The following is a 57,671-nucleotide window of genomic DNA, read 5'->3' as shown; positions in this document are numbered from 1 at the left end:
GTTGGTGGTTTACGCAATGCCATTGTTGGTTCAGTCATGTTGGCGTTTTCAGGGTTGTTAATTGGCGCTCCGATTGGGCTGATGACGGGTATTTATTTGTCTGAGTTCTCTCAAGGGAGTATGCTTGGCAAAGTGACACGTTTTTTAAATGATATCTTATTGTCGGCACCCTCTATTGTGATTGGTCTGTTTATCTATGCACTGATGGTAAAAGGTCAAAATTTCTCTGGTTGGGCAGGTGCGTTGGCATTGGCGCTGATTGTCATTCCTGTGGTTGTACGTACCACCGAAAATATGCTCAATCTGGTGCCCAATAGTATTCGTGAAGCCGCTTATGCACTTGGAACACCCAAGTGGAAAATGGTGACGCAAGTAACCATCAAAGCCGCCAAAGCGGGTCTCACTACAGGGGTGTTACTAGCCTTTGCGAGAATTACAGGTGAAACGGCTCCTTTGCTATTTACTGCGCTGAACAATCAATATTTCAGTACCGACATGAGCCAACCACTGGCTAACTTACCCAACACCATTTATCAGTTTGCAATGAGTCCTTACGAAAACTGGCATACGTTGGCATGGGCAGCGGCACTTCTCATCACCGCCTCGGTCTTGGTATTGAACGTGACAGCCAGATTCATCGGCGCTAGAGGTCAGGTAAAATAAAACCTGACCACAGCTTACTGACAATAGATAGTAAGCATTACTTGAACTTATATGAATTTTAATTGAGCTAGGTTGGATAAGACTATGAATGACGTCATAAGCAAAGTTCGCAAAAATAAGACGGCTGATCGCTTCAATGAGGCAACAGACACTAAGACAACCGGCAACCTATTGAATAGAACCAAGTCTACTAGCGGACAAAAAGAGCAACCAGATATCGCCAGTCTGACCAAGCAAACGCTTCATGACATTCCTAAGAATATGCCACCTGCCAAACTGCAGATTCGTGACTTAAATTTTTATTATGGTGATTTTAAAGCCCTAAAAAATATCAATATCGACATTCCAGATAAAAAAGTGACGGCCTTTATCGGCCCTTCAGGGTGTGGCAAATCGACGCTATTACGTACTTTTAACCGCATGTATGATCTGTACCCAGGTATGCGCGCAGAAGGCAATATTAATCTCGATGGCAAAAACATCTTAGACAAAGACATCGATGTGAACTTGCTGCGCGCTCAAGTTGGCATGGTGTTTCAAAAACCAACGCCATTCCCGATGTCGATCTATGACAATGTTGCGTTTGGCGTGCGCCTGTATGAAAAATTGAGCAAAGCGGAGCTGGATAATCGTGTGGAGTGGGCACTCAGAAAATCGGCATTGTGGCCGGAAGTAAAAGACAAGCTAAAGGCATCTGGATTGTCATTATCAGGTGGTCAGCAGCAGCGTCTATGTATCGCTCGCAGCGTCGCTACCAAACCTGAAGTATTGTTACTTGATGAGCCTACATCAGCGCTAGATCCTATCTCGACGGGCGCTATTGAGGATTTGATCGAAGATTTAAAAAACGACTATACCATTGCTATCGTGACTCATAACATGCAACAAGCCGCACGGGTATCGGATTATACGGTTTACATGTATTTGGGCGATATGATTGAGATGGGTGAGACTGATCAGATATTTACCAAACCCAATCAAAAAGCGACAGAAGACTATATTACGGGTCGTTATGGTTAAGGACAAGGTTTGAGCAGGCAGGGGTGTTCGGCACGTTTTATGAACTGATGGGTTCGGCTCAAAAGCACCTTCGCTATTAAAAGTATAGATTTTAGGGAATTCTTCTGATGCAAAGTGAAAAGCATATCTCAAAAAGTTTCGACCAAGATCTCGATGAAGCCATCCGTCTGTTTTTATACATGGGTGATAGCGCGGCCAACCAAGTTGCCAAAGCCATCCACGCGCTGATTGATAAAGATGAGACACTGGCACAAGAAGTCATTGATATGGACTTCGACATCAATCGTATGGAAGTGGATTTGGATGAGCATATTTTGCTATTGGTTGCCAAACGCCAGCCTGCTGCCAGTGATTTACGCTTAGTGATGTCTATCAGTAAAGGGGTGGTTGATTTAGAGCGCATCGGGGATGAAGCTGTCAAGATTGCTCAAATGGCCAAAAAGATCGCCGCACAAGGTAAATCCTCTTATGGTTATGCTGAGGTTCAGCACCTGAGCAACCAAGTTCGCCTTATGCTGCACAATGCGTTAGAAGCTTTTGGTCAGTCAAATGCTGAGCAAGCGTTTGAAGTCATGCGCAATGATGACGTGGTCAATGATGAGTATCAATCAGCCATTCGTGCCTTGATGACCTACATCATGGAAGATTCGCGTCATGTATCAAAAGTGATTAATATCATGTGGGTCTTGCGCGCGCTTGAACGAATCGGCGATCATGCACAAAACGTGGCTGAGCTCGTCATCAACTATATCAGCGGTCAAGATGTGCGTCATTCCGACTACACCAAAGTCGAAAAAGCCGTCCAAGAAGCCAATGATCGAATGGCAGCGCGTCAAGTAGGCACTGTGTCAGCCATGTCGTTGACGGATATTGCCACATCAAACCGTGACGAGGAATAAAAGTTCGCTTGCCAATGTTTTTGGTAGCATTATTTTTCGCAGCGTTATATTTAGCTCATAAAAAAACGCGCTATCAATGAGTGTATAGCGCGTTTTTTATGAAATGTAATCAACGAGTACCCATTAGCTTTCTGGCGTCCAGCCTTGGGCGCGCTCATAGTCTTCGTTATCTAAAAACTTATCACGTTGTTCTGTTAAGAATTTTTTGGCTTCAGGATCCATCATGCTCAAGTGATTTTCGTTAATCAGCATGGTCTGATGCTCAAGCCATTCTTTCCACGCCTTGTCAGATACCGTCTCTTGTAGCTCCTGACCTTTTTTGTTAGGGAAAGGCGGATGCGGCATTTTTGGTAATTCTTGCTTATATTTACGGCAAAACACGGTATTGGCTTGCGGATTAAATGTCTCAGTCATAAGGCGTTCCTTATTTATTATAGTAAGTGGTCAAATCAGATAAATTCATTGGTCTATGATAACGGTCTTGGCAGATTTAGCAAAGGGTATCTGGTGTATACAGCCAATCTTAAACAAAATAAATAAACCCATAACAACGTACTTTCGGAATAATTGTTACTTGCCGTGCGTACGCAGGTAGAGGCTGCGAGAACTTATTCCAATATTAGCAGCACGGTGTTTTTATGGTGAATTGACTATAGTTTGCAGGCGGTATGACACATAAAAAACACCCGCTATTGAGACGGGTGTTTTTTATATTAAGATACAGCAGACTGTGTTATCGATATATTAAGCAAACGCTTTTAAACGCGCACGGCCATTGACTACGGCTTGCTTGACTTGGTTAGGCGCGGTACCGCCCAAATGATCACGAGCTGCCAATGAGCCTTCTAACGTTAGGTAATCAAAAACATCATCACCAATGGCATCGCTGAACTGTTTGAGCTGTGCCAAAGACAAGTCGCTCAAATCAACGCCCTCTGCGATACCCAAAGCGACCGCATTGCCGACCACTTCGTGGGCATCACGGAACGCCACACCATTACGTACCAGATAATCTGCTAGATCAGTGGCAGTTGCATAACCTTTCATAGTAGCAGCACGCATATTTTCCTTATTCGGTGTGATATTCGGCAGCATATCAGCAAAGGCAAGTAGCGAACCCGTTAACGTATCTACGCAATCAAAAAGAGGTTCTTTGTCTTCTTGGTTGTCTTTATTATAAGCAAGTGGCTGGCTTTTCATTAGGCTCAGTAAGGTCATGAGTTGACCGAACACACGCGCGGCTTTACCACGTACTAACTCAGGTACATCCGGGTTTTTCTTTTGCGGCATGATAGAGGAGCCAGTGCAGAAGCGATCCGGTATTTGTACAAAGTTAAATTGCGCTGACATCCAAAGAATGATTTCTTCGCTCATGCGCGACATATGCATCATGAGAATAGAAGCCGCTGAGGTAAACTCAATGGCAAAATCACGGTCTGAGACGGCATCAAGCGAGTTTTGGCAAATGCCTTCAAAGCCTAATAACTCAGCCGTAATGGTACGATCGATAGGGAAGGTCGTACCAGCAAGGGCAGCGCTGCCAAGTGGCATCTGGTTGATACGGCGACGTGCATCGACGAGGCGTTCGGTATCGCGATATAGCATCTCAAACCATGCCATGACATGATGACCGAAGCTAACAGGCTGCGCGGTTTGTAGGTGGGTGAAGCCTGGCATGATGGTGTTGGTGTGTTGTTCCGCCAGATCAAGCAGCCCGCTTTGCAGACGTACCAATAGTGCAATGATGTTGTCTGTCTCTTCACGTAACCAAAGACGGATATCAGTGGCGACTTGATCATTACGGCTACGTCCAGTGTGTAGCTTTTTGCCGACCGAACCGATAATGTCTGTTAAGCGTGATTCAACGTTCATGTGTACGTCTTCGAGCGCGATTGACCAGTTGAAGTCACCCGCTTCAATCTCACGCAACACTTGCTGGAGACCCTCGATAATGGTGGCAACTTCCTCAGCAGTCAAAATGCCACACTCTTTAAGCATAGTCGCGTGAGCGATTGAGCCTTGGATATCGTGACGTGCAAAGCGTTGATCAAAACCAACAGAGGCGGTAAAAGCGGCCACAAAACTGTCGGTTGCTTCACTAAATCGGCCACCCCACATCTGCTGGCCCTGACTACCTGCAGTGGTGCTTTGCGAAGCAGTATTGGTTATAGAAGCTTCTGTGCTAGAATCAGGAGCAGAAACGTTTACATTTGATTCAGGATTACTATGGTTTGAAGAATTGGCATTCATATCGGTACAGGACAAGTCAAGAGAATAAGAACTCAAGTATAGCAAAGGATGAGGTTACCTTACTAGCGGAGCGCTTAGAGTTTTTTATTCCCAAGCTCATGGAAATCATGAGACCTTGGCAGTGGCTACTGTACATCTTTTTTTGGTCTTTGTTCGTGACCGTGATGGAACGCCATGGCTTAGCCACTTGGTCAGATTTTCTGATCAAATTTTTTTGTAGGTTTGTTCAAAACGTTTTAATCGTCATGCCTTCACTATATCTGGTTGACTACCTTCGACCCATTTTTAAAAACGCCAGTATTTCAAGCGTGACTATACGTGTCGTCTTACTAATGATGCTGGCTTCTGTCATATCCATGACTTTGGTGATGCTGGTCATGGTAAATATGGGCTGGGAAGAATACGATTTACAAGCGTTTGTCTTCAGTGTGCTGTTTGATACGTTGTTCACAGGCGGCTTCACCTTAGTGTTTTTACTCTACTTTTTGCGTATTCATCGTGAGCTTAATGCGCTCAAGTCCTCGTTCGAGTATAAGTTGGCCACACAAAACGACATAATAAAAGCCCGTATCGCCCCCCATTTTTTCTTTAATACGCTCAACACCCTCACTTCGCTCATAGAATCCCACCCAGCAAGAGCTTCTCTATTATTACAACACGTTTCTGCGCTGTTCCGTGCCAGTTTTACAGGCGCGCATGAAGTCAGTTTTGAAGAAGAAATCGCCCTTTGTGAGCATTACTTAGCCATTGAATCCAGTCGTTTAGCAGATAAGCTTGAAGTAAGCTGGCAGCTGCCTGACGAGGATGTCATGTATGACATGGTTATCACGGCGCTCACGTTACAAAGTGTGCTAGAAAAAATGCTGATTAATGTGGTCGAAATGACCACTGAGACCATATACATAGATATTAAAGTGACGTGGGAGCAGCATCGAGTTGTCACGATTATCAGTGTTGATCTACCCAAAAAGACACTGATTGTGAATCATAATTTGCGCCAACATATGGATTTTCATATTCAAACGGAGCGCTTACGTGCCTATTTTGGTCACAGCTCAGATATTAAAAGTATCATTACCAGTACCCAAATCATCACTGTCATGGACTATCCGTTACATGACGTCAGTTTATGACCCTTTTACATCATAAAATTCCTTCTTTATTTGCGCCAAAAATGCGCATGGCACACTTATTGCATTCCTTATAATAAACTTACTAGTAATAGAAACATATTGACTATACCAAGGATGAGTACATTCGGGCCCTCCGTATTCAAGGATTGAGCTTTTGCCTCAGATAATAGTTAGTAATTGCTAGTAGAGACATATATTCAGTCTGCCCGAAGATAGGAGTTTACATGCGTATCGTAGTTTGTGATGATGAGCCGCTAGCGCGTGAGCGTTTGGTCCGAATTGTCCAAGAGTCAGGTCATGAGGTCGTTGCTCAAGCAACAACAGGAGCAGAGGCCATTATTGCTGTCAAAAGTAAGCAGCCAGACATTATACTGTTAGACATTCGTATGCCTGAAATGGACGGTGTACATTGTGCGCAAGAGCTTGCGAAACTTGAACACCCGCCAGCGATTATATTTGTTACCGCTTATGACCATTATGCGATAGCAGCGCTCAAGGCCAGTGCGATTGGTTATTTATTAAAGCCTGCCAATAAAGATGAGTTATTAGAAGCGTTGAATAAAGCCAAAAACCTAAACGCTGCTCAGTTAAATGAGATTCGTAAGCTTGAAAACCCAGCAGCCCGACCAGTACGTGAACACATTGCTGCTCGTACTCATCGAGGGGTTGAGCTGATTAAATTTAAAGACATCTACTATTTTACGGCCGATCAAAAGTATGTCAAAGTACGTCACAAGGGTGGGGTAGTACTGATCGACGAAACATTAAAAGAGCTAGAGCAAGAGTTTGGTGATCGACTTTTCCGCGTGCATCGTAATGCGATTATCAATCTCAGTTTTTTAGATTTTTTAGAGACGCTGGATGCAGGGCAGTATCAGATACGCTTTAAAGGAATCGCTGAGACATTGGCAGTTAGCCGTCGTCACCTGCCTGCGCTGCGCGATAAAATCCAAAGCATGTAACCTTTGATACCCATATCGACATCATCATCCCATATCATCAAACCCTTATTTATGCTTAAATAGGGGTATTTTTTTGTGTCAGTATTTACAGTGAGTGACGGATATTGCCCATGAACTGTGGCAAATTATTCATATTTCTAAGTATTGAAATTTTTAAGTGCTGATATTTGAATATTGGTATCTACGTACTGACATTATAGTATCAAATTTATCGAGGTCCTTTATGAGCAACCCGCAGCAATCTGCTTTGACTACCTTAACGATTGCCACCCGTCAGAGTCCATTGGCATTATGGCAAGCTGAGCATATTCGTGCTCGTCTGCTCGAGATGTACCCTGAATTGACAATTCAATTACTAAAAATTGTCACTAAGGGTGACAAGATTTTGGACACACCTTTGGCCAAAATTGGCGGGAAAGGTTTATTTGTCAAAGAGCTTGAACAAGCTTTGTATGATAAACAGGCAGATATTGCCGTGCATTCCTTAAAAGATGTGCCGATGCAGTTACCAGAAGGTCTAACATTGGGTGTCTACTGTAAGCGTGCGTCACCCACCGATGCTTTTGTCTCAAATACTTATGAGAGCATTGATGAGTTGCCACAAGGTGCCATTGTTGGGACATCAAGCTTGCGCCGCCAGTGTCAAATCAAAGCCTATCGTCCGGATTTACAGATAAAAACGTTGCGCGGTAATGTGGGTACTCGTTTGGGTAAATTAGATGCAGGCGAGTATGATGCCATTATTTTAGCGACCAGCGGGTTACAGCGTATTGAGTTGAATGAGCGTATACGTGGTGAGCTTGATATCGATGCTTGCTTACCTGCCGTTGGGCAAGGTGCCTTGGCGATTGAATGCCGTGAAGGCGATGATGAGGTATTAAAGCTATTAGCGCCGTTAAATGATGATAAAGCTCGCATTCGACTCATTGCAGAGCGTGCACTAAACCGTCATTTAGACGGCGGTTGTCAGGTTCCCATTGCCGCTTATGCGGTGCTCCAAATGGCTGATGAAACCGATGCCAACAATGATCACAATAGTGATAACGGTAATAATGACGGTGGTAACGTACTATGGCTACGTGGCCGAGTGGGAGCAGCAGACGGTAGTCAGCTGTTAAAAGCAGAGAAGCGGGTGACATTGGTTGGCGCACAGGCTGATTTAGAAATACAGGCCAATCAGTTGGGTATCGACGTTGCCAAGAAGTTACTTGCTGATGGCGCAGGTGATATTTTATCAGCGATTTATCACCCTGAATAAGATGTGAGCCATCTGGTCATAAACCGTTATACATATCGGCCTTTGAGTGAACCGATTTTATCAGTCTTTTACCATGGTACTCGTATGTTATCGTCCACCGATCTTAAGTCCATAGACGCCTGCCAGTCCATCAGCCAAGCACTATCTGCGCCGCAATTGGTCATCAATACACGACCAGTAGAGCGTGCGGCGCCATTGACACAGTGCTTACAAGCAGCAGGGTTGACCGTGATTGACATGCCAATGTTGACATTGCAGTCACGGGCCATGACCGATGGCGATATGATGACGATGCGTCAATGGTTAGCAGGCGCGTACAAGGCACTTGTGGTTGTCAGTCCCACTGCTGCCGCATCAGGTTTGGCAGCTTGGCAAGCGCTTAAATGTGAAGCACAAGACGATAGCGAGCAGCAAGTAGACAAGGTGGCATGTGAGACTTTAGCTGTACCAAGTCCTCTTATTGCTGTTGGTGACGCCACTGCTGCGGTTTTGAAGCGTGCCAAGTTAGACACGACAAACTACCAAGTACGTCAACCCAAAATTGCAAACAACGAAGGCATGCTGGCTATGCCTGAAATTGAGCGTCTGCAAGCGGGAGACAAGTTACTGATATGGCGCGGTCTTGGTGGACGACGATTGTTAGTCGATACGTTACAAGCGCGCGGTGTCCATATCGATAGTATTGCTTGGTATGAGCGTGTCATGCCAATTGAGGCAACAGCGCAGTATCAGCAGTGGCTACAAGAGTACATACAGCATAATGTTTCGAGGCATCATACGCCGCAAAATATTACGTCATCCAGCCAGCCCAAGCCTATTGTTATTGTCAGTAGCGGGACTGCTTTTGAACATTGGACGACTGTGGTTAATGAAACCGCAAAGAACGCTGTGATACCAAATATGGCACTGACATTGTCAGACTTCTCCTATGTTGTATTAGGTGAGCGTTTGACGCATTGGGTAGCAAAACAGCAATTAACGCATTGGCGTGTGGATGATTTGTCACCCGAAACCATTTTGACTGCTATAGTCTCAAACACTTAACACTTACTTGTTTATTTACTTGCGATAAATATGTTCACATTTATCCATAACGGTACTGCCTTATGCCCATGAATTCTGAATCGTTATCTAAGGAACCTTCTGCTGTACAACAGCGCCGGCAAGCGACTATGTTTTTGCTGAGATTGCAGTGGGTGGTCATTTTATTACTGATTGCTGCATTATTGGCGTTATATATTAGCCAACAGCGTTTTCAGAAAAACATCAATGAGCGCTTGCAAAGTAATGAACACGTCGTTGGACGTCTCAATGAGATGGATGATCGAATCTTTGCAATGAGCCAGCAAACATTGCCAGAGCCAAGTACGGTGGCCAGTAGCCAAGCTCAGAACCAGTTAGATTTATTGCGTATTCAAACCAAAGCGGCGGATCGGTTGCTGGTGGACAATAATAGCAGTGCGGCGATAGAGTTGCTGCGAGGTCTACATTGGCAGCTTTCTCAAAGCAACAATGAGATTGCGCCAGCTCTCACCGTTGTCATCAAGCAAAGCTTGATAAAAGACATTGAGCGCTTGCAAGCCAAAAGTGCTCAGCCCAGCCCTTGGCAACTACAAAACCTTGCTATCCAAAATATGCAAGATTTTTTGCATGATTATGAGCGGACCATGACCGCCAATGCGCTCAGTCGAAGTGCTGACAATAAAATGAGCCTAACGCGTCAGCAACTGGTGATCCACGAAGTTATTATGACCTTGAACTTGGCGATTCAGGCGAGCAATATGCGCGAACGAGAGCAGTTGATTGTCTATTTGGGGCAAGCGCGCAATCAACTACAAGCCTTAGTGTCGCAAGATTTGCTGTCGCGAAGCACCGTGCCACAAATGTCAGCACCGGCGTCAAAAGCCAAAAAAGCCACTACTAATGGGGATTCAAAAAATTCTGATTTGGACGTTGAGACTGAAGTATATGACGAAGGTCGTTTACAAACCAAATCGTCTCCTACGGATATTCCAGAAGTGGTAGATGGTTTGGATCAGTTGATTGCCAATGCGCCGAAAACAACGCCATTATTAACCACCCAGATTTTAGAAAAGTCGCAACGTTGATCGCCAATGCGCTAGCGCTATATTGATGAAAAATAAGAGACAGGACACTATGGATCGTTTTGAACAAACCGCAAATCTCACTTCTGACATTTTAGATGGCGATTATCCTAAAGAGTTGGCACATTATCCCATCATGCATCAACAGCCTATACATTGGGGTGAGATGGACGCCTTTAACCACTTAAATAATGTGGTCTACTATCGTTATGCTGAATCTGCACGGATTGGCTATTTGCAAGCGTTAGGGATGTTTGACGGTAGTATGGTCACAGTATTAGCGCAATCAAGTTGCCAATACTTGCGCCCGGTCACCTATCCAGACACTTTATTGCTGGGGGTGCGTTGCCAGCGTTTGGGCACTACCAGTATCGTGATGGAGTACAGCTATTATAGCACCGCACAAAAAGTCATCGTTGCGACAGCCGAAGCAGTTATAGTACGTTTAGAGAGTAATGGTAAAGACAAACTGCCTTGGACAGAAGCAGAGCGTGAACGGTTGTTTGCATTAGAGGGAAAGGTTGGTCACCTACCTAAGACTTGAAGTAAGAGAAATTTTGATCAGTCAAAAAATAAACGTATTGAATAAGAAAAGGCACGCCAACTTTGATGGGCGTGCCTTTTTTCTGCTTGCTCTTCACTTACCTATGCAAAATCGATCAATCTTGGTTTGGTGAATGAACAAAATCCACCACATTTAGCTCAAAGCCTGATAAGGCATAAAACTTCATGGGCGATGATAATAGACGCATGTCACGAACCCCAAGATGGCGTAATATCTGCGCGCCTACCCCAATGCTACGATACGGCTGCTTGGTAATGGTCGATGACGGCTGATTGGTTGAAGCGTTGTCTAGTGCCTCTCCCAAATCAACGGGCTGATGACTACCGACCCAAACCAATACCCCACGATCTGACGCACTGATTTCTTGTAGCGCCGATTGCACACTCCAACCACCGCGACCAGTAGTGTCGTTTTTGGCAGCGAACAAATCACGCAATGGATGGAAGCCATGTACACGTACCGTGCTGACGCCTTCGCTCACATCACCTTTGACCAAGGCCAAATGCGTTTCATCAGCGCCAAACTCGCGGAAACGATGCAGCGTAAAGGTGCCATATTCGGTTTCAAAAGGATAGGTTTCAACCTCTTCTACCGTTTGCTCATTGGCGATACGGTAATTAATAAGGTCAGCAATCGTTCCTATCTTGATATCATGCTCTTTTGCAAATATCTCAAGATCATCACGGCGCGCCATCGTACCATCGGCATTGATGATCTCTACAATCACGGCGGCTGGCTCAAGGCCTGCCAATCGTGCCAAATCACACCCAGCTTCAGTGTGACCAGCGCGATGAAGGACGCCGCCATTTTGTGCCATGATCGGAAAAATATGTCCAGGCTGAACGATGTCTTCTGGTTTTGCTGAAGAAGAAACGGCCGCTTGAATGGTGCGCGCACGATCAGCGGCAGAGATACCAGTCGTGACCCCTTCCGCCGCTTCAATAGACACCGTAAAGTTGGTACTAAATTTGGCTTCGTTGCGATCAGACATCAGTGGCAACGCCAACTGTTGACAGCGGGCTTGCGATAAGGTCAGACAGACCAAGCCACGAGCATGGGTAATCATAAAATTAATGTCGTCAGGACGCACATGGGTCGCTGCCATGATGATATCGCCTTCATTCTCGCGGTCTTCGTCATCCATCAAGATGACCATTTTACCAGCACGAATGTCTTCGATAATCTCAGGAATCGTATGTAAACTCATAGTAAATCTCAATATTTTATTATTTATAAATCAGTGTGATTTGGAATATAAAAAGCTATCTGACTATTGTAGCAGCAGATGGCAAAAAGCACTGTTATGGTTAAGCAAAATACGTTGTGGTTCGCGCAAGTAACTCTCGATACGCATCAAATATTACTTGTCTCTACCACTATGGGGACATTTTAACGTTTTTTATCCTAGCGTGCTGCGTCATCTCTGAACTATATTGACTAGACTCTAAAAAATAGCCATCAGTTTTATCAATGATCATGGCGCTTGTTATTGATTGACTGTTATTAAATGACTATGTTGACTGTAGCAGCTTTCACTTATTGACCATGAGCAGCCCTTGCCATTTAGGTATCATTGCTGGCGGCTTGGTTTTTTAGCCAATCCATAAATTGTTTGCTGTGTTGCTCTCGTTGATTGTCCCCAAACTCATAAAAGCGGGTGCCCACTAAATTTTCAGGCAAGTAGCTTTGGGGATAATAATGGTTGGGATAATCGTGAGGGTAGATATAGCCTTGACCGTATCCTTGATTGCGCATTAGTTTGGTCACACCATTGCGTAGATGTAAGGGAACGGGCGAGGCGTCTTTTTCTGCCAAAGCCATGGCGGCATTAATAGCCTTATAAGTGCTATTACTTTTGGCACTGGTAGCTAGATAAACCACTACTTGCCCCAAGATAATACGCGCCTCTGGCATACCAATAGATTGTACACTGCGTAAGGCAGCATCAGCGAGGAGCAAAGCATTGGGGTTGGCGTTGCCAATGTCTTCACTGGCCAAAATCACCAAACGCCGCGCAATAAAATCGGCAGGCTCACCGCCAACCAGCATCCGAGCCATCCAATATAACGCCGCATCAGGATCAGAGCCGCGCACAGATTTTATCATGGCCGAAACGATATCGTAGTGCTGTTCACCATCCTTGTCATACCGAACCAAGGCAGTTTGTGCGACGCGGCTGACCAGTTCATCATCAATGACCAGCGGAGTTTGGCTGGTATCCGCCGTTTGGATAGCCAGCTCCAAGATGTTCAAGGCTTTTCTTGCATCACCATGTGCCAGCTGGCTAATGGTTTCTTGCGCTTGCAAGTCGATGCTCATTTTTTGGAGTATGTTATCTTCTGAGAGTGCTCGCTGTAATACGGCGGTGATTTGCTCTGGTGTCAGTGGCTCTAGACGATAGACTTGGCAGCGTGACAACAACGCATTATTGACACTAAAAGAAGGGTTTTCTGTAGTGGCACCTATCAAGGTAATATCGCCTGATTCTACTGCTCCCAATAACGCATCTTGTTGGGCTTTATTAAAGCGGTGAATCTCATCAATGAAGACCACAGGTGACTCAAAGCTGAGAGAGTCTTTGGTCTCTAATACGTCACGTAACTGTTTAACCCCAGTGTTCAAAGCAGACAGCGCATGAAAGGGCCTGCCAACTGCATCTGCCAATAGCATGGCGATAGTGGTTTTACCAATGCCCGCTTCACCATGCAAAATAATGGAGGGCAAATGACCCTGCTCGACCAAACGTCGCAGCGGTGCACCGTCTGCCAATAGATGCTCTTGCCCAATAATGGCTTCAAGGCTAGTCGGGCGCATACGCTGGGCAAGAGGCGTGTCAGCATGAAAATTAGACAATATGGAACTCTCTATGAAGGTGATAAAATATATAACGATTCGGCAGTAATAGGTTTGGACACGAATCGTAAAAATGCGCTAACTTAGATGTATAAATTGATTGCTATTATATATGATCAATCCTGAATAAAAGGATACGAGTATGACAGTGTGCTACGGCTATCAATTTTTCCCAGCTACACTGTATTTATTTTATAGTAGATCAATGATAGTTTTTATAGCAGATAAATAATAGGAATAGGCTACCGCATATTTACGTTAATAAAAGTCAATCAAATGTACAGCTTATGTCCCTGACGCTTTATTTTTCTTGTTTTTATCCTTATTAAAGGTGTATTGAGATGCACAATCTTATTTAACGCATTATCTTACTAATACGATTAACTATAAATACATATAAAAAAGTAAATACCTATAATAAATAAGGTACGACGTCAATGAGGCTTCAACCCATGCTTAAGCGCTTATCGGATCGCCATTTACCTATCAAGATTAGAAAACAGCGCACACGCGTGCTGACGGCTGGCGAGATAGGGCTGGCGCGCTCAGTATTTGGTGATAGCATTTGCTTAGATGAGGTTCAGCTAAAGACGGCTTGGTGGGTACTGAGACACTATGCGGTCAGTCCCAACGGCAATATTTATTTTCATCCAGATGATTGGATCGAAGATTTTAGCCGCGCCTCCCTTGGCAAACAGAGCTGGCTGATACATGAATTAACTCATGTCTGGCAATTACAGCGCGGCTTGAAAGTGGTAAGGGGCGCTGTTATCAATCGACGTTATGATTATGTGCTGGTCACGGGCAAGTCATTTTTTAAATATGGTATCGAGCAGCAAGCACGTATGGTGCAGGATTACTTTACTCGTCGTGAGCGCGGACAAGATTGTCGAGATTTAGAAGCTTGTATTCCTTTTCTGACAGTTCAGTCGATGGATAAAACCACGTAGTGTAAGCAGTAACGATGACAATGTTAGTTTTTACTATTTGCCTTCACAAGGAAAAAGATGCTCATGTTTAAATTTTTGCCAGCAATGTCTGCAATTGATGTAAACCCTAAGGCTCATGCATATAAGGATCAGCAAGCGAATGCTTCTTCTTGGCAATCACCCAGTTTACTCATGGCGGCATTGGCGGGCGTGCTGTTTTTAACGGGATGTCAGCAATCTGACACACAGCCTGTGTCAGAAAATACTCAGCCCACTGAAAAAACCGCTGCTGAAGACAGTAAGCCGATGCAAAAGAGCGATTCGGCAGCCGCGCGCATAGAGCAATTCCAACCAATATATGTCGTACAAGCGCAAAACCTCCAGCGTCGCTTGCAAGCAGAATATGAATCATTGCAAGCAGCAGATACGTCCGACAGTGAAAATTCGCTGTTGACCGATCCTGCTGTTGACAGTAATGGCAGGGCTAATGAGGTAGAAGGGAGTGCGAACACAGACAATACTATTGAGCCTAGCGCGGCGTCAAATACCAATACAGACAGCGAAACGGCATTGGCTACTGAGGAGGATATCAATACCAGTACAGAAGTTGGCGAGCGTGATTTGACTGTCTTAAAGCGTATCAGTCTTGAGCCACGCAAACCCACCATGCTAACCGAGGATCAAATCATTGAGCGTTATCAGCAAGTAATGGATGCGCTTTATCAGCCAGTGACCACGCCATTAACAGCGGAAGAGATAGACACGTTGATTGATGTGGCAACCTTGGTGCCGCAATTGTTTGAGCATGCTGAAATCGCTGGACGCGTTAGCGCAAAAAGCCCTGCACTGGCACGACTCATTATCCAGCATCAAGTTTGGGAGCAAATACAAGCTCAGCAAATTGTAGATATGCAGCAAATGAAAGTTGATCAACAAAAAGAGTTTGAAACGCTCATGAGCAAATTTAATGATACGATTCAGGGGTACGATGAGCAAATCGCTAAATACGAGCAGACTTTGAGACAATTTCAGTAATAGGTCGAGTGATACAAGCGAGTGTATACTGCTTATTTTTGAATGATATCCATGCTGTTTAAATGATAAAAGCAAAGCAAAAAAATCCCGCTCATTGGCGGGATTTTTTATTGATAAAAATTATTTCTGCTTACGGTCTTCAACCTTCACAAAATCGCGACGCGTTTCACCCGTGTACAGCTGACGTGGGCGACCGATTTTGAATGGTGCGCTGTGCATCTCTAACCAATGGCTGATCCAACCAGAGGTACGCGCTAGTGAGAAGATAACCGTGAACATTGACGTTGGGATACCGATGGCTTTTAGGATGATGCCAGAGTAAAAATCAACGTTTGGATATAGGTTACGCTCAACGAAGAACGGATCTTCTAAAGCGATCTTCTCAAGTGCCATAGCAAGCTCAAGCTTAGGGTCGTTGATACCAAGGGCACCAAGGACTTCGTCACAAGTTTCTTTCATGACTTGTGCGCGTGGGTCAAAGTTTTTGTAAACACGGTGACCAAAGCCCATCAGTTTCACTTCACGGCTTTTCACTTTTTCCATGAATTCAGGCACATTTTCTACTGAACCGATTTCATCTAGCATTTCAAGAACGGCTTCATTTGCGCCACCATGTGATGGTCCCCACAATGCAGCGATACCAGCAGCGATACATGCGTAAGGGTTGGCACCTGTAGAGCCGGCCAAACGTACAGTAGACGTTGACGCATTTTGCTCATGGTCAGCATGCAAAGTGAAGATCTTATCCATGGCGCGGGTGATGACATCATTGGGTTTATAATCTACGTCACCAGGCGTTGCAAACATCATGTACAAGAAGTTTTCTGCATAGTTGAAGTCGTTACGTGGATACATGAACGGTTCGCCTCGTGAGTATTTATAACTCATCGCAGCAAGCGTTGGCATTTTTGCAATCAGACGAATCGCAGTGATTTCACGATGCTCTTCGTTGCTTACGTCTAAATGCTCATGATAGAACGCTGATAACGCACCAACGACACCAACCATGATAGCCATTGGATGCGCATCACGGCGGAAGCCTTCAAAGAACTTACGCAGTTGATCATGAACACCGGTGTGTTCGCGGATTTTTTGGAAGAAATCGGCTTTTTGCTCACTGTTAGGAAGATCGCCATGGATCAACGCATAAGCCACTTCTAGATATTCTGCATTGTTTGCTAGCTGATCGATAGGGTAGCCACGATGTAATAGCTCGCCTTTACCGCCATCAATGAAGGTAATTTTTGATTCGACAGGCGCTGTCGCCATAAAACCTGGATCATAAGTCCAGTAGCCAGCTTTTTGGAAGGCAGCAACCTCAATTACCGACGGGCCTAAAGTGCCTTCAATAATAGGAAGTTGGTAATCCTTACCATCTACAGTCAATGTGGCTTGATTATCAGCCATAATTTAATCTCCATTTTTTTTAGCTTGTTAGAATAAAATTATCTCGGACGCATACCCTCGCGTCGTCATTAGTCAAACAAGTAATTTGAACTTAGCTCATTTGATACGCAAGGTATATTAGCAGCAATTCTTTATGATTTGAAAAGACTTTTACCAACAGTACCCCTAATTGGCGCGGTGTAGACGTGTTTATTCACTGTAATTTTTGTATCAAAATATGTCTGCTTAGTTATTTTGCTTAAAAACTTCTTTTTTGGGACAGTAACTAAGACCCTATTATTATGGCAGTTTTTAGACTTTCTCAACGACAAAATAAGTAATTCTCAATAATTTTACGAGTCAAAAACAGACGGGGTATGAATAGCAGGTCAGTTAAATTGAAACCCAGTTTTGATAAAATGAGGCAATTCTCTATATTTGGTATTACTAATCCCTGTTTATTTGTTAACCCAATGTTCTTCTTTGACTATTTAGGGGATAAATTTGTAATTATTGCTCAGTCATTTTATAATTAGAGGAATTTAACTGGCACTAGCTTTGTGCGAATTGATAAGTGGTCATGATATAATATCGTTTAGAGTCTTCTCTATTGATACTTGGTTACGACTCAATGATGTCTTGATAGACAAGAATCGCCATTTGCGGTTCAAGCGTTCTTGTTAACTGTTCTATTTTTAAGTACTTATTTTAACTGCTTAGCACAAGGTTTGTATTGGTACAAGTAACAGAGCAGCGTTATTTTTATCGATATAAACAGTAAAAATAGACTAGTTAATCGATCTCACGTGTGTTTATTTCCATTGTCCTATATTAGATGGGTTGTTTTATAAATCTGTCAGTTTGACGAGCGATTTTAAACCGTTTATCAATGCCTTATACCAAATGATCGTCTCTTCATATTTAGCATAAACTAAACGAAGTCAGCTAGCTCTTCCTTACTTTATTCGTCTCGTGTGTTGCTCAGTGTTTAATACCATTTATGTTAAGCATGGATAGCATATACAGGAGTATAACCGCAAAAAGGATGCCCGCTGTGAAAAGCAACCGACCTATTGATCTGCCTTTAAGCCAAGTGATTAGTGTTAATCGCTCACCGATTGCAATCGCCTCAATTTTGCATCGTATCTCTGGTATTATTTTATTTTTACTGATTCCTGTCATGCTGTGGTTACTACAGAATTCTTTGGCGTCGCCTGAGAGTTTTGAGACCGTATTTGATAACGTACTTGTACGCTTTATCGCATGGATTTTTGTGGCCTCAATTGCTTATCACTTTGTGATGGGTATCAAGCATTTAATTGCTGATATGGGCAAAACTGAAGAGCTAAAATCTGGCCGTACTGCTGCGATGGTCAGTTTTGTGATTTCAGCGATTCTAATTGTCGCGTCATTTGTATGGGTGATGTTCTAATGATAAAAAATAACTCAGGAATCAAAAGTGCGACTGGTCTGACAGGATCAGGTTCTCGTGATTGGATAGTACAACGTATTAGTGCTGTCGTTTTGGCTGTTTATAGTGTGGTATTACTGGGATTCTTTTTGATTCATGGTAATGTCACTTTCATTGAATGGTCGTCATTTATGACAAGCCTTCCTATGCGCTTATTTAGCTTGGTGGCTGTACTGGCGCTAGCTGGTCACGCTTGGGTTGGCATGTGGACGGTATTCACCGATTACATTACGTCTGGCAAAATGGGCGAAAGCGCACCGAAACTACGTTTGGTATTACAGACTTTAATGATTATCGCCATCTTAGTGTTTCTATTTTGGGGCATCATGATTTTTTGGGGTACAGGCTTTAGCGCTGTTGCAGTGTAATTGCTCCGTTATTACCTTTTAATATCTATACACCATAACGAACGTCTGTCGCAAAATTACTTGCTGCTAGCACACCAAAAAGTCGTTCGTTCGTAGCCAAAAATAGTCATAGCATTGGGCTGATGCTGGTTTGACCAAGGACTTAGAGAATAAAAAGCTAAGTCGATATGGGGTTAAGCAAACGTAGCCTAATATAACGATAGATATGCGAATTAAGTGGTCAAAGGTTGTTTGTAACATCCGCTTGAATAATGGCATGTATTGACCAAGTATGAAGATAATTAGTTTGGTAATTACATGATGTTCAAAATAGCCTTTTTATTTACTTTTAAGCATTAACAGGCATTAGGAAAACCGTAATGGCAACTAGACAAGATAACACCATTAGTAATATCAAGACTCTAAACTATGATGCAGTCATCGTTGGTGGTGGCGGCTCAGGTATGCGTGCTTCGCTACACTTGGCGGAAGCAGGCATGAAGGTTGCGGTCCTGACCAAAGTATTCCCAACTCGCTCACATACAGTCGCAGCACAGGGTGGTATTGGTGCAAGTTTGGGCAACATGAGCAATGACAACTGGCACTTTCACTTCTATGATACCGTCAAGGGATCAGATTGGTTGGGTGACCAAGACGCTATCGAATATATGTGCCGTGAAGCGCCAAAAGTGGTTTATGAGCTTGAGCACATGGGCATGCCTTTCGACCGTAACGAAGATGGTACGATTTATCAGCGTCCGTTTGGTGGCCATACCTCAAACTATGGTGAAAAAGCCGTTCAACGTGCGTGCGCCGCAGCTGACCGTACTGGTCACGCGTTACTACATACGCTCTATCAAAAAAACCTAGAGCAAGGCACTGAATTCTTCATTGAGTGGATCGCACTTGATCTGATCAAAGACGAAGCGGGCAATATCAACGGCGTTGTGGCAATCGAGCAAGAGACAGGTACTGTGGCGGTCTTCCAGTCACCTATTACTGTCTTAGCGACAGGCGGTGCAGGTCGTATCTTTGCCGCGTCTACCAATGCTTACATCAATACTGGTGACGGTATTGGCATGGCAGTTCGTGCCGGTATTCCATTACAAGACATGGAATTCTGGCAGTTCCATCCAACGGGCGTTCACGGTGCTGGCGTACTATTGACTGAAGGTTGTCGCGGTGAAGGCGCTATCTTGCGTAACAAAGATGGCGAAGCGTTCATGGAGCGTTATGCGCCAACCGTAAAAGACTTGGCACCGCGTGATCTAGTATCACGTTCTATGGACCAAGAAATTAAAGAAGGCCGTGGTTGTGGTCCAAATGCCGATCATATCGTGATGGATATGACACATTTAGGCGTAGAGACCATCATGAAGCGTCTACCGTCAGTATTTGAGATTGGTAAAAACTTTGCGAACGTCGATATCACCAAAGAGCCAATTCCAGTGATTCCAACGATTCACTACATGATGGGCGGTATTCCGACCACCATTCATGGTCAAGTCATTATGCCGGATCTAGAAGCAGGCACGGATGAAGACGGCCTATATGCCAAAGGCAATGTGGTTAAAGGTCTTTATGCTATCGGTGAATGCGCTTGCGTGAGTGTTCACGGTGCTAACCGTTTGGGTACTAACTCGCTGCTAGATTTAGTGGTATTTGGCCGTGCTGCTGGTAAACACATTGTTGATGAATTCCATCATGCGGATCACAACTATAAGCCACTTGACCCTCGCGTTCTTGACTTTACAGTGCGTCGCCTAGACAAGCTACAACAGTCTACTGAAGGCTACAATGCACAAGACGTTGCTGATGAAATTCGTGCCATCATGCAAACACATGCGAGTGTATTCCGTACACAAGCTATGATGGATGAAGGTGTTGAGAAGATTTTGGCACTGGGTGATAAGATTGAAAAAATTCACTTGGGTGATAAATCACAAGTATTCAACACAGCACGTATTGAAGCGTTTGAAGTTGCGAACTTATATGAAGTGGCAAAAGCCACAATGATATCAGCTGCAAAGCGTCACGAAAGTCGCGGTGCACATAGCGTATCTGATTACGATCGTCCAGAAGATGATGATTATGCACCAAATGGCCGTAATGACCATGAATGGATGAAGCATACTTTATGGTATTCTGAAGGCAATCGCGTTATTTATAAGCCAGTTCGCAAAGTACCATTAACGGTTGACTATATCGAACCAAAAGTGCGTGTCTATTAATTCTAGAACACACTTTTGACGTATTAGAACCGTATAAACGTTTTATCCTTTATTAATTTATTAAAAGGTGACCGCCAGCTACATGCTCATGCCAGCACTATCCTGTTGTTAACCAGTGCTCATATCAATTATGAGTACTGATCGACAGTTAGCGCCATTATGTTGCAATCTTTGTATGCCCGCCATCACCTATGTGTGGAGTTTAGCATTATGAGCCGAGGTACTCGCACCATCGAAATCTATCGCTACGATCCTGATGTGGACGCAGCGCCGCGCATGCAAACATATACGATTGAATTACTTGATTCAGATCGTATGTTGCTTGACGTGTTATTACGCCTAAAAAAGGAAGATGAAACAATCACCTTCCGCCGCTCTTGCCGTGAAGGTATTTGTGGTTCTGATGGCGTTAACATCAATGGTAAAAATGGTCTTGCGTGTCTAATTAACATGAACACACTGCCAGAAAAAGTCACCGTTCGTCCATTGCCTGGTCTACCAGTCGTTCGTGATCTGGTGGTAGATATGAACCAGTTCTATGAGCAATATGAAAAAGTACATCCGTACTTAATCAATGACCAGCCAGCACCACCGACGGAACGTTTACAGTCTCCTGAACAGCGTGAGAAATTAAACGGTCTATACGAATGTATCCTATGTGCTTGTTGTTCAACCAGCTGCCCATCATTCTGGTGGAATCCTGACAAGTTCCTAGGCCCATCAGCACTATTGCATGCCTATCGTTTTGTGGCAGACAGTCGTGATGCAGATACCCAAGCTCGTTTGGCGCGTTTAGACGATCCATTTAGTCTATTCCGTTGTCGCGGTATCATGAACTGCGTATCGGTTTGTCCAAAAGGCTTGAATCCAACTAAAGCGATTGGTCATCTACGCAGCATGCTTATTGATCAAGCAGGTTAATGCTTTGTTGATACGACGTTTTTTATATTTATAGTAAAAAAAACACCATCCAATCACTGGGTGGTGTTTTTTATTGAGTATATTCCAAAACCAGATATGGCATTAAGATAGATTATAGAAATGAAAATAACGTTAAGGTAGGTAGGTTAAGGTTGTACTTACAATACGTTGGTCGTATGTAAGAACACATGATATAAACGCGAGCAATCTATATAATTACTGTGAGAAAAACGCATTCACTAAGAGATATTGGGTAAGTTAAATGTTAGAATAGTGTATAGGTTTGCTAGTCGACTATATAGACACGCATGATGCTATCTATTATGAATTGTCTCGTTTGTATAGACTTTAAAAACGAAATAATACATGCTGATATAAAAAGAGTGATACTAGGTATTCATTACCTAAATGTTTAGTATTGAACAAACAAACTATGGCTCAAATACCAAGCATGTTATGATATGCAGCAATGTATGTTTGCCCGATAATAATAAATATTTCAGAAACGTCAAAGAATATTCGCGTCATTAGCGAATTTTTTGTTGGCTAAAATTGCCGAATATTCAGTCATACTTTGTTGTTAATACAGTTACTAACATATTGGTTATGTCTGAAAAGAGTATATATAAATTAATGTTGTGGAACGAGCCAGATAAGAAAACTGAACGTTCACAAATAATTATTTTTTAATAGCAGTATTGAAATGATGACGGTCATTACTATTTAGCAGATCTTGTTATCGTAAATAATGACCTCAGATTTTTATGACGATAAGTAATTTTTATCGAATGATACTATTTTGTCGTACGGTACTATTTTATCGAACGATATTAGATGGTATCTGACACAGTGTCAAACTGGTCAAGATACGACAGATTTCACAAGAATAAGCACGATTCCATTCATTTATCTATCAAAATAGACGATTATTATGAATAGTATAACTAAAGAAGCAGTGAGTCTCGACCATACAGAACTGGCTGCTGATAACGCCAGCTATGTAGAAGCGCTTTATGAGCAATATCTCAATGATCCTAGTAGCGTAGATCAAGATTGGCAAACGTATTTTGAACAATACAGATCGCCAAACGATGCACCGCATAACGCTATCAAAGATCAATTTCTATTGCTTGCCCGCAATCAAACCGCAAACAAAGGTAGTGCTCAAACTACCGATTCAAACGTCAATAATGCCTCTGACTGCGCTGATCCAAAGCAAATGGGTGTTCAGCAGCTGATTTCTGCTTATCGTCGTCGTGGTCATCGCCGTGCTAAGCTTGATCCATTAGATCTACATCCACGCGCAGAAGTGGAAGATTTGACGCTTGCTTATCATAACCTTTCAGAAGCGGATCTTGATACTGTATTCCCTACCAATGATTTGAATATTGGTAAAGATGAAGCCACATTACGTGAAATCATTGAGATCATGGAGCGCGTATACTGCCGCTACATTGGTATCGAATATATGCACGTAACCACCAGCAAAGAAAAACGCTGGATGGAACAGTATTTAGAAACCAACTTGGGTTACATCAAGTTTGATAAAGAAAAGCGTTTGTCTATTCTTGAACGCCTAACAGCGGCTGAAGGTTTAGAAAAATATTTGGCGCGTAAATATACGGGCGTTAAGCGTTTTGGTTTAGAGGGTGGCGAAAGCTTTATCCCTGCTATCAATGAAATCATCCAACGTGCGGGTCATTATGGCACCAAAGAGATGGTTATTGGTATGGCCCACCGTGGTCGCCTAAACCTACTGGTGAATATTTTAGGTAAAAATCCTGCCGATTTGTTTGACGAATTCGATGGTAAAGTGCAGCCAGAAAAAGGCTCAGGTGATGTTAAATACCATAATGGTTTTTCATCAAATGTGATGACACCAGGTGGTGAAGTACACTTGGCGTTGGCATTTAACCCATCGCATCTTGAAATCGTAGCCCCAGTATTACAAGGGTCAGTACGCGCGCGTCAAGTTCGCCGCAATGATGAGCCTTTGATGGAGCATACTGATGGTAACTCAGTACTGCCAATCGTCATCCATGGTGATGCCGCATTTGCTGGTCAAGGCGTGGTTCAAGAGACATTTCAAATGTCACAAACCCGTGCTTATACCACAGGTGGTACGGTACATATTGTGATCAATAACCAAGTTGGTTTTACCACCAGCCGTCAAGAAGATGCTCGTTCAACTGAGTATTGTACTGACGTTGCAAAAATGGTTCACGCGCCAATCTTGCATGTAAACAGTGATGATCCTGAATCTGTTGTATTCGCTGCTCAATTGGCATTGGATTATCGCCGCGAGTTTGACAAAGACATTATCATTGATTTGTTCTGCTATCGCCGTAACGGTCATAACGAAGCAGATGAGCCCTCAGCCACGCAGCCATTGATGTATGCTGTGATCAAAAAGCTACCAACTGCTCGCACTATCTATGCACAGAAACTTATCGAAGACGGTATCTTGAGTGCGGATGAAGAAAAACAGTATGAAGATGATTACCGTGAGTCGTTAGACCGTGGCGACTATGTTGCCAACTCGCTAGTTAGTGAGCCTAACGAAGCACTGTTCGTTGATTGGAAGCCGTATCTCGGCCATGATTTGGTCGACGAGTGGGATACCAGTGTCGATATTGAAAAGCTGAAAGCTTATGGACGCCGTATGGCCGAAATGCCAGAAGGCTATAAGTTACAACGTCAGGTTCAGAAGATGGTCGAGCAACGCTTAGCCATGCAAACGGGTGAAGAGCCATTGAACTGGGGTGCAGCTGAGACATTGGCTTATGCATCACTAGTAGACAATGATGATGTACTGGTTCGTATTACTGGCGAAGATGTCGGCCGTGGTACGTTCTCACATCGTCATAGCGAAATTTATAATGTAAATGATGGCAGTATGTATGTGCCATTGGCTCATATGAGTGACACGCAAGCCCGTTTTGCTACTTATAACTCATTGTTATCAGAAGAAGCCGTCTTAGCTTTTGAATATGGTTATGCAACGACTGTACCAAACGCATTAATCGTTTGGGAAGCGCAGTTCGGCGATTTCGTCAATGGCGCACAGGTAGTGATTGATCAGTTTATCGCCAGTGGCGAAACCAAATGGCAGCGTGTTTGTGGTCTGACTATGCTATTGCCGCATGGCTTTGAAGGTCAGGGTCCTGAGCATTCATCTGCACGTCTAGAGCGTTTCTTACAGCTGTGTGCTGAAGACAATATGCAAGTGATTACGCCAACCACGCCTGCACAGATTTACCATGCGCTGCGTCGTCAGGCTGTACGTCCAATTCGTAAACCATTAATTGTCATGTCACCGAAGAGTTTGTTACGCCATAAGCTGGCTACCTCGAACTTAGAAGAGCTTGCTAATGGTAAGTTTGAAACCGTATTGCCAGAGATGGACGATCACAATGCAGATAAAGTGACTCGTATGGTCTTATGTGGGGGCAAAGTGTATTACGATTTGCTCGAACAACGCCGTGCTTTAGGTTTAGAGCATGTTGCCATTGTGCGTATTGAGCAGCTTTATCCATTGCCAGAAAAGCGTTTGATTGCTGAGATTGAAAAGTATAGCAACTTGGCAGAAATCGTATGGACGCAAGAAGAGCCGCTTAACCAAGGCGCTTGGTATTATCTAGCACCGCATATGTTCCGTATTGTCGTACCGCACCCAACCAAGGCGAAAGTCATGGAGCCGGTGGCACGTCCTCCTAGTGCAGCACCTGCGACAGGCTCACTAAAGATACACGCTCAGCAGCAGCAAGCGTTGATCGCTGGTGGGCTTGGCATAAGTGTTGATGAGTTATCTCAGTAACAGATTACCTAATTGAAAGACTATACAAGATAAATGAATCAGGCGATAACAGGCAGCACAATGTAATCTTATCCAGCATAGTGCTGACTGCTTATCACGACTTAATAATAAGTATGAATATCCAAATCTAAGGAGTATATCGATGGCTGATATCAAAGCCCCCGTTTTTCCAGAATCGGTTGCCGATGGCACAATCGTTGAATGGCATGTTACTGAAGGTCAGCAAGTAAATCGTGATGATCTATTGGCCGAAATCGAAACCGATAAAGTCGTATTAGAAGTGGTAGCGCCTGACAATGGCGTTGTTACTAAAATCGTTAAGCAAGTAGATGATACAGTATTGTCTGACGAGCTTATCGCTGAATTCGAAGCGGGTGCAAGCGCCAGTGCAGATTCTGCTCCAGCTGTAGATCCAGATCAACCAGCAGCACCAGTACAAGCAAAACAAGCAGCCGATGGTGGCGAGCCTGTACAAGTAACAGATAAAAAGAACGAAGATGATCATAAAGATCAAAGCCCAGCAGTTCGTAAAGCGGCAAAAGAAAGTGGTGTAGATCCTAAAGAAGTTGAAGGTAGTGGTCGCGGTGGCCGTGTTACCAAAACAGATATGGCAAACCCAACGTTGAAAGCAGACAGCAGCATTAAGTCTGACAGTGGCCGTCCAGTTGCTGAGTCAACAGGTGAGCGTACTGAAAAACGTGTGCCAATGACACGTCTTCGTAAGACAGTCGCCAATCGTCTGCTAGCAGCTTCTCAAGAAACAGCCATGTTAACGACGTTTAACGAAGTCAATATGAAGCCGCTGATGGATATGCGTGCTAAGTATAAAGACCAATTTGAGAAGCGTCATGGCGTACGTCTAGGCTTTATGTCATTGTTCGTAAAAGCCGCTACAGAAGCGCTCAAGCGCTTCCCAGCAGTAAACGCCTCACTAGATGGTGATGATATTGTTTATCATGGTTTCTATGATATCGGTGTTGCCGTATCATCAGATCGCGGTCTAGTCGTTCCAGTATTACGTGATACTGATCGCATGAGCATGGCAGATGTAGAGAGCCGTATCCGTGAGCTTGGCGGCCTTGCTCAAAAAGGTAAGCTTGGTATCAGTGATATGACTGGTGGTACGTTCACAATCTCGAACGGCGGTGTATTTGGCTCATTGATGTCAACGCCAATTTTGAACCCACCTCAAACGGCTATCCTAGGTATGCATGCTATCAATGACCGTCCTATGGCTGTTGATGGTAAAGTTGAAATCTTACCAATGATGTATCTTGCGCTGTCTTATGACCATCGTATGATTGATGGTAAAGAAGCCGTGCAGTTCTTAGTAACGATCAAAGAGTTGGTTGAAGATCCAGCCATGTTACTACTAGACTTATAAGCTTCTAAGCTTGTATTGGCAAACGCTGATACAAGCTTTTTAACTTTAGTATAGATGTTGGGCAAGGTGGTCAATAATTTGTGTATCGATTGGTATGTTAAAGCAATCTGGTCATTATTATTGAGTACTTCTTATCAGCGAGTAAGAGCGTAATCTGCTGTCATAGTGTATTAACTATGATGAGAGTCAGGCTTTTATTCATTGATAACAAAGCCCGCAGTTTGAATAATACATAAACTTAGAATTGAAAAATAGGAACGTACTATGAAAGACAATTATGATCTAGTCGTCATCGGCGGCGGTCCTGGTGGTTATGAAGCCGCTATCCGTGCAGGCCAGTTGGGTATGAGCGTTGCTTGTATCGAAAAACGTGTTTATAAAGGTGAGCCTGCGCTTGGCGGTACTTGCTTGAATGTGGGTTGTATCCCATCAAAAGCCTTGCTTGATAGCTCGCATCGTTATGAAGCGACCAAACATGATCTACAAGAACATGGTATTACTACTGGCGACGTAGCCATTGATATCGAGCAAATGATTGCCCGTAAAGAAGGTATCGTTAAGCAATTAACAGGCGGTGTTGCTGCATTATTAAAAGGCAATGGTGTTGATTGGTTACAAGGTTGGGGCACATTGGTTGATGGTAAAGGCACTGATAAAAAAGTGAAATTTACTGCGTTAGAAGATGATTCTGAAACTACTATTACTGCTAAGAATGTCATTCTTGCTGCAGGTTCTGTCCCTATCGATATCCCTGTTGCAAAAACTGACGGTGATCGCATTGTTGATTCTACTGGCGCTCTTGATTTCACAGAAGTTCCTAAGCGTTTAGGTGTTATTGGTGCTGGTGTTATTGGTCTTGAGCTAGGTTCAGTATGGCGTCGTCTAGGCGCTGAAGTGGTCGTTTATGAAGCGCTTCCAAGCTTCCTTGCCGCTGCTGACAAAGATATTGCTAAAGAAGCGGGTAAAATGCTGACGAAGCAAGGCCTTGACATCCGTGTAGATACCAAAGTAACCAATGCTGAAGTCAAAGGCGACCAAGTGGTTGTCACTAGCGAAAGCAAAGGTGAGTCATCTGAAGAAAGTTTCGATAAGCTTATCGTTTGTGTTGGTCGCCGTGCCTATGCCGAAAAACTGCTCGGCGATGATAGCGGTATCACGTTGACTGAACGTGGTCTGATTGATGTTAATGATCAGTGCAAAACCAACCTTGATGGTGTTTATGCGATTGGTGACTTGGTACGTGGTCCTATGCTTGCGCATAAAGCGATGGAAGAAGGCATGATGGCGGTTGAGCGTATTCATGGCGAAAAAGCACAAGTTAACTATGATACCATTATCAACGTTATCTATACGCATCCAGAAATCGCATGGGTTGGTTTGACTGAGCAAGAAGCTGAGGAAGCAGGCTATGAAGTTAAAACTGGCTCGTTCAATTTAGCGGCTAACGGCCGTGCGTTAGCGCAAAGCGAAGCTCAAGGCTCTATCAAAGTCGTCGCAGATGCCAAAACAGATCGTCTATTAGGGATGCATGCTATTTCTGCGGGCGCGGGCGATATCGTCCATCAAGGCATGATCGCGATGGAGTTTGTCTCTAGTATCGAAGATCTACAGCTGATGACATTTGCTCATCCAACCATTTCAGAAGCAGTGCATGAAGCTGCTCTGTCTGCTGATGGTCGTGCTATTCACGCCATTCAGCGTAAAAAGCGTAAGAAATAAGTAGTTATTTTAATAAGTACCGACTTATAACCTGATTGTGGCATCGCTAGCATAGCGGTTGCTACGATCATGAGTGCGTCAGACGGACGTCTAACAGTTATGTAGGGCGCACTTGTTTTCACTTTTTATTAATTGTAAAAAATAAAGGATACAATCAATGAATCTACATGAGTATCAAGCAAAAGAGCTATTAAAGAGCTACGGACTGCCTATTCAAGAAGGTATTATTGCCCACAACGGCGACGAAGCTGCCGCTGCTTTTGATAAGACACCAACTGACATTGCGGTTATCAAAGCACAGGTTCATGCAGGTGGTCGTGGTAAAGCGGGTGGTGTAAAACTGGTTAAGACTCGTGAAGAAGCCAAGCAAGTTGCTGAAGAACTAATTGGTACCAACCTAGTAACGTTCCAAACCGATGCTGACGGTCAGCCAGTTAACTTTGTATTGGTTGCAGAAGATATGTATCCAGTACAAACTGAGCTATATCTTGGTGCAGTGGTTGATCGTGCGACTCGTCGCGTGACTTTCATGGCATCGACCGAAGGTGGCGTTGATATTGAAGAAGTGGCTCACAATACGCCAGAAAAAATCTTCAAAGTAAATGTAGATCCATTAGTTGGTCTATTGCCTTTCCAAGCGCGTGATGTTGCGTTCAAGCTCGGTCTAGAAGGCAAGCAGATCAATCAGTTTGTTAAATTGATGACTGGCGCTTATAAAGCATTTGTTGAAAATGACTTTGCTTTGATGGAAATCAACCCATTAGCTGTTCGTGAAAACGGCGAAATCGTTTGTGTTGATGGCAAAATCGGCATTGACTCAAATGCCCTTTATCGTTTGCCAAAAATCGCAGCGCTACAAGACAAAACGCAAGAAAATGAGCGTGAGCTTAAAGCCGCTGAATTTGATCTAAACTATGTTGCTCTAGAAGGCAACATCGGTTGTATGGTTAACGGTGCTGGTCTTGCCATGGCAACGATGGACATCATTAAATTGTATGGCGGCAAGCCTGCTAACTTCTTGGACGTTGGCGGCGGCGCAACCAAAGATCGCGTTGTTGAAGCGTTCAAAATTATCCTAGAGGACAGCAGTGTCGAAGGTGTTCTTATCAATATCTTCGGCGGTATCGTACGTTGTGACATGATCGCAGAAGCCATTATTGCTGCTATCAAAGAAGTCGACGTAAAAGTACCAGTTGTTGTTCGTCTAGAAGGTAACAACGCTGAGAAAGGCGCACAAATTCTAGAAGAGTCTGGTTTGAAGCTTATTTCTGCTCAAGGCCTATCTGACGCTGCTCAAAAAATTGTCGATGCTGTTAAAGCCTAAGTTTTTGAACAAAGGTCTTTATATATAAACGTTTAGAGATGAACGCTTAAGCATAGTAGTCAAAGCGTGATAAGCGCTTGTTGGTATAAAAACAGATCATTGAATGATAAGCCATCGAGTGATTATCACAAGACAACCGAATACAAGGAAAACATAATGAGTGTATTAATCGATAAAGATACCAAAGTATTGGTACAAGGTTTTACTGGTAAAAATGGTACGTTCCATTCTGAGCAAGCCATTGAATACGGTACAAAAGTTGTTGGTGGCGTAACCCCAGGTAAAGGTGGTCAAACACACCTAGGTTTGCCAGTATTCAACACAATGAGTGAAGCGATGGAAGCCACTCAAGCTGATGCTTCTGTTATCTATGTACCAGCACCATTCGTACTAGACTCTATCATTGAAGCAATCGATGCAGGCGTTAAATTGATCGTTGTGATCACTGAAGGCGTTCCAACTATCGATATGCTAAAAGCCAAGCGCTATCTTGAAGCAGCGGGTGATGTGCGTCTTGTTGGTCCTAACTGCCCAGGCGTTATCACGCCAGGTCAATGCAAAATTGGTATCATGCCAGGTCACATCCATCAGCCAGGTAAAGTGGGTATCATCTCACGCTCTGGTACATTGACTTATGAAGCGGTTGCTCAAACAACCAAGCTTGGTTTTGGTCAGTCAACTTGTATCGGTATCGGTGGCGATCCAATTCCTGGTATGAACCAGATTGATGCGTTGAAATTGTTCCAAGACGATCCACAAACTGAAGCGATCATCCTAATCGGTGAAATCGGTGGTACTGCTGAAGAAGAAGCAGCTGCTTATATCAAAGACCATGTCACCAAGCCAGTTGTTGGTTACATCGCTGGTGTTACTGCTCCTGAAGGCAAGCGTATGGGTCATGCTGGCGCAATCATCTCTGGTGGTCAAGGTACTGCTGAAGAGAAATTCAAAGCCTTTGAAGATGCTGGTATCGCATACACGCGTGACCCATCTAAGCTTGGTGAGAAGTTAAAAGAAGTTACTGGTTGGTAAGATAGGCAGTTGTCTACACTTTACATACCAAAAGCCCATTGAAATGAAACAAAGACACCCCTAAAATGGGGTGTTTTTTTATACATTGTATTTGGTATAGTTCGAATCACTTTAATACCGCAGTCTCCCAAGCTTATATTATTTCCTATTTGAATTTACTGAATAATAATACTTCTATACTGGAAAATCAGGTTTTTTAAAATGAAAAAAGTAATTACGTATGGATCATATGATTTGTTACATGAAGGGCATATTCGCCTTTTGAAAAGAGCTAAGGCATTAGGTGATTATTTGGTAGTTGGGGTAACCTCAGAAAGTTACGATAGATCAAGAGGTAAGTTAGATGTTGTAAATACAACTACTGAACGTGCTGAAGCAGTACGAGCTTTGGAATATGTAGATGAAGTCATCATTGAATATGATAAAGAACAAAAAGCCAAAGATATTCAGGAAATGAGAATAGATATATTTGCTATAGGTGATGATTGGGTAGGTTCTTTTGATTATCTATCTGAACATTGCAAAGTAATATATCTACCACGCACTCCCGCAATTTCTAGTAGTAAACTTAGAGAAGGTTTAGTAAGTGAGTTTAAAATAGGAGTGATAGGTACAGGTAGGATAGCTAAGCGATTTTGCAATGAAGCCAAACATGTGCCTCATTTGGTTATTCAAGCTGCCATGTCACGAGACATAGTTAACGTTAGAAACTTTATTGAAGCTACTGGTATTCCTAATGGACACTTGATTTTAGCAGACCTCTTAAATGATGATATTGATGCAGTATACATTGCCTCACCTCATGAATTTCATTATGAACAAGCTAAAGCAGCTCTACTGAGTGGAAAACATGTATTATGTGAAAAGCCAGTTACCTTAGAGTCAGAAAAACTTATAGAGTTGCTTAATATCGCGAAAGAAAAAGAGTTAGTATTTATTGAAGCTATTAAAACTGCATTTGTATCTGCATTTCATAAACTATTATATGAAGTAAAAAATGGCAAAATTGGTGAGATAAGAGAAGTAAGATCTTCTTTTACAAAGTTAGTTGAAAACAAGTCCAACAGAGAGTGGAAAAAGCCTTATGGCGGAGCAACGAATGAGCTTGCCAGTTATCCATTACTATTAGCCCAAAAAGTACTTGGGAAGCCGTCTAAAGTCCATTATTTCGATCAGATAGACGAAGAGACTGGTGTTGATTTATCTAATCGTATTATTGGAGAGTATGAGTCAGGTGCTATTTCAATCAGTACTGTTGGTATAGGCACTAAAACTGAAGGCTCAGCAGTTATTTCGGGCTCAAAAGGATATATTTATATCCCTGCTCCATGGTGGTTAACTAAGAAGTTTTTTGTTAGATATGAGGATCCCAATCATATTGAAGAGTTTGAGTATTCATTTGAAGGGGATGGATTAAGATATGAGATTTCAGAGTTTGTTACTTTAGTAACTCGCAATATGAAAGCTTCTGAACAATTAACCCATGAAGATATGCTGAGTATTAATTTTATAATTGATGACTATAATAAACATCATAAGAAATTGAACTAGTATTAGTTTTAGCAAAGCTAATGATTGTATGGTATTCAATAATATATTTTCCAAGTTATTATTCGAGATTTTGATAGTGTTAAGTTTAATGTCTTATACTTAAAGCAACTGATATTACGCTAATTAATAATTTAATAAGTGTATATTCATAACAGTTACATTTTGATTATAAATTGAAAAATATTATTTTGATCTAGGTAATATCTTAGGTGTGTTGTGACAATTAAAATTGATAAACTATATAAAGATATATTTTATTTAATCTTATAAGTTTTTTTATTTTTATTAGCTTTATATCTTGTAAAACAAGACGTTATAATTTGTAAAAATTGTATTGGTATTTAAAAAGTACATTAAACAATCAGAGCTTAGAATTAGACTATTTAAAAACAAAGAAACTTTGGAGTTTTACAAGAATGGATAAGTATAAAATAGCATTTATAGGCTGGAATCCTTTTCAATTTATACATATTAAATTATTAGCTAGCAAAATTCCAGGAAGCGTTTTTATATTAGAGAAGAGAAGAGATCATCTTAATGATTTTACAAAAGAAATTCTAACCAATCAAGAAGTTCCTGTTGTAGTTTGGGAGACTGGAAAGATTAAAGAATTAGATGGCGTTTTTGACGTTATTGTATGTCAAACGATGTTTCTTCACTTACCATTATTTGAGAAAACAAAAATTGTAATGCTTCAATATGGTTATGCCAAAGAGCCACACAACTATGGCACATGGAGAGCGTTAGCAGATTTGTGTCTTGTATATGGATCTTATCCAGAAAAAAAATTATCTACTTATGCGCCATCTAAAGCTGTTGGTAATCCGAGATTACAGTTATGGTATGATGAAGATTTCCATCTAATTGCGAAAAATAAGTATATTCATAGTATAGATGATGGTTTGCTAACAGTCTTATATATGCCAACTTGGGGAGAATTGTCTAGCATAGATGAGTATATAGGTGCAGTTCTTGGTTTATCTGAACGTTATAACGTACTTATTAAATTGCATCACAATACAGATCTTTTGGAAGATGGTAGATTAGAAAAAATAGAAACTGATAGGATACATTTCTTTGGTGCCAATGATGATGCTCTAGAACTTCTTAGTATTTCTGATATCGTCATTTCTGATTATAGTGGTGCGATTTTTGATGCTATTCATTGCGAAAGGCCAGTTGTTCTTTTAGACAAGAATGAAAATGAAATTTTAGAAGAAGCTAAGATTGATACACATAGTCTGGAATTTAATAGAAGAGATGAGCTCGGATATAGAGTAGCTAGACCTTCTGATCTGATTGACGGTATAAAACATATAGAGGAAAATTATGATTATATAGTTGGTGAGAAAAGAGCTATAAAATCTGAATTATACGAGTATAGTGAAAACTCTGTAGAGAAATGTATTGAAGCGATAAACAGTCTAATATCTGGTGATATCGTGCGTACTCAAATGCAGTCTTATATCCATGATTCAGTAAAAGAGCTATACCAGTTAAAACGTCAATACAATATTTTAAAGAAGAGTCAAAATGGCAGATAAATCACTTTTTAGTATGTTTTCTATACCTAATCTTAAAAATATTCATCCTGATTTTATTAATGATAAAGTTTTGAATGTTTTACCATTAGATAAGATAAAGCTAGTTTATAAATTAGCTATCAGAACAAACAATAGTGCATTACAGGAAAAATGTATTATACACGCTAGGACAAGGTTCCCTCAGAATACTTTCAGCTATATTGAAGAGGCAAAAATTAAAATTAAGTACGAAAAATTTAACGAAGCTTGGAAAATTCTAAACAAAGCCCCCCATAACAAAGAAATTAATGCCCTAAAGAAAAACGTAGCATCAAAGAGAAACGTAGCATCAAAGAAAAACGTAGCATTAGCTGACAAGGAAAAACTATCTTTAGCTTGTCTTGATATTGCTGAGTTAGAAAATCCTACATTGATTAAACTGAAAAAGGTTCACAGCTCAGCTGTTGATGCAAACAATGTAAGATTACAAGAAGAGTGTATAGCAAAGGCGATAACTGATTTTCCTCAACATACTTTCGGTTATGTTGAAGAAGCGAAAATTCAAATACAGCGTAGGCAATTTAATGACGCTTGGAAGGTCTTGACTAAATCACCTAACAGTAAAACAGTTGAATCATTAAAACAGAAGATCTTTTCTCATGATGGTGCCCATCTAACTACTATGCTAGAAGAAGAAATTATGAGAATAGGTAAATTAATTAAATTAAAACCTCTGAATTCTAAGTACTATGACGATTATATTTTATTTCTAAGCAAGTTGAATAGGAATAAAGAGGTTGAAAAATTAATCAAATGGCTTCCAATTGATGTGGATTCTTTTACTATGAAAACTAGGTTTGCCATTATTGCAAGCTATCTAGATTTAGGAGATCAAAAAAGCGCTTTAGAACACCTACTTTTGATGCAAAAGAAATACATGATGGATAGAAGGGTTTTACATAGAATATCCGATATATATAAGTTCGATAAACAAATAGACAGAGCCTATCCATATCTATTGCTTGGTGAACAGACCTATCCAATTTATGGTGCGATCAGAAGATTAACTTTTGAATCTGATCACAATATGATTGACAAAGGAAATGAGACTCTAGATAGAGTACTAGCTTTTAAAGAAGCCGAGTTGGCAAGATTTCTTAGCATGATTAACAGAGTATCTTGTTTTTACCCTGAGAGAAATGATGAGCTTGTTGAATGTAGGATAAAAGTCAGAAGAGTTATCATACAAAATGTACTTAAGAACAATAGTGAATTTAATAAAAATCTTAAGTTTTTACTAGCTAATAGATGGTTTGCCGACGCAATGGAGTTTATGAGCCAAGGTTTAGAACTTGGTTTTTATCTTGATGAAAACGTATCAGCATTATATAAAAAAATAGAAAAAAATCTCGTTTATAGTGACTCGAAAAATATTATTGCTTGGCTAGAAGTAGCAGATCAAAATGAAAGATCTGATGTTTTGCTAGGAATGATGAATGGCTTTCCAGTTGATGTTAATAAAATAGAAAGAGAAACTGTAAAAATCGAAATGTTTATACCTAGTGCTTTTTTTACTCCGCCAGAAAAAGAAAAGCCGTCATTTAAGACAGCACAGGAATATTTTGGAGAAATATGCGAAATAGTATTGTCATGTGAAGATATAGTAATTATTCCAAGACATCAGTATCACTGGAAAAACGTATCTAGAAAAACAGATTTTAAGGCTATTAGCTATCATACTTTTGATGAAGTGGATAATCCCAATTGGTTGCATGTGCAAGAGTCTACACTGGCAGGTCGTTGCTCTGTTGATACCCAAGGGTTTGCAGGCTATTCTAAAATGGCTAATGACTTTTCGAAAATAGAAGAGTATACAAGTAATGTTGACCAATCTACTTTAGATGAAAATTTTAACTATTTGTATCAAGAATACGTCGTTAATAACGTATCTAAATATCACCAAAATGAGGAAGCCTTTGTCTCTGAAGGTGAGTATGTATTTGTAGCACTTCAGGTTCTAACAGACATAGTAGCAGATATCGCATTTTTTGATGGGATACAAATGCTCAAAACGATTGCTGTATATTATAAAAATACAGCTACTAAGGTGGTGGTAAAGCGTCACCCTTATTGTAACTCACTCAGTGTGCAGTTATTAATTGAAGAGCTGTTGAATGAAGGTACTATCATAGTTTCAGATGCCTCAATCCACAGTATTATAGAGAATACTAAAGCTGTATTTGTCGTCAACTCAGGTGTTGGTTTTGAAGCTCTTATGCACCTAAAACCAGTAATAGTATGCGGACAATGTGATTATGCGTATGCCGTATCTAGCCAAGTAAAAACTCCAACAGAGTTGTTGCGGCGCTTGGAGACAGATGATTTTTCAGTCAATGAGAAAAAGGTGAAAGAGCTCCTTTATTATTATGCAAATATATATAACCCAAAATTAAATGAGTTACCAGCGCTTTTAAAAAAATGGATTTATATTTAATAATTTAATGTTTTCTTATTAGGGTAGCGCTATGAAAGTTATATCTGTTTTAAATAAAATATCCGAGAAAGCAGGAGGTATGACAAGGGTTTCAATGCATAGAACCGAATCTTTTGCAGGCATTGGCATTGATGCGGCTGTTGCTACCTTAGCACTTGATAATAAACTGAATGATACAATAGATAACTTGATATCTATTTCGACAATTAGTAGTAAATTGAAAGTTATTAATTTCTATAGCTCTTTGTCTTATGCTCATAAGCATGGTGTGGATTTATCAGCGGTATTTTCTATTCATCATCAAAAAAGCTTAATGGAAAAAGTAAAAAAAATAAGAATGAACCCAAGAGATTCTAATTCAACTCTAATTAAATACTTTACTTCTAGTAATGATTTGTTTCTTGAAGAATATCTTAATGAAGATAATGTTTGTACTTGTGTGTTGTATTACCATCCACATAAGGGCTGCTTACAATTTCCTTCGAAAAATTCAATTCATGCTCATTGGTTATCGGAACTTAAAGGTACGTCAGATTGTTACTATATTGCAGATGCTATAAGGATGGCAAAGTCTGTTTGTATGGTCTCAGATAAGAATGCTTATAAAATATTGGTGGCTCATGGCAACCACTTATTAATGCCAAGAACTGTAGGCTCAAAAATAAATCCGGTATATAATAATGTTTTTAACTACAATAAGTTGTGTGATGCTTTCGTACTCCTTACTAATCATCAACGCGAAGATATAGAAGCTCAATTTGATATTAATAATTGCTATGTGATACCTAATCCTGTTAAGAGTGTTAATAATGAGCAATTAGATAAAAATTCAGAAAATTTTGCTATTATTCTTTCACGACTAACGAGCGTTAAACAAATCGACAAAATGATTAAGGCCTTTAGTCATATAGTGTCTTCAAATAAAAATGCCATTTTAGAGATATGGGGAGATGGTGATGAGCGAGATAATCTTGAAACTTTGGTCAAGAAAAGTAAATTAGAGAATAATGTCAGGTTTATGGGGTTTTCCATAAATCCTCATAGAGAGTTATCTCGTGCTACCGTGACGTTGAGTATGTCTTCAGCTGAAGGGTTTCCAGGTAGTATGGTTGAATCTTTAGCGTGCGGCACACCTGTGGTGTCCACCAAAACCAAATATGGACCAACCGATATTATCACAGATGGCAAAGATGGTTTTTTGGTCAATAATGAAAAAGAGTTTATAGAAAAGGTTTCATATCTGTTAAACAATCCGGATATAGCTTATGAAATGGGAAAAAAAGGTATAACTAGCTCCTCAAGATTCATGGCTAACGAAATAGTTAACAAGTGGATAAGCTTGTTTGATGAATTGAAGAAGAATAGAGCTCATGAAAGTAAGTATGACTTTCAAGGAAAGTTAATTAGCAATACTGGTGGATCAAAGCTAGGGTGGGTTTACTTAGATAAAGACGAACAGAAGGTTGCTTCTCTTGAAAAATCTGGCTCAATCTTTATCCGAACTGTTGATAAAAATAAAAATTTTGGTGGCATATGTGAGTTAGAATCACAAGTTTATGATATTGAGAAAGTAAACTTTGATACTAAAAAAGAGGTCTACCGCTTTAGAGTAATTTACAAAGGCGAAATTTACAAAGGTAGTATTCCTGCTAAAAGTATAGAGTTTGTTGTTTTATAGCAAAGCTACTTAACAACTAAAAAATATGGCAGTGAGGGTTTCCGAAAAACCAGAGATCTGTCATTGAACTATTATAAGAAATATGAGCAGGTAGCCTGAGAGTAAATCAATTTAACAAAATGGGGAAGTTGTAGTGCATCTACAAACTAATAAGTATTTAACATCTGCGCAACGAACTTTTGATATTGAGCTTAAGGCTTTAGCATTGCTAAAAATGGGTCTTGATCAAAGATTCGTATTGGCATGTCAAACTATTTTGAGCTGCCAAGGTCGTTTAATTATCACTGGTATGGGCAAGTCAGGCCTAGTAGGACGTAAAATAGCAGCCACCATGGCTTCTACAGGTACGCCAGCTTTTTTCGTCCATCCTGGTGAAGCAGGGCATGGCGATCTTGGAATGATTGTAAGAGGTGATGTTGTTTTAGCTATTTCCAACTCAGGCAATAGTGATGAAATCAATGTTTTATTACCAGTTATTAAGAAACTAGACTTACCTTTAATAAGTATTAGTAAGAGCTTATCAGGTAGGTTACATCAAGAAGCAGATGTTGCTTTGACACTTGGTGACTTTGAAGAGGCTTGTCCAATGGGTTTGGCGCCTACCTCCAGTACTACAGCTACTATGGTGTTAGGTGATGCACTTGCTATTGCATTGCTTGAAGCACGCGGCTTTAAATCTGATGATTTTGCTTTATCTCATCCGGCTGGTTCTCTAGGTAAGAAACTATTGACTGATGTTTCAGATATCATGAAATCGGGTAAAGATATTCCTTTAGTTACAGGAAATACCAGTATCATAGATGCTTTATTCGAAATCACAGAAAAAAGATTAGGCATGACGGTGGTAGTAGATGATAAAAATAATTATGGAGTTTTGACAGATGGTGACATACGCCGACTGCTTACCATCAATCAAGACATGAGCCAACCTATTGTCAGTGTCATGAAGGCTGCACCTATAACCACCTCATCCAACACGAAGGCCTCAGAAGCACTTAATATAATGAGGCAGAAGAACGTTAATCAGCTTATCGTTTTGGACAATGACATGTTAATAGGTGTCCTTGCTTTACGTGATTTAGTACAAGCTGGTATTAACTAAATTGATATAGTTCATATATTTATAATATTGGAGAACATTGAGTGAAGATAACGGAAAATATAACAGTTGGCAATGATCAACCTTTTGTACTGTTTGGCGGTGTTAATGTCATCGAATCAAGAGATCTTGCCCTCAAGGCATGCGAAGCGTATGTGGAAATTACGCAAAAGCTTGGCATACCTTATGTATTTAAAGCCAGCTTCGATAAAGCCAATAGATCTTCGATCCATTCTTTCCGTGGACCAGGATTAGACGAAGGATTAAAGATTTTACAAGAAGTAAAAGAAACTTTCGGTGTGCCAATTATCTCAGATGTACATGAAATAGTTCAGTGTCAGCCAGCTGCTGAAGTCATTGATATTTTACAACTACCCGCATTTTTGGCGCGTCAAACGGATTTGGTTAAAGCGTTAGCAGAGACTGGTCGTCCAATCAATATTAAAAAACCACAGTTTCTGAGCCCAGAGCAGATGAAAAACATCATTAATAAGTTTCATGAAATGGGTAACGATAAACTCATGCTTTGTGAACGTGGCAGCTGTTTTGGTTACGATAATCTGGTCGTTGATATGCTAGGATTAGGTGTAATGAAGCGTATTAGTAATAATGCACCTATTATCTTTGACGTGACGCACGCGCTACAAACCAGAAGCTCGGGCAGTGATGCATCAGGAGGTCGTAGAGATCAAATTATAGAGTTGGCTCGTTCAGGTATGGCGGCCGGCCTTGCAGGACTGTTTTTAGAAGCGCACCCCAATCCTAGTGAAGCTAAATGCGATGGACCAAGTGCATTACCGCTAAATAAGTTAGAACCGTTTTTACAACAGATGAAGCAGGTAGATGATTTAATTAAATCATTACCAAGTATTGATATTCAGTAAATATATAAAGGTGTATTAGATGGACTCTGTTGCTATTATTATCCCTGCACGCTATGCGTCTTCACGATTTCCTGGTAAGCCACTTGCTGATATTTTAGATAAACCGATGATTCAGCATGTATATGAGAAAGCTAAATTAGTCAAAAATGCTGAAGTAATAGTAGCAACAGATGATGAGAGGATACTTGAGACAGTTGTAAATTTTGGCGGTGAAGGAATACTGACTGCTTCAACTCATATTTCAGGTACTGATAGGCTCGTGGAAGTTATGAGTAAGGTAGACGCTGATTTATATATCAATTTACAAGGTGATGAACCCTTAGTACGTTCTGATGATATTGAAATGTTGATTAACGCCATGCGTAGCGATGAGTCAATTGAAGTTGGAACACTTTATCACTCCATTGATGAACGCCAAGCTCAAGATCCCAATACCGTTAAAGTGGTCACATCACATAGCGGCCGTGCGTGTTACTTTAGTCGCTCTCCAATACCTTTCATTCGAAACAACGATGTACAAATTAATTATAAGCAGCACGTTGGTGTATATGCCTATCGCAAGTCTGTCTTAGAACGATATGCACAATTACCCGAATCTAATGTTGAATCAGCAGAGCAATTAGAACAGTTAAGATTGTTAGACAGTGACATAGATATTTATGCATTTGAAGTAATGAAGACAGGGCCTGGTGTAGATACTCCTGAAGACCTTCAAAAAGTAATTGCTATTCTTCAAGGTAACCAACTAGAGAGTAAAAAGTCTTTACTCTCCAATATCGAACTTATTATTACTGATATTGATGGCGTATTAACAGATGGTGGTATTTACTATGATGAATATGGTGAATGTATGAAGCGCTTTCATGTACGTGATGGTTTGGGTATCAAGCTGTTACAACAGGCAGGTATTCAAGTAGCTGTACTATCAGGTAAAGACTCTAAACCTTTGATGAAGAGGATCTCTGACTTGGGTATCGATATTTTTATGCTAGGTATTAAGAATAAAGAAGTGGCTTGTCAAGAGATCATTCAGCGTGCAAATACTATCAAAGCCAATACGGTATATATTGGTGACGACACCATTGATTTACCGGCTTTCATCAGTTGTGGTGTTGCCGTGGCTGTCGCTGACGCTCCTGAATACGTCAAAGCTAAATGTGATTTAGTGACAGATACCAAGGGTGGTTTTGGTGCTTTGCGTGAAATAGCTGATAAAATTTTGATTGAGCAAGGTAAATCTAAATTGATAGAAGATCCTGCTGCATTTCTCAAAATTCATGCCAACGTAACACAGTGATTTTTTTGACTATATAAGTAGCATAATAGAAAGTACTGATGTTTGATGCTCTCTGTTTGACAAAGGCTCTCATAAAAAGGTCGGCCTAATACGGTGACCTTTTTGCCTCTTAATAAAGCTTCAAAGCCACCTAATGACGTAATCGTATAAACATGATCAATTGTCTCTAGTGCGTCGACCAAGTGAATAGACTGTGTAAGGATCAGACAATCTAGCTTAGTAAGTGTGCTAACAATGTCAGGGTTGTCTAGCGTCATTGGATGTGGTTTGACGATTATTTGGGCGTCAGGATTTTCTTTAATTGCTTTATTCACGACATCTAATAAAGTAATACCGTCACCGCCGCCGTATTTCAACGAGTCATCATATGGCACTTGCCCTAAGACTAAGATACGTTCTTTATTTTTAGCACCATATAGTGGTGCAACATCGACATAAGATTGATGATTGTATTTGCTCACTCTATGCGACACATAATAATCAAGCATCTCCTGTGCCAACGTCTCATCATAGCCATCCTGCTCAAAGTCAAAATTTGCAATGAGGTCGGTCAGATCGTTTGGTCGTGTTGTGTCAAAATACGGCGCTTGGCTATCCATAACGATAGATAATGGCGGCGCGCTGCTATCATCATCAGGACCTGAACGGATAAAACCATCTTCAAAGAAAAAAATGTCTACACCTTGCTCGCGGACATACTCAATAAAGTATTGAGGCGCTTTATAGCCCCAAATATAGATGACGGGATTTACCTTTTGGATAAAAGGTTTGAGCCAAAGATTAAAATACTGCTTATCAAAATGTCGTTGTATTTGTACATGTGCCGACTCAAACACCCATTCGCTGACGATATCTTTCCATGGCAGCATACCAACCACTAGCGCCAAACGCTGCTTAGGGTAGCGATAATGTTTATAGTAACCTGACAATATTGGCTTGACGTAGTTAGTGAGTTTCATGACGTAGTCGATAGCTTGGGTTGGTAGCGGAAGATTGAATATATATTATTAATATATTTACGTTGGCAATGTATTATAGTTGCATTTATGAGCAAAAACGAATAACTAATTCATAAAATAACGGATCGATGTTATGAAAAATAAAATATTAGTCACTGGCGGTACTGGATATATCGGTTCGCATACGTGTATAGCTTTGCATGAAGCAGGTTATGATATAGTAGTATACGATAATTTATCTAATAGTAGTCGTGAGGCGGTTAATCGTGTCTCTACTCTTATTGGACAGACAATTGAGTTTATCGAAGGAGATATACGAGACGTTGAGACGCTGAGACAAGTATTTTCAACCCATCAGTTCTTTGGCGTGATCCATTTTGCTGGGTTAAAAGCAGTCGGAGAGTCAGTAGCAAAGCCATTGCTGTATTATGATAACAATGTCAGCGGTACCATTACCTTATTAGAAGTTATGGCAGAGTATGCAGTTAAAAATTTAGTTTTTTCATCATCTGCCACTGTCTATGGTAATCCTGAAAACCTGCCTATCAATGAAGAATCACCACGCTCTTGTACAAATCCTTATGGACAAAGTAAGATAGCAGTTGAACATATCTTAGAAGATCTAGCTGTATCTGATGACAGCTGGAATCTGGTTGCTCTTAGATATTTTAATCCAGTAGGCGCGCATTCATCAGGGCAAATTGGCGAAGACCCAAACGATATTCCTAATAATTTGATGCCTTATATCTCGCAAGTGGCTGTTGGCAAGCTTGAGAAACTCAACGTCTTTGGTAATGACTATCCTACTATTGATGGAACAGGTGTACGTGACTTTATCCATGTCACTGACTTAGCTCAGGGTCATGTGGCTGCACTAAATTATCTAGATAAACAAACCAGACCAAAAGAAAGTGGTACGACAAAACTGAACTCAGTAGGCTTTTTACCTATTAACCTAGGAACTGGTAAAGGTACCTCTGTATTAGAGCTAGTGAATGCTTTCAATGAAGTGACTGGAAGAGATATTCCTTATCAATTTACAGAACGTCGTGCAGGGGATATCGCCAGTTGCTATGCCAGTGCCGATAAAGCGAAAACACTGTTAGGGTGGCAAGCTGAATTATCCGTTAACGACATGTGTAAAGACACATGGCATTGGCAGAGCATGAATCCTAGTGGTTATAAAGTATCTTAAGATTTGTTAGATACTCTTTGTTTATTTAAGAACTTCCCCTAAGTCATCTTTTCAGAGTAGTCTTCTTGTTATGAAAAAAATAACCCATGCTGTTATCCCTGTTGCAGGTTTTGGTACGCGCATGCTGCCACTCTCCAAATCAGTGCCGAAAGAGTTATTGCCTTTAGGTAATCGCCCTGCAATTCATTATGTTGTCGAAGAGGCCATTGCTGCGGGTATTAAGCATATCGTTTTGGTTGGTCATGCTCAAAAAAGCGCAATCGAAAACTACTTTGATATCAATGCTGAGCTAGACACTCAATTGCGTCATAAAGGCAAGAATGAGTTGGCAGATAGCTTAAATTGGTTACCAGCTGACGTAACAGTGTCAATGATACGTCAAGGTAAAGCATTGGGCTTAGGTCACGCCGTACTTGCTGCTCGTCCTATCATTGGTGAGCACGATTTTGCTGTATTATTGCCTGATGTGGTGCTCGATCCTTTTACTACGGATATGTCTACTGACAATTTAGCGTTTATGCTTGAGGCGTTTGCTAAAGACAATCATTCACAGATACTTGTAAATACAGTGGCCGATGAAGATGTTCATAAGTATGGCATTGCGCAACTAGATGAAGAGTACAGTGGCAGTAGTAAAGTAGACGACAAAGCCGATGTGAATACTAGCTTTGGGGTTGCAGGATTTGTAGAAAAACCCAGTTTAGCAGAGGCACCTTCAAAGCTTGCCGTCGTAGGTCGCTATGTATTCAGTAATAAAATCTTTGAGTATTTGGCGAATACAACTGCCTCAGTGGGTGGTGAGATACAGCTAACCGACGCCATCGATGCACTGATTAGTGAGTATGGGGTCAATGTGACGACCATGCGCGGCGATAGTTATGATGCAGGTGACATGCGCTCTTACATGCAAGCATTTATCTATTTTGCTCAGCAGCAATTAGTAGATGATGAATAGCTGATGGCAGAGACTAGCAAGGATAGAGCGTATAGCAGTGCTCGACATTCTACTTATTGGCAACAACTGCAAATGTTGGCCACGCAAGAGTGGTCGTTGTCTACGTTATTTGCGCAAGATACTGACCGTGCCGCAAACTTTAGTACGCGAGCTGGTGCACTATACATGGACTATAGTAAGCAGTGCATCGATGATCAAGTACTGATAAACCTCTTAAAGCTGGCAAAAAGCTGCGAGTTATCGGCTCGAATTGACGCGCTCATGCAAGGCGCTATGGTCAATACCAGTGAGCAACGTGCAGCCTTACATACAGCGCTGCGTCTACCGTCTACCTCAACCTTACAAATGGATGAGCAGAATGTCGTAGCAGATGTGCATCATAGCTTAGCCCAAGTCGCAAAATTATCAGAGCGAGTTCGTCAAGGAACGTGGCGCGGGTTTTCAGGCAAAGCCATTACTGATGTGGTCAATATTGGCGTCGGTGGCTCTGATTTGGGTCCACTGATGGCGACAACAGCGCTGGATGAATGGGCAGATACAGAGATCGAAGTACACTTTGTTTCGAACATGGATGGCACTCAGCTTGATAATCTACTCAAGCATTTAAATCCTGAAACGACCTTATTCATTATCTCGTCCAAGTCCTTTAGTACCGTTGATACTTTATCAAATGCCAAAACAGCATTATCTTGGTTACTTGCTACTGCTACGCTGCGCGCTGGTACTGAAGACAGTGTGCTTCGTCGGCATTTTATTGGTATTTCCGCCAATAGTGACAAGATGAATGCATGGGGCATCCATCGCGAGCATCAACTACAGCTTTGGGAATGGGTTGGTGGCCGCTTTTCTTTATGGTCAGCGATTGGATTGGCGATTGCCATTCGTATTGGTATGTCTCAATTTCAGGCGCTGTTGAGCGGCGCCCATAGTATGGATGAGCATTTTGCCGAGGCTGATTTTGCCGAGAACTTGCCCGTACTATTGGGTTTGCTGGCCGTTTGGAACAGTACTTTTTTACGAGTAAATGCCCATACGGTCCTGCCTTACGATGGTCGTTTAATTTATTTACCAAGTTACTTGACCCAGCTTGAGATGGAGAGTAATGGTAAATCGGTGACCCAGCATGGCGACCGTATTGATTATAATACGTGTCCAATTTTATGGGGCGAGATTGGCTCGAATGCCCAGCATGCGTTTTATCAGTTGCTTCATCAAGGTACTCAGCAAGTCTCTTGTGACTTTATCGCCTGTGTGCGCCGCTATAGTACCGAGGTAAAAAACGCTTCATTACAGCAGCAGCACGAATTGTCTTTGGCCAATTGTTTGGCACAAAGCAGGGTCTTAGCCTTTGGTAATACAGCTGTTGCAAATATCGCGAGTACCAAAGCGGATGCTGAGACGGACAAATACAAATATTATCGAGGCAATCAGCCGTCGACCACATTATTGCTTGATGAGTTAACCCCGCATAGCTTAGGAGCTCTGATTGCCCTTTATGAGCACAAGGTTTATGTCATGGCCAGTATTTGGGACATCAATCCATTTGACCAGTGGGGCGTTGAGATGGGTAAGCAAATGGCAGAGTCTGTACATGCTGCTATGGAGCAGGGCGTAGGAGGGCAGTTCGATACCTCGACTGACCAGTTACTACAGCATATTAAACAGCTATCTCAATAACTGCCAATACTTCAATCATGCTATAGGGCATTCTTATGAGCACTGACGTAAGTCATAACCACCATTATCATTATGAACTCAGTCTATTTAATAAGGCTGATGTTTGTGTGCTCATCGGTCATAGTATTGAAGCCATCACCAGTGCAGTAGTGCTGGCAAGTTTGGGGCAGCGCATTCATTTGTATGCGGATTTGGATATATTGTCACAGCAGTTACATCAGTATGGCTTTGAGCATCATCTGCAAGCGCTGTGGCAAATGTATCAGCAGCAGCAAATGATTGTGAGCCAAGCGTTACCAAGTAGTGCTGATAGGCTTATACAAGGTTATGAAAAAACCAACTGTGCTAATAGTGATGAGGTTGATAACAATCATGATCATGCTGAGCCACCAGTCGTCGAACTATACTGGTTGTTTTTAAACAGTATGAGAACGAGCTGGACAGAAGATCATTGGATTACTGCCTTTAATCACAGCAATTGCCAAGCATTGCCTTTGATCATGAGTGGCATTGAGCAATTGGGAGACGTGTCAGCGCTCGCTCAACGTTTGCAGCGGGCTTGGGTATATTATGTACCGTTTGTTTTTTTAAAGGATGGAGATACCTACAACTCGATGTTGAACCCGTCCTTATGGTTGCTTGGTGAAAAGACGGCAAACAGTAGCAATCATTTGCAGGTACTAAAGCCTTTAATGCAGCAGGCACGCGCCACGCATCATTCTGATATCGCTACGATAGAGTTTGCACGTAGTAGCATCATGGCAATGCTCGCGACAAGGGTAAGTTTCATGAATGAGATGTCACGCTTGGCAGACAGTCAACAGGTTGATATCAAGCAGGTGAGTCATATCATGGGGCTAGATGAGCGGGTGGGTAGTAGTTATCTGCAAGCTGGCTGGGGGTTCGGTGGTAATACGTTACCAGCAGAGTTGTCTAGGCTACAGCAGTCGAGTCAAACTCACAGTTTGGAGATGCCTTTATTAGACTCTATTATTCATATCAATGAAGATCAAAAAGAGCTGATATTTCGCAAATTTTGGCAGTATTTTGATGGATTTATTGATAATAAAACTGTGATGATTTGGGGCGGAAGTTACAAGTCCGGCTCAGGACGTACGGCAGGCTCAGCCATTCATCCATTATTAGACTTATTATGGTCCTATAATATTCGCACCCTGATTTATAGTGATAAAGCTCAACCGGAACTTGTCTCACTTTATAATCAGCAACCTTTATTTAAATTGATTGCCAGCCCTTATCATCAGATGAACGAAGCTCAGGCAATTTTTATCATTAGCTGGTCGCCCCGAGACGAGCTAGATATTGCCAAAATTAATCAGCAAGCAATGCCTGTATTTGATGCCCAAAATGCCCTGACACGCACTCAAATTAAGCAGTTAGTAGGCGACTATAGAGGTATCGGTCGCTCCAACTAACCGTTTGATTTTGTCTTTATTTAAATGTTGTTTGTATCAAAAAAGGCTTGCTAATACGTATTAGCAAGCCTTTTTTTATCTTCAAATATACACGGCCTTTTAATAGTCTTAAGCTGGTACGGCACCTTGCAGTGCCAACCATTGCTGAATGTCTTGCATTTTGGTCGCCAATAATGCCGCATCACCGCGACTTTCAATATTTAATCGGATGAGAGGTTCAGTATTGGACGCTCGTATGTTAAATCGCCATTCACCAAAGTCAAGGCTCAAGCCATCGAGGGTAGATTTGGCTGGTTTTTGAGTACTAAATTTTTCTTCAATGGCTCCAATAATGGTTGGCGCATCGTGAGTGGTAAGATGAAAATTTTGCTCGCCTGAGCTGGGATAAGCTTGAATATAGCCTGTGACCAATTCAGATAGGGTTTTACCAGTAACGGACAATAACTCAATGGTCAACAGCCATGGAATCATGCCACTATCGCAATAGAAAAAATCGCGGAAGTAATGATGCGCCGACATCTCGCCGCCATAGACAGCGCCAGAGTCACGCATGACTTGTTTGATAAATGAATGACCAGACTTGCTGATGACGGCATTACCGTTATGTTCTTCAATAACCGCTTCAGTGTTATATATCACACGTGGGTCGTAGACGATGGCTTCGTTTGGGTATTTGTTCAAGAACGCTTGCGCCAGCATACCCACCACGTAGCTGCCATCGATAAACTTGCCATTTTCGTCAAATAAGAAGCAGCGGTCAAAGTCCCCATCAAAGGCAATACCAAGATCGGCTTTGTTTGTTAGCACCGCTTGCTGAGTCGCCACTCTATTGGCTTCAATCATAGGATTGGGGATGCCATTCGGAAAGCTCCCATCAGGCTCATGATGCAATTTGATGACTTCGATTGGCGCACCCGCTTGGATCAATTTATCAACCAATAAGTCGACAACGGGGCCTGCACTGCCATTGCCTGAATTGATGACCAATTTGAGGGGTTTGAGATTATCGATATTGATAAAAGTCATCACATGGTTGATATAAGCGCTTTTATCGGTTAATAATTGCAATTTACCTGATGAAGTGCTGGTGGCAAACGCTCCTGATTCGGCCAATGCTTGAATCTCTGCCAAACCGTCATCCGCGCTGATGGGTTTTGACTGATCTTTCACCAGTTTTAAGCCATTATAATTAATCGGATTATGACTAGCAGTCACTTCAATACCACCCAGCGCCTGATAATGACTGGTCGCAAAATATACTTCTTCTGTTCCTGTCATACCCAAGTCGATCACATCAACGCCAGCATCTAGCATACCTTTGATAGCAGCTTGTTTGAGTTGCTCACTTGATTGGCGGATATCACTACCGATGACAATAGCAGGTTGTAGTGTTGTCATATCGCTACTGTGACTATCAGATACGGTGTAATAACGCTGATATAAAATCTGTGCAAAGGCACGGCCGATACGATAAGCAATATCTTCATCAAGAGTGACACCAAGCTCGCCACGAATATCATAAGCCTTAAATGAATTGATCGTTATAGGATTGAATTCAGTTACTGATTGATAGCTGGTGGTCGCAGAAGTGGACATAGTAATAAAATTCCTTGCGCGTGAGCAGTGGTAGAATGAAGAAGTAAGAGACACAATTATAAGTCAATCCGTGTTCAATGATACACTAACATTAGAGTATGTCTTTAATCTAGTCGAGAGTTATCTGACAAGGTTAAAAATAAGGACATGCACTAACAACCCGAAAAAACGTTAAGCATATAAGAGCCTCCTTTATGACGACTTTGAAAAATAAAATCGTAGCGCCAACACCAGTACAAGGTACGCCTGCCGCCAGTGGGCAGCTTGAAGATCTTTTGGCACTCATGGAAAGACTGCGGGCCGACTGTCCGTGGGACAAAAAGCAAACCAATCACAGTTTAATTCCTTATGCGATTGAAGAGGCGTATGAGTTGGGCGAGGCCGTACAAAGTGAGGACGATGAAGATATCAAAGGTGAGCTTGGAGATGTGCTATTACAAGTGGTATTTCATTGCCAGATGTATGCAGAGCAAGGTCGCTTCGATATGAGTGATGTCATTACCACCTTACAAGAAAAGCTGGTTCGACGCCATCCCCATGTTTTTGAAGCCGAAACGCTCAAAGATGATACAGCCGTCAAAGAGCGCTGGGATGAGATTAAGGCTGAGGAAAATCAGGCACGCGAGGCACGTGGTAAACCACCGCGCCGTTTAGATGCTATTAAAGCAGGCAGTGCCTTGATGCAAGCTCAAGATGTACAAAAACAAGCATCGAAACTGGGGTTTGATTGGGACGGTATCAGTGGAGCCTTTGAAAAGCTGGAAGAAGAGATTGATGAGCTAAAGGCTGAGCTGACGAACAAATCCAAAGCGGAGATTAAGGCCAATATTAGGGACATAGAAAAAGAGGTTGGCGATTGTATGTTTGCGCTGGTCAATGTCGCGCGTAAGCTCAATCTGGATGCAGAGACGGCAACGCTCACTTGTGTGCATAAATTTAAATCGCGCTTCGGTTATATCGAAGAGCAGTTGGCAGCGGTTGGCAAACGCTTCGAGGACAGTGATATCACAGAGATGGATGCACTATGGGATGCGGCCAAACGCCATGAACGCTTATAACAAAAACGCGTTTATAAGTTGGATAGTCCACGCTGGTGGCTGTTTATTATTGGCGCTACTTGCGCTTAATAATGCCAGTGCAGCTCCATGTTTTGACAATCCTCAACGCGCTTATGAGTATCTATTGGCACAAGAAAAATCAGCCATTCAAGCTCGTGATCAAAAAATAATTGATATCAATCGCGCCAGTGAAGGCGAGCTTACGTCTCTTCATGGCATTGGCAGCAGTAAGGCACAAGCCATCATTTTGTACCGTGATATGTTTGGCGATTTTAAAGCCGTGGATGAATTGGCAAACGTCAAAGGGATTGGTGCAAAAACCATTGAGAAAAATCGAGCGCGTTTGAGAGTATAGAAGACAGTGCCATATTTTGGATTAATTAACCCCAATATTGACAAAATAGCACGTAAGTAAGTGTCATAACACACCTACCACTCACAAAATTTGTTAAACTAGTGGGTACATCCGCCTGATAAACGCTTCGTTTGTCAAGGGTGGTTAAAGAATACCGGCGAGGAGTAGATGCATGGCCGAGCGTGCCGCCAAGCAGTTAGAACTGAATAAATCTGAATTACCCAATTCCATTACTGAAGTGATTGCGACATTGACCCGCGCTGGGTTTGATGCCTATATCGTTGGTGGTGGTGTGCGCGATACCTTATTAGGCCTGCGTCCAAAAGACTTTGACGCTGTCACTGATGCCAAGCCGCATGAAATCAAAGATGTATTTGGTAAGCGTTGCCGCATTATTGGTCGCCGTTTCCAATTGGCTCATGTGTACTCAGGACGAGAGTTGATTGAAGTGGCAACTTTCCGTGGTCCACCAACAAGTGACGCCAATACCAATCGAGATGGTATGATCCTGCGTGACAATGTGTGGGGCGACATCAAGCAAGATTTTTCTCGCCGTGATTTTTCTATTAATGCCCTTTATTATCAGCCGCTCAAAGGCATCGTCCACGATTTTTGCGGGGCACTTGAAGACATTGATAATAGGATTATTCGCCTATTGGGTGATGCGCCCGTTCGCATTGAAGAAGACCCAGTACGGTTATTGCGTGCCTTACGTTTTAAGGCAAAACTGGGCTTCGAATTTGACGACGCATTGGCTGCGCAATTTCATGATGGTAATTGGACCTTACTTGAGCAAATATCACCGCACCGTCTTTACGATGAGACGCAAAAAATGTTTACGGGTGGCTATTTGGTGCCCTTGCTGCCGTTGTTGTTTGAGTCAGGGGCGATTGACAGTTTAATTATTTATCCACCCTCTGAGCCAAGCGCACTGGTCAAACAAGTGGCGATCAATACCGACAAACGTATTGCTGCTGGCAAAAGCATCAATCCAGCGTTTTTCTATGCGGCGCTTTTGTGGGAAAACTATCTGCATCAATTAGCAAAAGCCAAGAAGCGCAATATGCCCTTTGCTGAAGCACAGATGCATGCCGCTGGCAAAGTGATTGACCGTCAACGCATCAAAACGGCCATTCCTAAATTTGCTGAGCAGTTCATTCGTGATATCTGGATATTACAGCCAAAGCTTGCCGCGCCGCGTAGCAAACAAATCGTGCAGCTCTCTGAACATCCACGTTTCCGCGCAGGTTTTGACTTTTTGTTATTGCGTGAGCAGTGCGGTGATGCAGAGCATCCGCTATCAGAGTCTACCAATGAGATGGGCGAATGGTGGCAGACCTATCAGACCTTATCTGAGAGAGAGCAACAGCAAGCCATTGACGCGTTTGACGAAAATATCCGTCGCGGCGCTTATAAGCAAGGTCAAGGTCAGCGTGGTCGCGGACGCAATCGCCAAAAACCAGAGTCCAATACTGTTGATGTATCTGCAACCAACCAACAAAATTCCAAACATAGTAAAGCCAATGGCAACACTAGAACAGATGTGAATGAGCAGACTATGGTAAACGATCCAGCAAATATTCCATCACGCCGACGACGTGCGACTAGTCAGTCTTCATCAGCTAAGCAATCTGGTGGTCATCATGATAAAGGTTATGATACGCAGCAAGCAAAACAAGACAGCAGTGAACTTGCGCAATTACAGCAATTGTCTCTTGCCAATAGCAGCAGTCAAGCCGCCAAACGCCATCAGGTTAGTCCTAAGCCGCTGTTCGTCATAGAGCACGAAAAAGTAGTACCGCCATTGAAGAGACAGCTGGCAAGTGATGAAAAGGTTAACCCCGTCACCGCAGTAACGGTGCAGAAAAAATCTGTCGCTAACAGAGCGCCAACTGAGAAAGCACCGCAACCAAAAACCGAGCAGGCTGAAGTTAAGGATACATCTGCTAAAATCACTGCTAAGGTCACTCGTTCGGTCGCAACGTCTCCTGCATTGGTTAGTATGAATAACGAGCCGATACCTCACAAGCGTCGCCGTCGTCAGCCTAGCGTAGAAGTCTCTCACCCTGTAGATAATGTAGAGACGCAAGACACTGTTCATAACGAACCAACGACTGCAAAATATGCAAAAAAAGCGCCAAAACCAGCGACTCAGTCTAGCGACAAGCCAGCAACTAAAGCTAGGAAGTCTCGAAAATCAGCAGAGGCGACGGCTACACAAAAAACGTCTGTCAAAACCAGTCCGCAGACTGACAGTCAATCTGTAGCCGATGCGCTACCTGAACATAAAGGTCCTGTACCGGCAAAGCGTCGCCGTCGTCAGCCAAGTGCGGATAAAGTCTAGCGTTGGTAGTGCTGAGATTTATAGCGATATAGTCGATTGGTTTTAACAACGAGACGGTGCAATTGGCATAAGTTTTTTGCAGCCTCTGTATTAGTAGCACGCAAGGAAAAGTTATGCCAGTTGTACGTAGCCACTAATGTACAGATGTTATGTTGAACTGGCTATATTAACCTGAGACTTTAGAACACAATGATCATCATGAATAACGTCGAAACCAATACCAAATCTCATCATCCACAACCCGCTGCCGTTATAGAGGGCAGTCAAGAGGAGCTCATGTGGGTCACTTGTTATATTGGTTTGGGAAGTAATTTAGCCAATGACTTGGGCTCACCAGTAGAGCATTTGCAGCAAGCACTTGTTAGCATGCAAGACCATGAGAGTATACGTGACGTTGGCGTGTCTTCTTTCTATGCGTCTGCGCCTATGGGGCCACAAGATCAGCCAGATTTTGTCAATGCCGTTGCCAGCTTTCAAACGACATTGGCGCCATTTGAGTTATTGACGTTTTGTCAGCAATTAGAGCAACAAGCGAAGCGGGCGCGCCTACGACGCTGGGGTGAGCGCAGTTTAGATGTCGATATTCTACTGTATGGTGACATACAAATGACAGATCCTCAGCTGACCATACCGCATGTAGGCTTGCCTGAACGCAATTTTGTCTTGATACCACTAAAAGAGATAGCACCAGATTTGAAAATTTCGGGGACATCTATACAGGATTATTCACAAAGTGCGGACTGGACAGGTTTAACACGTTTATCCAATAGTTAGGAACAGTGGCGATTTTATCAAACATTAAAAATAGTTAGAGATGTTTATTCAAAAATTCATAACATCAGTGGTTGATTGATAATTAAAAATATTGAGGATCATATGACAACGCTATCTACTTTAAACAAGTTTAAAAAAGAGGGTATCAAGTTTACTTGCTTGACATGCTATGACTCGATGTTTGCCAGAATGATGGATAAAGCGCAAATTGATACTATTCTGATTGGTGATAGCTTGGGTATGGTGGTACAAGGTCACGATTCTACGTTGCCTGTGACGGTTGATGATATGGCTTATCATACTGCCAACATTGCTCGTAGTAATAAACACGCTCTGATATTGGCTGATCTACCATTCATGAGTTATGTAACGTTGCCAGAGGCAGTAGCAAATAGTCGCCAACTGATGCAAGCAGGTGCCCATGTTATCAAGATCGAGGGTGGTAGTGAGCTTTGTGATCTCATCACAACCTTGGCGCAAGCTGGGACACCCACTTGTGTACACTTGGGTTTGACACCGCAATCAGTCAACGTCTTTGGTGGCTACAAAATTCAAGGACGTGGTGACGCCGCGGCTGATAAAGTACTAGCTGATGCCAAAGCTGTGGTTGCTGCAGGGGCGGCGCTGCTTGTCTTAGAGTGTGTGCCAGCGGCACTTGCCAAAACCATAACAGAAGCTGTTGACGTACCAGTGATTGGCATTGGGGCTGGCGCAGACACTGATGGGCAAGTGTTGGTGATGCACGACATGCTGGGCATGGCGCATGGTCGTGTGCCGCGCTTTGTACATGATTTTTTGACCGATGAGCGCAATAGCGCACGCAGTATCGAAGGCGCATTTGCCCTTTACCAGCAGTCAGTACGAGAAGGGGTTTTTCCAACTAAACAGCACCAATTTAGCTAATTTGTCCAAAATTTGGAATAGAAGACGATTAAACCATGCCCATTATTCATCATCACATATCAGCATTGCGTACCGCCCTACAGCCTTATCGTGACCAAAAAAATATCGCACAAAGTAGCTTACAGCGTATTGCTTTGGTACCGACAATGGGCAATTTGCATGAAGGCCATCTCGAGTTAGTCAGAATTGCGAAACAACATGCTGACATCGTGGTCGTCAGTATCTTTGTCAACCCTACACAGTTTGGGGCAGGAGAAGATTTTGATAGCTATCCTCGTACGTTAGATAAAGATGTTGCCAAGCTCGCTACTATCGATGCAGATTTCGTTTTTGCTCCTAGCATTGATGAGATGTATCCAGTCTTGCCACCGCCCACTTCTGTTCGTGCAGGGGCGATTACTGCTCAGCTATGTGGTCAGTCGCGTTTTGGACATTTTGACGGTGTTGGTATTGTTGTCTCTAAGTTATTTAACATTGTACAACCTGATATTGCTGTTTTTGGACAAAAAGATTATCAACAATTGGCTATCATCAAGCAATTGGTACGTGATTTAAGCTATCCTATCGATATTATAGGGGCGCCTATCGTCCGTGCTGATGACGGATTGGCATTGTCTTCACGCAACCAATATCTTAGCGCAAGCGAGCGACAGATCGCACCCGTATTGCATCAAGAATTACAACGTTTGGCACATCAGTTAACCAGTAGTAAGCTGAGTCAGCTAGAAGCAGATTCATTATTGGCGCAAACACAGACGCGTATTAATGAGGCAGGTTTCACGGTTGATTATCTAGAAATCAAAACCGATGAATTGAACGATATCACAGAGTCTGCAGCTTTTAATACAGAAAACAAAAATTTAATCATTCTGGTCGCCGCTTGGCTGGGACGTGCACGCTTATTGGACAACCAATTAGTAGCGGTTAATCGACCGTTATGACAGAGCAACCTGCAAATGCAATGGACTAGGGTAGATAGATCATGGATTTAAGTCAGGATAAAAGTAACGATCATTCTGAGCAGGCAGCGCGTAAAGTCGCTACTGACAAGCTCAGTATTTTGGTCATATCAGGTCTGTCAGGGTCAGGTAAAACCTCAGTATTGAATATACTAGAAGATTTGGGCTATTACTCTATTGATAACTTACCTTTATCTTTGCTTGCGAATGCAACTCATAAATTGATCAATGAAAGTGGTATTCGTCGCATTGCACTGGGTGTCGATATTCGAACGCCTCGTGCGGATTTGTCCAACTTTGCAGAGATGCACGAATCCTTAAAGGCTGAATATGGTGATCATGCCGTCAAGGTGGTATATGTCACGGCTCAAGAGAACACATTGGTAGCACGTTTCAATGCAACTCGCCGTGTCCATCCATTAATGTCTCAAGACGTTAATGACGAGCATGCTAAGCACGTCGCTTTTAATCTACCAGCCGCGATTAAAAGAGAAATTGAGCTACTAGAACCAATAGCAGATCATGCAGATATAAGAATTGATACAAGTGATCTCAACATTCATCAGCTGAAAGATCTTTTACGTGAATACATTGGTATGGACAATCAAATTGTCGTCAACTTACTGTCTTTTGGCTTTAAGTATGGCAGTCCTATTGATGCAGACTTTGTGTTTGATGTAAGGATTTTGCCAAATCCGCATTGGAATCCGGAGCTGCGCACGGCAACAGGTCTTGATGCTGAGGTGGCCACCTTTTTTGCTGATTGTCCAGAAGTGGCTGAAATGACCAATGACATCGCTGGATTTTTAACCCGCTGGTTGCCAGAGTTTTTACACAACAACCGTCACACGGTGACAGTGGCCATTGGCTGTACTGGCGGTAAGCATCGCTCCGTATTTATTACGGATAACTTGCAACGCCGCCTTGTTAACGTTATGCCAGAAGGTATAAAAGTACTGGCGAAGCACCGCGAAAAGCATCGTTGGTAGTGATTGCTACATCTCAAAGATTATTAATTTTATTATTCATTATTTTGGAAAGTGTTTATGATTGACTGGTCAGAACAGGACATGCGTGTCTCGCGCACAGAACTCAAAAAATCTCATGAGCGCTTGCAAGAGTTGTCGATACCGCTTGCTAACTTATCAAAAAAGCAGCTAAAAACCCTGCCAGCCAGTGATTATTTTATGGCAGAGTTGATGGCTTTGGCTGATATCACTAGCGCCAATGCTCGTAATCGCCAGACCAAGCGTGTCGGCAAGCTTATTAGCGAAGAAAATCGCCATGAATTGGTCAAAGCCTTGTTTAATGCTGTGTTCCCTAAAGAACAAATCTCAAAGATAGAAAGCTGGGCTGATCGCTTGAATATCAATGATGAAGGGACGCTAAAACAGTTTGTAAAACAATACAAGGCTTCTGAGCACAACAGCATGTATCAGCTGCTGCTATGGATTGAGTATGCCAAACACACACAAGATGACGAGCTGATGGCTGAGTCTAAAGAAGATTTGGCCAGTTACATTCGTGAAGTGGCTATCTTGTCGCAGTTGAAAAAATAGAGATAAAACAGAATGGTTATAACATTTGGCAATCTGATTTAATGATCATTTTGATGCAAAGTCATACAGTC

At 42.1% G+C, this 57,671-nt stretch carries 46 protein-coding genes (1 of these 46 running past the window's edge); 39 read left to right on the top strand and 7 right to left on the bottom strand.

The features are described from left to right. The 3 genes from pstA to phoU all read left to right on the top strand — a co-directional run. On the top strand, positions 1-663 hold the 3' portion of the coding sequence (pstA, locus tag FW759_RS10145; RefSeq protein ID WP_062843541.1) for a phosphate ABC transporter permease PstA. It extends 243 nt beyond the left edge of the window; only the last 663 of its 906 coding nucleotides appear in the window; its start codon lies beyond the left edge, outside the window; it ends in the stop codon at positions 661-663. An 84-nt stretch (positions 664-747) separates the two neighbouring features. After that, complete coding sequence (pstB, locus tag FW759_RS10140; RefSeq protein ID WP_099046687.1) at positions 748-1,683, top strand: phosphate ABC transporter ATP-binding protein PstB; 936 nt, start codon at positions 748-750, stop codon at positions 1,681-1,683. Positions 1,684-1,790: 107 nt separating this feature from the next. After that, complete coding sequence (gene phoU / locus FW759_RS10135; RefSeq protein WP_446442919.1) at positions 1,791-2,582, top strand: phosphate signaling complex protein PhoU; 792 nt, start codon at positions 1,791-1,793, stop codon at positions 2,580-2,582. Positions 2,583-2,705: 123 nt separating this feature from the next. On the opposite strand, the gene FW759_RS10130 is transcribed toward phoU, so the two are convergent. Next, complete coding sequence (locus FW759_RS10130; protein WP_062843543.1) at positions 2,706-2,996, bottom strand: oxidative damage protection protein; 291 nt, start codon at positions 2,994-2,996, stop codon at positions 2,706-2,708. Positions 2,997-3,326: 330 nt separating this feature from the next. Then, the gene (argH, locus tag FW759_RS10125; RefSeq protein WP_443530262.1) at positions 3,327-4,700 is read right to left on the bottom strand and encodes an argininosuccinate lyase; all 1,374 of its coding nucleotides are present in this window, start codon (positions 4,698-4,700) and stop codon (positions 3,327-3,329) included. 377 nt (positions 4,701-5,077) lie between these two features. Here argH and FW759_RS10120 point away from each other — a divergent pair, with 377 nt between their 5' ends. The 6 genes from FW759_RS10120 to FW759_RS10095 all read left to right on the top strand — a co-directional run bounded on the left by FW759_RS10120 (position 5,078) and on the right by FW759_RS10095 (position 10,834). Next, positions 5,078-5,965 carry a histidine kinase gene (locus tag FW759_RS10120; RefSeq protein WP_446442918.1) on the top strand — a complete coding sequence of 296 codons (888 nt, stop codon included), beginning with the start codon at positions 5,078-5,080 and terminating at the stop codon, positions 5,963-5,965. A 224-nt stretch (positions 5,966-6,189) separates the two neighbouring features. After that, positions 6,190-6,927, top strand: coding sequence for a response regulator (locus tag FW759_RS10115; RefSeq protein WP_131395947.1), 738 nt, complete (start codon positions 6,190-6,192; stop codon positions 6,925-6,927). 223 nt (positions 6,928-7,150) lie between these two features. After that, the gene (gene hemC / locus FW759_RS10110) at positions 7,151-8,185 is read left to right on the top strand and encodes a hydroxymethylbilane synthase (RefSeq protein ID WP_446442917.1); all 1,035 of its coding nucleotides are present in this window, start codon (positions 7,151-7,153) and stop codon (positions 8,183-8,185) included. An 84-nt stretch (positions 8,186-8,269) separates the two neighbouring features. Continuing rightward, on the top strand, positions 8,270-9,229 hold the full coding sequence (locus FW759_RS10105) for a uroporphyrinogen-III synthase (RefSeq protein ID WP_446442916.1): 960 nt from the start codon (positions 8,270-8,272) through the stop codon (positions 9,227-9,229). A 62-nt stretch (positions 9,230-9,291) separates the two neighbouring features. Further along, entirely contained in the window at positions 9,292-10,293 is a 1,002-nt protein-coding gene (locus FW759_RS10100) for a hypothetical protein (protein WP_446442915.1), read from the top strand. Positions 10,294-10,342: 49 nt separating this feature from the next. Beyond that, positions 10,343-10,834, top strand: coding sequence for an acyl-CoA thioesterase (locus FW759_RS10095; protein ID WP_446442914.1), 492 nt, complete (start codon positions 10,343-10,345; stop codon positions 10,832-10,834). A gap of 115 nt (positions 10,835-10,949) precedes the next feature. Here the strand turns inward: FW759_RS10095 and ribBA are convergent, their stop codons facing one another. Both ribBA and FW759_RS10085 read right to left on the bottom strand, forming a co-directional pair. Then, entirely contained in the window at positions 10,950-12,062 is a 1,113-nt protein-coding gene (gene ribBA / locus FW759_RS10090; RefSeq protein WP_446442913.1) for a bifunctional 3,4-dihydroxy-2-butanone-4-phosphate synthase/GTP cyclohydrolase II, read from the bottom strand. Between the two features lie 356 nt (positions 12,063-12,418). Continuing rightward, positions 12,419-13,669: a replication-associated recombination protein A gene (locus FW759_RS10085; protein WP_446443019.1), complete on the bottom strand. Its 1,251-nt coding sequence runs from the start codon at positions 13,667-13,669 to the stop codon at positions 12,419-12,421. A 491-nt stretch (positions 13,670-14,160) separates the two neighbouring features. Here FW759_RS10085 and FW759_RS10080 point away from each other — a divergent pair, with 491 nt between their 5' ends. Both FW759_RS10080 and FW759_RS10075 read left to right on the top strand, forming a co-directional pair. Further along, positions 14,161-14,658 carry a type IV secretion protein Rhs gene (locus FW759_RS10080; protein WP_446442912.1) on the top strand — a complete coding sequence of 166 codons (498 nt, stop codon included), beginning with the start codon at positions 14,161-14,163 and terminating at the stop codon, positions 14,656-14,658. 63 nt (positions 14,659-14,721) lie between these two features. Continuing rightward, positions 14,722-15,672 (top strand): hypothetical protein, encoded by a 951-nt coding sequence (locus tag FW759_RS10075; protein ID WP_446442911.1) that lies wholly within the window; start codon positions 14,722-14,724, stop codon positions 15,670-15,672. A 120-nt stretch (positions 15,673-15,792) separates the two neighbouring features. Here the strand turns inward: FW759_RS10075 and gltA are convergent, their stop codons facing one another. Continuing rightward, positions 15,793-17,079 carry a citrate synthase gene (gene gltA, locus FW759_RS10070; RefSeq protein WP_095569338.1) on the bottom strand — a complete coding sequence of 429 codons (1,287 nt, stop codon included), beginning with the start codon at positions 17,077-17,079 and terminating at the stop codon, positions 15,793-15,795. Between the two features lie 1,024 nt (positions 17,080-18,103). Between gltA and sdhC the strand changes: the two genes are divergently transcribed. From sdhC to kdsB, 16 genes are all read left to right on the top strand, one after another. Continuing rightward, positions 18,104-18,490: a succinate dehydrogenase, cytochrome b556 subunit gene (gene sdhC / locus FW759_RS10065; RefSeq protein ID WP_084387208.1), complete on the top strand. Its 387-nt coding sequence runs from the start codon at positions 18,104-18,106 to the stop codon at positions 18,488-18,490. Positions 18,491-18,492: 2 nt separating this feature from the next. Continuing rightward, positions 18,493-18,897, top strand: coding sequence for a succinate dehydrogenase, hydrophobic membrane anchor protein (gene sdhD / locus FW759_RS10060; RefSeq protein ID WP_446443018.1), 405 nt, complete (start codon positions 18,493-18,495; stop codon positions 18,895-18,897). 359 nt (positions 18,898-19,256) lie between these two features. Beyond that, the gene (gene sdhA / locus FW759_RS10055) at positions 19,257-21,107 is read left to right on the top strand and encodes a succinate dehydrogenase flavoprotein subunit (RefSeq protein ID WP_062843555.1); all 1,851 of its coding nucleotides are present in this window, start codon (positions 19,257-19,259) and stop codon (positions 21,105-21,107) included. A 210-nt stretch (positions 21,108-21,317) separates the two neighbouring features. Beyond that, positions 21,318-22,028: a succinate dehydrogenase iron-sulfur subunit gene (locus FW759_RS10050; RefSeq protein ID WP_062843556.1), complete on the top strand. Its 711-nt coding sequence runs from the start codon at positions 21,318-21,320 to the stop codon at positions 22,026-22,028. 931 nt (positions 22,029-22,959) lie between these two features. Next, complete coding sequence (locus FW759_RS10045) at positions 22,960-25,845, top strand: 2-oxoglutarate dehydrogenase E1 component (protein ID WP_446442910.1); 2,886 nt, start codon at positions 22,960-22,962, stop codon at positions 25,843-25,845. Positions 25,846-25,987: 142 nt separating this feature from the next. Next, positions 25,988-27,229 carry a 2-oxoglutarate dehydrogenase complex dihydrolipoyllysine-residue succinyltransferase gene (gene odhB / locus FW759_RS10040; RefSeq protein ID WP_062843558.1) on the top strand — a complete coding sequence of 414 codons (1,242 nt, stop codon included), beginning with the start codon at positions 25,988-25,990 and terminating at the stop codon, positions 27,227-27,229. A gap of 264 nt (positions 27,230-27,493) precedes the next feature. Then, positions 27,494-28,948 carry a dihydrolipoyl dehydrogenase gene (lpdA, locus tag FW759_RS10035; RefSeq protein WP_131395964.1) on the top strand — a complete coding sequence of 485 codons (1,455 nt, stop codon included), beginning with the start codon at positions 27,494-27,496 and terminating at the stop codon, positions 28,946-28,948. Positions 28,949-29,105: 157 nt separating this feature from the next. Further along, on the top strand, positions 29,106-30,272 hold the full coding sequence (gene sucC, locus FW759_RS10030) for an ADP-forming succinate--CoA ligase subunit beta (protein ID WP_062843560.1): 1,167 nt from the start codon (positions 29,106-29,108) through the stop codon (positions 30,270-30,272). Between the two features lie 156 nt (positions 30,273-30,428). Continuing rightward, positions 30,429-31,304 carry a succinate--CoA ligase subunit alpha gene (sucD, locus tag FW759_RS10025; RefSeq protein ID WP_131656408.1) on the top strand — a complete coding sequence of 292 codons (876 nt, stop codon included), beginning with the start codon at positions 30,429-30,431 and terminating at the stop codon, positions 31,302-31,304. Positions 31,305-31,505: 201 nt separating this feature from the next. Continuing rightward, positions 31,506-32,855 carry a Gfo/Idh/MocA family oxidoreductase gene (locus FW759_RS10020; RefSeq protein ID WP_446442909.1) on the top strand — a complete coding sequence of 450 codons (1,350 nt, stop codon included), beginning with the start codon at positions 31,506-31,508 and terminating at the stop codon, positions 32,853-32,855. Between the two features lie 416 nt (positions 32,856-33,271). Next, a complete protein-coding gene (locus FW759_RS10015; RefSeq protein WP_446442908.1) occupies positions 33,272-34,399 on the top strand; it encodes a CDP-glycerol glycerophosphotransferase family protein in 1,128 nt (375 codons plus the stop codon). Further along, on the top strand, positions 34,389-36,872 hold the full coding sequence (locus FW759_RS10010) for a capsular polysaccharide export protein, LipB/KpsS family (protein ID WP_446442907.1): 2,484 nt from the start codon (positions 34,389-34,391) through the stop codon (positions 36,870-36,872). The genes FW759_RS10015 and FW759_RS10010 overlap by 11 nt, the downstream gene beginning before the upstream one ends. A 31-nt stretch (positions 36,873-36,903) precedes the next feature. Continuing rightward, on the top strand, positions 36,904-38,550 hold the full coding sequence (locus tag FW759_RS10005; protein ID WP_446442906.1) for a glycosyltransferase: 1,647 nt from the start codon (positions 36,904-36,906) through the stop codon (positions 38,548-38,550). A 133-nt stretch (positions 38,551-38,683) separates the two neighbouring features. After that, positions 38,684-39,652, top strand: coding sequence for a KpsF/GutQ family sugar-phosphate isomerase (locus FW759_RS10000; RefSeq protein WP_446442905.1), 969 nt, complete (start codon positions 38,684-38,686; stop codon positions 39,650-39,652). A gap of 41 nt (positions 39,653-39,693) precedes the next feature. Continuing rightward, on the top strand, positions 39,694-40,533 hold the full coding sequence (gene kdsA, locus FW759_RS09995; RefSeq protein WP_446442904.1) for a 3-deoxy-8-phosphooctulonate synthase: 840 nt from the start codon (positions 39,694-39,696) through the stop codon (positions 40,531-40,533). A gap of 19 nt (positions 40,534-40,552) precedes the next feature. Continuing rightward, positions 40,553-41,830: a 3-deoxy-manno-octulosonate cytidylyltransferase gene (kdsB, locus tag FW759_RS09990; protein WP_446442903.1), complete on the top strand. Its 1,278-nt coding sequence runs from the start codon at positions 40,553-40,555 to the stop codon at positions 41,828-41,830. Here the strand turns inward: kdsB and FW759_RS09985 are convergent. Next, positions 41,809-42,789 (bottom strand): capsular polysaccharide export protein, LipB/KpsS family, encoded by a 981-nt coding sequence (locus tag FW759_RS09985; protein ID WP_446442902.1) that lies wholly within the window; start codon positions 42,787-42,789, stop codon positions 41,809-41,811. The two genes, kdsB and FW759_RS09985, sit on opposite strands and share 22 nt — an antisense overlap. Positions 42,790-42,922: 133 nt before the next feature. Here FW759_RS09985 and galE point away from each other — a divergent pair, with 133 nt between their 5' ends. The 4 genes from galE to FW759_RS09965 all read left to right on the top strand — a co-directional run bounded on the left by galE (position 42,923) and on the right by FW759_RS09965 (position 48,052). After that, the gene (gene galE, locus FW759_RS09980) at positions 42,923-43,984 is read left to right on the top strand and encodes a UDP-glucose 4-epimerase GalE (protein ID WP_446442901.1); all 1,062 of its coding nucleotides are present in this window, start codon (positions 42,923-42,925) and stop codon (positions 43,982-43,984) included. A gap of 70 nt (positions 43,985-44,054) precedes the next feature. Continuing rightward, positions 44,055-44,939, top strand: a complete 885-nt coding sequence (locus FW759_RS09975; protein WP_446442900.1) for a UTP--glucose-1-phosphate uridylyltransferase — start codon at positions 44,055-44,057, stop codon at positions 44,937-44,939. 3 nt (positions 44,940-44,942) lie between these two features. After that, positions 44,943-46,616 carry a glucose-6-phosphate isomerase gene (pgi, locus tag FW759_RS09970; protein WP_446442899.1) on the top strand — a complete coding sequence of 558 codons (1,674 nt, stop codon included), beginning with the start codon at positions 44,943-44,945 and terminating at the stop codon, positions 46,614-46,616. A gap of 35 nt (positions 46,617-46,651) precedes the next feature. Beyond that, positions 46,652-48,052: a UDP-glucose/GDP-mannose dehydrogenase family protein gene (locus FW759_RS09965; protein WP_446442898.1), complete on the top strand. Its 1,401-nt coding sequence runs from the start codon at positions 46,652-46,654 to the stop codon at positions 48,050-48,052. Positions 48,053-48,160: 108 nt separating this feature from the next. Here FW759_RS09965 and FW759_RS09960 read toward each other — a convergent pair whose 3' ends face one another. Then, complete coding sequence (locus FW759_RS09960; RefSeq protein ID WP_446442897.1) at positions 48,161-49,648, bottom strand: phosphomannomutase CpsG; 1,488 nt, start codon at positions 49,646-49,648, stop codon at positions 48,161-48,163. Between the two features lie 194 nt (positions 49,649-49,842). Between FW759_RS09960 and mazG the strand changes: the two genes are divergently transcribed. From mazG to yjgA, 8 genes are all read left to right on the top strand, one after another. Then, on the top strand, positions 49,843-50,706 hold the full coding sequence (gene mazG / locus FW759_RS09955; RefSeq protein WP_446442896.1) for a nucleoside triphosphate pyrophosphohydrolase: 864 nt from the start codon (positions 49,843-49,845) through the stop codon (positions 50,704-50,706). Continuing rightward, positions 50,693-51,061, top strand: coding sequence for a ComEA family DNA-binding protein (locus tag FW759_RS09950; protein WP_446442895.1), 369 nt, complete (start codon positions 50,693-50,695; stop codon positions 51,059-51,061). Before mazG ends, FW759_RS09950 begins: the two co-directional genes overlap by 14 nt. Before the next feature lie 172 nt (positions 51,062-51,233). Next, positions 51,234-53,405 carry a polynucleotide adenylyltransferase PcnB gene (gene pcnB / locus FW759_RS09945; protein ID WP_446442894.1) on the top strand — a complete coding sequence of 724 codons (2,172 nt, stop codon included), beginning with the start codon at positions 51,234-51,236 and terminating at the stop codon, positions 53,403-53,405. A gap of 276 nt (positions 53,406-53,681) precedes the next feature. After that, positions 53,682-54,179, top strand: a complete 498-nt coding sequence (folK, locus tag FW759_RS09940; RefSeq protein WP_446443017.1) for a 2-amino-4-hydroxy-6-hydroxymethyldihydropteridine diphosphokinase — start codon at positions 53,682-53,684, stop codon at positions 54,177-54,179. 102 nt (positions 54,180-54,281) lie between these two features. Then, positions 54,282-55,082 (top strand): 3-methyl-2-oxobutanoate hydroxymethyltransferase, encoded by an 801-nt coding sequence (gene panB, locus FW759_RS09935; protein WP_446442893.1) that lies wholly within the window; start codon positions 54,282-54,284, stop codon positions 55,080-55,082. Between the two features lie 35 nt (positions 55,083-55,117). Then, on the top strand, positions 55,118-56,023 hold the full coding sequence (panC, locus tag FW759_RS09930; RefSeq protein ID WP_446442892.1) for a pantoate--beta-alanine ligase: 906 nt from the start codon (positions 55,118-55,120) through the stop codon (positions 56,021-56,023). Positions 56,024-56,064: 41 nt separating this feature from the next. Beyond that, positions 56,065-57,030, top strand: a complete 966-nt coding sequence (rapZ, locus tag FW759_RS09925) for an RNase adapter RapZ (protein ID WP_446442891.1) — start codon at positions 56,065-56,067, stop codon at positions 57,028-57,030. A gap of 57 nt (positions 57,031-57,087) precedes the next feature. After that, positions 57,088-57,600, top strand: coding sequence for a ribosome biogenesis factor YjgA (gene yjgA / locus FW759_RS09920; RefSeq protein WP_446442890.1), 513 nt, complete (start codon positions 57,088-57,090; stop codon positions 57,598-57,600). The last annotated feature ends 71 nt before the right edge of the window (positions 57,601-57,671 follow it).

It is taken from the genome of Psychrobacter sp. 1176_08 (assembly GCF_052850615.1).
This window is presented reverse-complemented; position numbering and strand designations above follow the sequence as displayed.

Bases quoted from the DNA above. Each gene is read 5' to 3' on its own strand.
- FW759_RS10010 (WP_446442907.1), top strand. From the start codon at position 34,389: ATGGCAGATAAATCACTTTTTAGTATGTTTTCTATACCTAATCTTAAA.
- pcnB (WP_446442894.1), top strand. From the start codon at position 51,234: ATGGCCGAGCGTGCCGCCAAGCAGTTAGAACTGAATAAATCTGAATTA.
- FW759_RS10130 (WP_062843543.1), bottom strand. From the start codon at position 2,996: ATGACTGAGACATTTAATCCGCAAGCCAATACCGTGTTTTGCCGTAAA.
- FW759_RS09965 (WP_446442898.1), top strand. From the start codon at position 46,652: ATGAGCACTGACGTAAGTCATAACCACCATTATCATTATGAACTCAGT.
- FW759_RS10100 (WP_446442915.1), top strand. From the start codon at position 9,292: ATGCCCATGAATTCTGAATCGTTATCTAAGGAACCTTCTGCTGTACAA.
- FW759_RS10050 (WP_062843556.1), top strand. From the start codon at position 21,318: ATGAGCCGAGGTACTCGCACCATCGAAATCTATCGCTACGATCCTGAT.
- argH (WP_443530262.1), bottom strand. From the start codon at position 4,700: ATGTGGGGTGGCCGATTTAGTGAAGCAACCGACAGTTTTGTGGCCGCT.
- FW759_RS10015 (WP_446442908.1), top strand. From the start codon at position 33,272: ATGGATAAGTATAAAATAGCATTTATAGGCTGGAATCCTTTTCAATTT.
- FW759_RS10075 (WP_446442911.1), top strand. From the start codon at position 14,722: ATGTTTAAATTTTTGCCAGCAATGTCTGCAATTGATGTAAACCCTAAG.
- rapZ (WP_446442891.1), top strand. From the start codon at position 56,065: ATGGATTTAAGTCAGGATAAAAGTAACGATCATTCTGAGCAGGCAGCG.
- FW759_RS10085 (WP_446443019.1), bottom strand. From the start codon at position 13,669: ATGCGCCCGACTAGCCTTGAAGCCATTATTGGGCAAGAGCATCTATTG.
- FW759_RS10120 (WP_446442918.1), top strand. From the start codon at position 5,078: ATGCCTTCACTATATCTGGTTGACTACCTTCGACCCATTTTTAAAAAC.
- sucC (WP_062843560.1), top strand. From the start codon at position 29,106: ATGAATCTACATGAGTATCAAGCAAAAGAGCTATTAAAGAGCTACGGA.
- folK (WP_446443017.1), top strand. From the start codon at position 53,682: ATGTGGGTCACTTGTTATATTGGTTTGGGAAGTAATTTAGCCAATGAC.
- FW759_RS09985 (WP_446442902.1), bottom strand. From the start codon at position 42,789: ATGAAACTCACTAACTACGTCAAGCCAATATTGTCAGGTTACTATAAA.
- sdhA (WP_062843555.1), top strand. From the start codon at position 19,257: ATGGCAACTAGACAAGATAACACCATTAGTAATATCAAGACTCTAAAC.
- panB (WP_446442893.1), top strand. From the start codon at position 54,282: ATGACAACGCTATCTACTTTAAACAAGTTTAAAAAAGAGGGTATCAAG.
- FW759_RS10105 (WP_446442916.1), top strand. From the start codon at position 8,270: ATGTTATCGTCCACCGATCTTAAGTCCATAGACGCCTGCCAGTCCATC.
- yjgA (WP_446442890.1), top strand. From the start codon at position 57,088: ATGATTGACTGGTCAGAACAGGACATGCGTGTCTCGCGCACAGAACTC.
- odhB (WP_062843558.1), top strand. From the start codon at position 25,988: ATGGCTGATATCAAAGCCCCCGTTTTTCCAGAATCGGTTGCCGATGGC.
- FW759_RS10115 (WP_131395947.1), top strand. From the start codon at position 6,190: ATGCGTATCGTAGTTTGTGATGATGAGCCGCTAGCGCGTGAGCGTTTG.
- sdhC (WP_084387208.1), top strand. From the start codon at position 18,104: ATGCCCGCTGTGAAAAGCAACCGACCTATTGATCTGCCTTTAAGCCAA.
- panC (WP_446442892.1), top strand. From the start codon at position 55,118: ATGCCCATTATTCATCATCACATATCAGCATTGCGTACCGCCCTACAG.
- FW759_RS10080 (WP_446442912.1), top strand. From the start codon at position 14,161: ATGCTTAAGCGCTTATCGGATCGCCATTTACCTATCAAGATTAGAAAA.
- hemC (WP_446442917.1), top strand. From the start codon at position 7,151: ATGAGCAACCCGCAGCAATCTGCTTTGACTACCTTAACGATTGCCACC.
- FW759_RS10045 (WP_446442910.1), top strand. From the start codon at position 22,960: ATGAATAGTATAACTAAAGAAGCAGTGAGTCTCGACCATACAGAACTG.
- FW759_RS09950 (WP_446442895.1), top strand. From the start codon at position 50,693: ATGAACGCTTATAACAAAAACGCGTTTATAAGTTGGATAGTCCACGCT.
- FW759_RS09960 (WP_446442897.1), bottom strand. From the start codon at position 49,648: ATGTCCACTTCTGCGACCACCAGCTATCAATCAGTAACTGAATTCAAT.
- lpdA (WP_131395964.1), top strand. From the start codon at position 27,494: ATGAAAGACAATTATGATCTAGTCGTCATCGGCGGCGGTCCTGGTGGT.
- ribBA (WP_446442913.1), bottom strand. From the start codon at position 12,062: ATGAGTTTACATACGATTCCTGAGATTATCGAAGACATTCGTGCTGGT.
- sucD (WP_131656408.1), top strand. From the start codon at position 30,429: ATGAGTGTATTAATCGATAAAGATACCAAAGTATTGGTACAAGGTTTT.
- pstB (WP_099046687.1), top strand. From the start codon at position 748: ATGAATGACGTCATAAGCAAAGTTCGCAAAAATAAGACGGCTGATCGC.
- mazG (WP_446442896.1), top strand. From the start codon at position 49,843: ATGACGACTTTGAAAAATAAAATCGTAGCGCCAACACCAGTACAAGGT.
- kdsB (WP_446442903.1), top strand. From the start codon at position 40,553: ATGGACTCTGTTGCTATTATTATCCCTGCACGCTATGCGTCTTCACGA.
- FW759_RS09975 (WP_446442900.1), top strand. From the start codon at position 44,055: ATGAAAAAAATAACCCATGCTGTTATCCCTGTTGCAGGTTTTGGTACG.
- FW759_RS10095 (WP_446442914.1), top strand. From the start codon at position 10,343: ATGGATCGTTTTGAACAAACCGCAAATCTCACTTCTGACATTTTAGAT.
- phoU (WP_446442919.1), top strand. From the start codon at position 1,791: ATGCAAAGTGAAAAGCATATCTCAAAAAGTTTCGACCAAGATCTCGAT.
- galE (WP_446442901.1), top strand. From the start codon at position 42,923: ATGAAAAATAAAATATTAGTCACTGGCGGTACTGGATATATCGGTTCG.
- FW759_RS10020 (WP_446442909.1), top strand. From the start codon at position 31,506: ATGAAAAAAGTAATTACGTATGGATCATATGATTTGTTACATGAAGGG.
- pgi (WP_446442899.1), top strand. From the start codon at position 44,943: ATGGCAGAGACTAGCAAGGATAGAGCGTATAGCAGTGCTCGACATTCT.
- gltA (WP_095569338.1), bottom strand. From the start codon at position 17,079: ATGGCTGATAATCAAGCCACATTGACTGTAGATGGTAAGGATTACCAA.
- FW759_RS10005 (WP_446442906.1), top strand. From the start codon at position 36,904: ATGAAAGTTATATCTGTTTTAAATAAAATATCCGAGAAAGCAGGAGGT.